The sequence below is a fragment of the Micromonospora sp. S-DT3-3-22 genome, assembly GCF_015354745.1.
Taxonomy (GTDB): Bacteria; Actinomycetota; Actinomycetes; order Mycobacteriales; family Micromonosporaceae; genus Micromonospora; species Micromonospora wenchangensis.
On sequence record NZ_JACGMO010000063.1, the window covers coordinates 1 to 40,440 of the forward strand.

Consider the following 40,440-nt stretch of genomic DNA (forward strand, 5'->3'; position numbering starts at 1 on the left):
CGGTGGCCAGGGCGTCCGCGCCCGCGCCGCCGTACTCGACGGGGATGTGCGGGGCGTGGAAATCGGCGGCACGCAGCGCGTCGTACGACGAGGTGGGGAACTCCCCGGTCTCGTCGGCCTCGGCCGCGTACGGGGCCACCTTGGCGGCACAGACCTCGCGGACCGCCTCGCGGACCGCGTCGTGCTCCTCGGGTAGCTGGTACGCCTCGAACACCACAGACCCCCTCGTCAGAACTACCGGCGTCGTAAAATACCATCTGGTCGGTATGTAATGCACCCCTTGAGTTGTCCGGCCCGGAGGTGTTAGATACCCACCAGTCGGAATGTGGGAGGCCGGATGACCCGCGCGGTCCGGGCAGGCATGGACTTCGTCTCCGCGCTCGACCGGGGCAGCCTCGGCGGCCTCGCCCGGTTGTGCGCCGCCGACGCGACCTGGTGGGTGGACACCGGCCCGGACCGTCGCGGCGGCGATCCGGCTCTCGCCCCGCACGGCAGCGGACGCTTCCCCCTGCACGGCCTCATGCGGATGGACGACAAGCTGGCGCTGATGCGCTCCCTCGGACCGCACGCGTTCCCCACCGGCTGCCGACAGATCCCCCGCCGGATCGTCGCCGGGGACGACACCTGCGTCATCGAGGTCGAGGGGTACGGCGTCCACGCCAGCGGACGCGAGTACGCCAACCGCTACGGCTTCGTCGTCGACGTGGACCGGGCGGGCGCGATCGTCGCAGTACGGGAGTACCTCGACACCGCCCACGCGCAGCACGTCGTAGGCGACGACGCCCCCGTACCCCGCAGCAGCCTCGACGACCCCCCGCACCGCGACCCGCCCGACCCGGCCGACGCGCCCCCGGCGCTGGCGACCGCGCTGGCGATGTGGCCGGCCCTCGCCCGGGGCGACCTCGACACGTTCGGCGCGCTCTTCACCGCCGACGCCACCTGGTGGACCGACTCCGGCCGCCGCCGCGACCTCGGCCGGCACCACGGCCGGGGCGACCTCGACGCCAACGGCCCGTTGCACGGCCGGGTCGCGATGAGCGGGAAACTCGCCGCGATGCGGGCCCGGCTGGCCGGCGGGACCTACCGGTCGGCCGGGATCGCGGTGACCGCCGACCGGTGGATCGTCGACGACACCCTGGTCGCCGTCGAGGCCCACGGACACGCCGTCCTCGGCGACGACGCCCGCTACCAGAACCGCTACCTCTGGATCGTCGACGTCCAGCCCGGCGGCATCGCCGCAGTCCGCGAGTACTGCGACACCCTGCACGTCACCGACCTGCTGGGCGTCGCCCCGGAGGTCGACCGATGACCCTGCCGTTCACCGACCTCAACCACGTGCTGACCACCACCCGGTCGGTCCGGCTGCGCCTCGACTACGACCGCCCCGTCCCGCTCGACCTCGTCGGCGAGTGCCTCCAACTCGCCGTCCAGGCACCCACCGGCGGCGGCGCCGAGGACTGGCGCTGGCTCGTCGTCGGCGACCCGGCGCTCAAGGCCGAACTGGCGACGCTCTACCACGCCGCCTACCGCACCCACGTGCACGAGCCGCTGCACAGCGCGGCGGGCACCGGCAACGACCTGGTCCGGGGCCGCCTCGGCGGCGTCGACGCGGACGGCAAGGTCAGCGCCCGCACCGCCCGCATCCTCGCCGGGGCCGAACACCTCGCGCAGCACATCGGACGGGCCCCGTACCTGGTCATCCCGTGCGCGACCCGACCCGACCCGGCCACCGGCGGCCCCGGCACCAACTCCGCCCTCTACGGGTCGCTCTATCCGGCGATCTGGCAGTTCAACCTGGCGCTGCGGGCGCGCGGCCTCGGCACCGTCATCACCACCCTGCACCTGCACCACGCCGCCGCCGTCGCCACGCTGCTCGGCATCCCCGACGACGCGGTACAGATCACCATGCTGCCGGTCGCCTACACGGTCGGCACCGACTTCAGGGTCGCGGCCCGCCGACCCGTCGACAGCGTCAGCTACCTCGACCGGTGGGGGACGCCGTTGCCCTACCGGGACAAGCCCGTCGACCGACTCACCGGAGAGGACCACCGATGACCGGCGCAGTGATCACCGACATCGACGAGGTGCTGACCACCACCCGTGCGGTGCGCCACCGGCTGGACTTCGACCGGCCCGTCGGCCGCGCCGTCGTCGAGGAGTGCCTGCGCCTCGCGCAGCAGGCGCCGATGGGCTCCAACCTGGAGGACTGGCGGATCGTCGCGGTCGACGACCCGAGGCTCAAACGGGAACTGTCCACCCTGTACACCGAGATCTGGCACGCCACCGTCGCCCGTCCGCTGGCCGACGGCGAGGCGGCCACCACCACCCGGCTGTCGCCCGGCGTGCGGGCCGACCCGCAGGCCCAGGCCCGGCAGCAGCGGGTCCTCGCCGCCGTCAAGCACCTCGTCGACCACCTGGCGCAGGTGCCCGTCCTGGTCGTGCTGTGCAGCACCAAACCGGTCCCCGAACGGCCCGTCGGCGGCACCGCGTCCGGCTACTACGGGTCGATCTTCCCGTTCGCCTGGTCGTTCCAGCTCGCCCTGCGCTCGCGCGGCCTCGGCTCGGTGCTGGCCACCGCCCTGGCCCACCGGGCCACCCGGGTACGCGAGGTGCTCGGCCTGCCCGCCGACTGGCGACCGGTGACCCTCGTCCCGGTCGCCTACACCCGGGGCCTGGACTTCCGCCCCGCCGCCCGCGCCGACCTCGCCGACGTGGCGTTCTGGAACGGGCCCACCGAGCCGGCCGGATCGGCGACCCGGTGAGAGCCGCCCACGTCCGCACCCCGAGCGCCGACGACCCGGTCGGCGCGCTGCTCGTCGGCGACGTCGCCGCCCCGCAGACACCACCGGGCTGGGTGGAGGTCGACGTCCGGGCCGGCGCGCTGAACATGCACGACCTGTGGACGCTGCGCGGCGTCGGCACCACCCGGCACGACGGGCCCCGGGTCATCGGCAGCGACGCGGCAGGCGTCGCCGCAGGCCGCGAGGTGATCGTCTACCCGGTGCTGCCCACCGCGCCGGACGGCCGGACCGTGCCGCACGCGACCCTGCTGCCCGACGTCGGCCACGGCGTGCTCGCCGAGCGGACCGTCGTCCCGGCGGCGCACCTCGTCGCCAAGCCCGCCGGGTTGAGCTGGGCCGAGGCCGCCAGCCTCCCGACCGCCTGGCTCACCGCGTACCGGATGCTGTTCACCCGGGCGGCGGTCGGCCCCGGACGGACGGTGCTGGTGCAGGGCGCGGGCGGCGGGGTGGCGACCGCCGCGATCAGCCTCGCCGTGGCCGCCGGCGCGACCGTCATGGTCACCTCCCGCTCGGCGGCCAAACGGGAACGGGCGCTCGCCCTCGGCGCGGCCGTCGCCCTGGACAGCGGCGCGCGGACCCCGGAGCTGGCCGACATCGTGGTGGAGACCGTCGGCGCGGCCACCTTCGCCCACTCGACCCGCTGCACCCGGGCCGGCGGCACCATCGTGGTGTGCGGCGGCACCAGCGGCTTCACCGCCGAGCTGGACCTGCCACGGCTGTTCGCCCGGGAGATCAGCGTGCACGGCGCGACCATGGGCACCCTCGACGAGTTCGTGGCGCTGGTCGGGTTCGTCGACACCCACCGCATTCGACCCGTCGTCGACAGCGTCGTCGACCTCGCCGACATCCGGACCCAGGCCGGCCGGATGCTGGCCGGCACCGCGTTCGGCAAGCTCTGCGTGAGCCTGACGTGACCTCCGTGGTGCTGACCCGGCGCGGGGCCGCCCTCTGGGCGCGGATCGACCGGCCCGGCGTCGGCAACGCCTGCGACGGCACGGTGCTGGCCGGTCTCGAACGGTGGCTCGCCGCCGCGACCGACCCGGGCGTACGGGTGCTCGTGCTCACCGGCACCGGCCGCAGCTTCTGCGCCGGGGCCGACCTCGCCGAGGCCACCGCCCTGCTCGGCGACCTGCCCGCGCTGCTGGCCCACCTCGACCGGGGCCGCCGCCTGGTACGCGCCATCCGGGCGGCCCCGGTGCCCACCGTCGCCGCGGTCAACGGGGCGGCTTTCGGCGGCGGCCTCGAACTGCTGCTCGCCTGCGACATCGCGGTCGCCGCCGACAGCGCCCGGATCGGCGACCGGCACCTCGCCGTCGGTCAGGTCCCCGGGTGGGGGTCCAGCGTGCTGCTGCCCCTCGCCGTCGGCCCGGCGCTCGCCCGACGCCTGCTGCTCACCGGGGAGACCTGGTCGGCCGAGGAGTCCGCACACCGGGGACTGGTCAGCGCCGCCGTCGCCGACGACCGGCTCGTCGGGCACGTCGACGCGCTGGCCGGGGCGGTCGCGGCCCTCGACCCGGCGGCGGTCCGCCGGATGCTCACCGTCGCCCGCCCGCCGGTAGCCGACGCGGACTGGGACCGGGAGTGGGAGACCCTCACCGCGCACGTCACGGCCCAGGCGACGGCCCGTGCCGGATCGACCTCCCCGCCCGACCGCCACACCCCCGGGTCACCGACCCGACCCGACACCCTGGACCGACCACCCGGAACGGAGCACCCCCGATGCGCACCATGAGACGGACCACCGTCGACACCCCGACCGACCTGCTGGGGCTGGTCGGCACGGAGCTGGGCGTCAGCGCGTCGCAGGTGGTGACCCAGCGGCAGGTCGACCAGTTCGCCGACGTCACCGGGGACCACCAGTGGATCCACGTCGACGTCGAACGGGCCCGGTCCGGGCCGTTCGGTGGCACCGTCGTGCACGGGTTCCTGACCCTGGCCCTCGTCCCCCGGCTGCTCGCCGACATCCTGGAGGTGCGGACCTTCTCGATGGGGGTCAACTACGGCCTCGACCGGGTCCGGTTCGTCCGGCCGCTGCCGCCGGGGGTCGAGATCCAGGGCACCGCGACGCTCGTCGCGGCCACCGCGATCACCGCGCCCGGCCCGGAGGCCACCCCCGGGGTGCAGGCCAAGGCGTCGGTGGCGGTGGAGTTCGCCGACACGTCGCAGCCCTGCTGCGTGGCGGAGATCCTGTTCCGCTACTACGCCTGAGCGGGGCACGGTCCCGGCGTCGGCCGGGACCCGGCCGACGCCGGGCCGGCGGTCATCCGGCCCGGCGTCCGGCGGTCACTCGGTCGTCCGGGACGGTGCGACGAACCGGCCCCGGTAGAACGACAACGCCGGCACGTCGGTCGGCTTCAGGCGGACCTGGTCGACGTCGATCAGGACGATCACGTGGTCGCCACTGGTGATCACCTCGTCGCGTCGTCCGGCCAGGATCGCCGGGGTGTCGGGCAGCAGCGGGACGCCGTCGGGGCCGGGCACCCAGGACACCCCGTCGAGCCGTTGCTCCCCGGACAGCCCGGAGGTGGCGAACCGCCGGGCCACGTCCTCCTGGTCCTGGCTGAGGATGTGGACGGCGATCCGGTCGGCGGCCATCAGCACCGGGAAGCTCGACGAGAAGCTGGTGACGCAGAACAGCACCTTCGCCGGTTGCAGCGAGACCGAGGTGAACGAGTTCACGGTCAGCGCGGCGACGGCGCCTGCGGCGGTCACCGCGGTCACCGCGGTCACGCCGGTGGGGAAGTGCCCGCACACCTGGCGGAACTCGGCGGAGTCGAACAGGGGCTCGGCCATCATCGGTTCACCGCCGGGTCGCAGGAGTCGTGGTCGGGACGCAGCCCGGTGTCGAGCTGGATCAGGCACAGGGTGTGCCCACCCGGGTCCTTCACCAGGTGCAGCCGCCCGTGCGGGGTGTCGACCGGCCCGACGGTGGGCTTGCCGCCCAGGGCGGTCACCCGGGCCAGCGTGTCGTCGAGGGAGGCGACGGCGAAGTAGGTGACCCACGTCGACGGGATGGGGTTCGGCCAGGCGTTGTCGAGTTCGAGGACCCCGGCGACCGGCACGTCCCCGAGCATCAGCACGGTGTAGGGCCGGGCCGTCGGCGAGTCGTCGCGCTGCTGGGTGGTGTAGCCGAACAGCGTGCGGTAGTAGGCCACCGCCTCGGCCGGCTCACCGGTGTCCAGCTCGTTCCAGCACAGCGCCCCGACCGAGTTGACCGCCTGGACGCCGACGCGCGACTCACCCTGGTAGAGGCCGAAGGCCGCACCGAACGGGTCGATCACCGCCGCGCCGGTGCCCGCCGCCGGCAGGTAGCGCGGCGGCGCGACCAACTCGCCGCCGAGCGCCACCGCCTGCCGGGCGGACGCGGCGATGTCGTCGACGGCGAAGTAGGTGAGCCAGCCCCGGGGGCGGTCGCCGTGCAGGGCGGCGGCGTCGGAGATCCCGGCGACGTCCCGCCCGTCGATGCTGCACATCCGGTAGGTGGTGCCGCCGAGGCGTTCGGCGCGGACCGTCCAGCCGAGCAGTGCGGCGTAGAAGGTCTCGGCCTGCGCCGGGTCGGGAGTGCACAGCTCCACCCAGACCGCCTCGCCGGGCTGGAATCGTGGTCTCATCCGGTTGCCCCCCTGGTGGCCTGGCCCGCGACGATCGTGCGGGCCGAGATGTCGTACGCCTGGTCGGCGGTCCCGGTGGCCAGGCTCGACTCGACGACCCCGACCACCGCCCGCAGGGTCGCCCCCGGCACGGCCAGCAGGGCGTCGACGAGCTCGTCGACCGCCCCGTCCACCGCGTCGTCGGCGACCACCCGGGCCACCAGGCCCCAGTCGCGCAGTTGCCCGGCGGTCGCCTCCGCCACGCCGGTCAGCAGGTGGTAGGCGTGCGGCCGGGGCACCGACCGGGCGATGGTGTGGCCGACCCCGGCGGGGGCGAAGCCGTAGCGTGCCTCCGGCAGGGACAGCCGGGCGTCGGCGGCGGCGACCGGCAGGTGTACGGCGCTGAGCAGGCCGACGCCGAACCCGATGATCCGCCCCCGGACGGCGGCGACGACGGGCACCGGGAGCCGGCGGATGCGCTGCAACGCGGTGTCGCTGGCGCGCAGGTCGGCGGCGACCTCCTCCCGGGTGGCCCCGGCCAGCGCGGCGAAGGAGGAGGTGTCCCAGCCGGCGCAGAAGTGCCGCCCGGCCATGTCCAGGCGGATGACCGCGCAGTTCCCGTCGTCGGCGGCGGTCTCCAGGGTGTCGACGAGCCGGTGCAGCGTCGTGGTGTCGAAACAGTTGCCGCGCGCCGCGTTGTCGTAGCGGACCCGGGCGAGGCGGCCGTCGTGCCCATGGGTGAGGGTGATGGTCACCGCGGTATCATACAAACCGGTCGGTATGAACACAACGGCGCTGGCCGGCGGGCCTTTGTCACGCGAATGTCACGAGCGAGATACCCGGTCGACCCGTTGACTTGATACCGGCTGGTCGGTACTTTGTGGCGAACGTCACCGCCGCCTCACGCGGAGACATGACGGGTCCATCGCAGTGAAGGACACCCATGATGATCATGAAATCCCTGCGCTCCCGGCGCTTCCTGGCATTGGCCGCCGCGCTGACCGTCGCGAGCGCCGGCCTCACCGGGTGCGGCGGCTCCGACTCCGACAACTCCGGCGCGTCGGGCAACGCCCCGATCCGGGCGCTGCTCGCCGCCCAACCGGCGACCCTCGACCCGATCGTCGGCGCGCGCTCCGCCCAGATCGTCTGGGCGACGATGCTCGAACCCCTGATCAACACCGGTAGCGACCTCGCGCCGACCGACACCGGCCTGGTCACGAGCTGGACCCGTACCGACGCCACGACCTGGACGTTCAAGGTCCGGCCCGACATCAGCTTCAGCAACGGCGAGAAGGCCGACGCGGCGGCGGTGGCCAACACCATCACGCTCACCCGCGACAGCGCGGCCTCGCAGCTCAAGTCGTACTTCGGCAACGTCACCGCGATCGAGGCGCCCGACGCCACCACCGTCGTGGTCAAGACCAAGACCCCGCAGTACGACATCCCCGACCTGCTCACCACCGTCTACCTGGTGCCGCCGAAGTACTACCAGGAGAAGGGCTCGGAGGGCTTCGCCGCCGCACCCGTCGGCACCGGCCCGTACGTCTGGTCGGGCGCGAACGCCGGCCGCGACATCTCGGTCAAGCGCAACCCCGACTACTGGGGCACCAAGGCGACCAACGAGGGCGTCACCTTCACCTGGGCCAACGAGGCCGCCCAGCGGCTCGCGCTGATCCAGAGCAAGAGCGTGGACGTCTCCTTCGACCTGCCGCCGGCCCAGGCCAGCGCCGCCAAGGCCGCCGGGGTCGAGGTGGTCAGCACCGAGACCGCCATGAAGATCATCGCCTTCCTCGACTCCACGAAGGCACCGTTCGACGACCCGAAGCTGCGCGAGGCGGCGGCCCTGGCCATCGACCGCGACGCCATCGTCAAGGGCATCTTCGACGGGCAGGCGGTGGCCGACGCCGGCCTGCTCAACGTCAAGCCCGGCCAGCAGCCGACGCAGAGCGTGACCGCCGACGCCGCCAAGGCCAAGGAACTCCTCGGCGGGGCGAGCCCGACCGTGCAGATCACCTACCCGGCAGCCCAGTACACCAACATCGAAGAGGTGTCCCAGGCCGTCGGGGGCAGCCTGGAGAAGGCCGGCTTCAAGGTCAGCTACGTGCCGCTGGACTACGGCACGCTGGTCAAGCGGATCATCGGCCGTCAGGTGCCCGGCATCTCGATCTTCGCCGGGGTGCCGAACGTCGCCGTGCCGGACTACTTCGTCAGCGGCTTCATGAAGACCAAGTCGATCACCGGCAACTGCCCCGACCCGCAGATCGACACCCTGGCCCAGCAGGCGCTGGAACAGAACGACGCCCAGCAGGCCGCCCCGATCTACGAGCAGCTCAACACGATCGGCGTGGTCCAGAAGCACTGCTACGTGCCGCTGTACCGGCAGGTGTTCAACTACGCGACCGGCCCCGGCGTCTCCGGTGTGGTGTTCGGCCCGCTGAACACCGTGGACTTCACGAAGACGACCCGCTGACGATGTCCGAGGTAGCGGAGACGGGGGTGCCGGACGACCTCGCCCGGCACCCCCGCACCCCGGAATCGGACCTCCCCGTGCTGGAGGTCGACGACCTCGTCGTCGAGCACCGCGACGGCGGCACCGGCACGATCTTCCGCGCGGTCGACCAGGTGTCGCTGCGCATCGCGGCCGGCGAGAGCGTCGCCGTCGTCGGCGAGTCCGGCTCCGGCAAGACCACCCTCGCGATGGCGGCCACCGGGCTGGGCCCGCGCGGCCGGGGCGACATCCGGCTGCTCGGCCACTCGCTCTCGGCGGTCAGCCGTGCCCAACTGCGTCGGCTGCGCCCTGAGGTGCAGGTGGTCTTCCAGGACCCGCACGGCTCGCTCGACCCCCGCCAGTCGGTCCGCTCCGGGCTGCGGGAACTGCGGGCGCTGCAACCCGAACGGACCTCCTGGATCGACGACGCCGACCTGCTCGGCCGGGTCCGGCTCGCCCCGGACCTGCTCGACCGCTACCCCCACCAGCTCTCCGGGGGACAGGCGCAGCGGGTCTGCATCGCCCGCGCGCTGCTCATGCGGCCCCGCCTCATCGTCGCCGACGAACCGACCTCCGGCCTCGACGTCTCCGTGCAGGCCGACGTGCTGGCCCTGCTGCGGCAGATCCGGGCCACCACCGGCGCGGCGCTGCTGATGATCAGTCACGACCTGGCCGTGGTCCGCTCGCTCTGCGACGTCGTGCACGTGATGTACCGGGGCCGGGTCGTCGAGGCGGGACCCTGCGACCGGGTCTTCGGCACCCCCGAGAACGACTACACCCGCGAACTGCTCGCCGCGATGCCCGGCGCGCGCTGGAGGTCCCGCCGATGAAGGCCAGCACCGTACGCCGCGTCGGCGGCCGGCTCGCGTCGCTGTTCGCCTCGCTGCTCATCGCGCTCAGCCTGGCGTTCCTGCTCGGCCGGCTCTCCGGCGACCCGACCGCCACCATCCTCGGCCCGATGGCCCCGCCCGAACAACGCGAGGCGCTGCGCCACCAGCTCGGCCTGGACCTGCCCGTCGTCGTGCAGTACCTCGACTACCTCAAGGGCGTCTTCACCGGCGACCTCGGCCAGTCGTTGCAGTTCTACCAGTCCAACACCTCGATGATCGCCGACCGGTTGCCGTACACGTTGCAGCTGGTCGGCGCGGGCATGGCCCTCGCCCTGCTGGTCGGCGTGCCGCTCGGGGTGCTCGCGGCGACCCGGGAGGGCACCTGGTGGGACCGGGGGGCCTCCACCCTCGCCCTGCTCGGCCAGTCTGTGCCGGTCTTCTGGTTCGGCATGATGCTGGTGGTGCTGTTCGCCGTCAAACTCGGCTGGCTGCCCGCCGGCCAGTCCGGCAGCCCGAAACACCTGATCCTGCCCGCGCTGACCATGTCGGTCTACCCGATGGCGCACATCGCCCGGCTCACCCGGGCGTCGATGAGCGACGCGCTGGCCGAGCCGTACATCGACTCCGCCCGCGCCCGGGGCATCAGCACCCGCCGGGTGGTGTGGCGGCACGCCTTCACCAACGCGATGATGCCGATCCTCACCATCGTCGTGCTCCAGACCGGCATCCTGCTCTCCGGCGCGGTCGCCGTCGAGTACGTCTACTCCTGGCCGGGCCTCGGCCAGCTCGCGTTGCAGGCCATCCAGTTCCGCGACTTCCCGCTGGTGCAGGCGATCGTGGTGTTCGGCGCGTTGGTGTTCGTGCTGCTGAACCTGCTCGTCGACGTCCTGCACTCGATCGTCGACCCGAGGGTGCGGTGAGCATGAGCCAACTCGAACTCGACCCGGTCACCGCCCCGGTGCCGCCACCGCGCCGGGCCGGCCGACGTGGTCGCACCTCGGTGTTCTGGCTGGCCCTGCCGCTGGCGGTGGCCGCCGTCGCGGTGTTCGTGCTGCCGCTGACCGGCCTGCTGCCCGACGGCGGCCAGAACCTCGACGCGACCCGCCGGCCGCCCGCGTTCCTGGCCGGCGGCAGCTGGGCCCACCCCCTCGGCACCGACAAGCTCGGCCAGGACCTGCTCACCCAGTTCGTCTCCGCCGGCCGGCTGACCATCGTGATCGGCCTGGTCGGCGCGCTCGTCGCGATCGGCCCCGGCACGCTGCTCGGCCTGCTGGCCGGCTACTTCCGGGGCTGGGTCGACCGGGTCATCTCGATCCTCATCGACGCCCAACTCGCCCTGCCGTTCATCCTGGTCGCCCTCGCCATCATCGCCAACCGGGGCAGCTCCCTGCCGGTGCTGTTCCTGGTGCTGGCGCTCACCGGCTGGGCGGTGTGCGCCCGGGTCACCCGCGCGGCGACCCTGGCCATCCGGGAACGCCAGTTCGTCGTCGGCCTGCGCGCCGCCGGCGCGTCCGAGCCCCGGATCGTCTTCCGGCACATCCTGCCCAACCTCGCCGGCACCATCGTCGCGCTCGGCACCCTCCAGGTCGGCACCGCGATCCTCGTCGAGAGCGCGCTGAGCTTCCTCGGCCTGGGCGTGGTGCCGCCGATGAACAGCTGGGGCTCGATGCTCGCCTCCGGCCAGGACGAGCTGAGCCAGGCCTGGTGGATCGCCTTCTTCCCCGGCCTCGCCATCACCGTGCTGGTGCTGCTGGTGAACCTGCTCGGCGACGCGCTGCTCACCCACCACGACCCACGGAAGAGGCGGCGATGAGCACACTGCTGAAGCTCTCCGGGCTGTCCATCACCGCCCGGCTCGCCGACGGCGAGCTGACCCTGCTCGACGACGTCGACCTGGAGATCCGCCGGGGCCAGATCGTCGGCGTCGTCGGCGAGTCCGGCAGCGGCAAGACCACCCTGGCCCGCGCCGTCGTCGGGCTGCTCGACCGCAACGTCCGGGTCGACCGGGGCGCCATCGCGGTCGCCGACGAGCAGGTGGTGGCCCCCGGCGTCGACCGCACCGCGCGGGTCCGGGGCAGCGCCGTCGGCATGGTCTTCCAGGACGCGTCGCGGTCGCTGAACCCGCTGCTGAAGGTCCGCACCCAGCTCGCCGAGGTGCTCCGCCGGCACGTCCGGGACATCAGCCGCGCCGAGGTGGAACGCCGCTCGGTGGAGGTGCTGGCCCAGATGCGGATCGACGACCCCGGCCGGGTGCTGGCCAGCTACCCGCACCAGCTCTCCGGCGGCCTGCGGCAGCGGGTCGCCATCGGGCTCGCCGTCGTCACCCGCCCCGCGCTGGTGATCGCCGACGAGTGCACCACCGCCCTGGACGTCACCACCCAGACCAAGGTCGTCGACCTGTTCCGCACCCTCGTCGACGAACTCGGCATCGGCCTGCTCTTCGTCACCCACGACCTGATGCTCGCCAGCGACCTGTGCGACCGGATCGCGGTGATGAGCGGCGGGCGGGTCGTCGAACAGGGCGACGCCCTGACCGTGCTGGACCGACCGCAGCAGGAGTACACCCGACGCCTGCTCGCCGCCATCCCCTCGTGGAGCTGAAGGAGAACCCGCGACCCATGCCCGAACAACCCGGCATCGACGCCTACGCGGCCTACCTCCCTGCGTACGTGCTCGACGACAACCGGCTCGACCCGACCGGCCCGGCCCGCACCGGCGGCCCCACCCGGAGCGTCGCCGGCTACGACGAGGACGCCGTCACCATGGCCGTCGAGGCGCTGCGGCACGTCCCCGCCGACACCCCGGCCGGGCGGCACCTGCTGCTGGCCACCACCAGCGCACCGTACGAGACGAAGACCTCCGCCGGGGTGGCGCACGAGGCGCTGGGCCTCGACCCCGGGGTCACCGCCCTCGACCTGCGCGGCCACCGGGCCGGCGCGTCCGCCCTCGACCTGGTCCTGCGGGGTGTCGCCACGGCGGCCCTGGCCGACGTGCGCACCACCCGGCCCGGCGCCCCCGACGAACTGGCCCAGGGCGACGCCGCCGCGGCGTTCGTCAGCGGTGGGCGGGCCGCCGTGCTCCTCGCCCGCGCCGGCCACACCAGCGAGGTGCTCGACCGCTGGCGGCTGCCCGGCGAACGGCACGACCGGGTCTGGGACGAACGGTTCACCGCCGAGATCCTCGTCGCCGCCGGCCTCGACACCGCCCGCCGGGCCCTCGCCGGGGCGTCCCTCGACACCGTCGACCAGGTGGTCGTGTCGTCGTCGAACCCGCGCGCCGCGGCGGCGCTGCGCAAGGCGCTCGGTGGCGCGGGACGGGACGCGACTGTCGAACGGGCCACCGGCTTCACCGGCGTCGCCCACCCCGGACTGCTGCTCGCCGCCGCCCTCGACGAGGCGGAACCCGGACAGACCATCCTGCTGCTGTCGGCCACCGAGGGCGCCGACGCGTTCGTGCTGCGGGTCGGCGACGGGGTCCGCGCCGCCCGGGGCGGGCCGTCGGTCCGCGCCCAGCTCGCCGCCCGGCAGCGCCTCGGCTACGGCCGCTACCTGCGCTGGCGCGGGCTGCTCGACGTGCAGGGCCCGGCCCGGCCGGCCGCCCCCGCCCCGGCCGCCCCACCCATGCACCGCCGGGCCGGCTGGAAGTACCGGCTGGAGGGCAGCCGCTGCGACGCCTGCGGCCGGGTCACCACACCCCCCGGCCGGGTCTGCGCCTCCTGCGGCACCGCCGGGGCGGGCACCGCCACGGTGTCGCTGCGCGACCGCACCGCCCGGGTGGTCTCGGTGACCCGCGACCACCTGACCACCATGCCGGAACCCGAGGTCGCGATCGTCGTCGCCGACGTCGACGGCGGCGGCCGGCTCAGCACGTACGTCACCGACGTGGCACCCGGTGACGTGGCGGTGGGCATGCCGGTGACCGCCGTGTTCCGCCGGCTCTGGACCACCGACTCGATCCACAACTACTTCTGGAAGCTCCGCCCGGCACCCGCGGACGCCCCGCCAGGGAAGGACACCGCCGATGGCCAGTAGGCGCACCACCCACGACGTCGCGATCGTCGCGATGGGCTGTACCCCCTTCCGGGACCACTGGAACTCCTCCGCCGACGACCTGCTCGTCGACGCCGTGCAGGAGTGCGTCGGGTCGCTGCCCGACGTCACCCTCGACGACGTCGACGCGTTCTGGGTCGGCACCCAGGGCTCGGGGCTGTCCGGGCAGACCCTGGCCCGCCCGCTGCGGCTGGCCGGTAAGCCGGTCACCCGGGTCGAGAACTACTGCGCCACCGGCTCGGAGGCGTTCCGCAACGCCGCCTTCGCCGTCGCCTCCGGCGCGTACGACATGGTCATGGCGACCGGGGTGGAGAAGCTCAAGGACTCCTCGTACTCCGGGCTGTCGGCGGTCTTCCCACCCGCCGACGGCACCGACGTCGACTGGACCGCCCCGGCCGGGTTCTCCCTGCTCGCCCCCGCCTACCAGGCGGCGCACGGGATCGACGAGCGGGAGATGCGCGCGGCGATGACCCGGGTCGCGGTGAAGAACCACGCCAACGGGGCCCGCAACGACCGCGCCCAGTTCCGCCGGGCGGTCACCGCCGAGACGGTGGAGCGGTCCCCGCGCATCGCCGGGCAGCTGGGCGTCATGGACTGCTCCGGCGTCTCCGACGGCGCGGCGGCGGCGATCCTGGTCCGCGCCGAGGACGCCCACCGGTACACCGACAAACCGGTCTACCTGCGCGGGATGAGCTTCGTCGCCGGGTCCGGGGCCGGCCTGGCCGCCGACGGCTACGACTTCACCACCTTCCCCGAGGTGGTCACCGCCGCCCGCGAGGCGTACGAGCAGGCCGGCGTGACCGACCCGGCGGCGCAGATCTCGCTGGCCGAGGTGCACGACTGTTTCACCCCGACGGAGGTGGTGCTGATGGAGGACCTCGGTTTCTCCGCCCGCGGCAAGGCGTGGCGGGACATCCTCGACGGCCGCTACGACCTCGACGGGGCGTTGCCGGTCAACACCGACGGCGGGCTCAAGTCGTTCGGCCACCCGATCGGCGCGACCGGACTGCGGATGATGTTCGAGTGCTTCACCCAGCTGCGCGGGGAGGCCGGTCCCCGACAGGTGCCCGACGCGCGGCTGGCGGTGGCCCAGAACCTCGGCGGGCAGCCGGGCTCCTGCGTCGCGTTCGTGGCGGTCCTGGGGAACGAGCGATGAGCGCCCGGGTCACCCTCGACGGCCGGGTCGTCGTCGTCACCGGCGCGGGCAACGGCATCGGCCGGGCGCACGCGCTGACCCTCGCCGCACGCGGCGCGTCGGTGGTCGTCAACGACCTCGGCGGGACGGTCGACGGCTCCGGTTCCTCCGGCGCGGCGCAACAGGTCGTCGCCGAGATCCGCGCGGCCGGCGGCACCGCCGTCGCCTCCACCGACTCGGTGGCCACCGCCGCCGGGGGCGCGGACCTGGTCGGCCGGGCGATCGACACGTACGGGCGGCTCGACGCGGTCATCCACAACGCCGGCATCCTGCGGGACCGGACGCTGGCCAAGATGTCCGACGAGGACGTCCGCGCGGTGCTCGACGTGCACCTGGCCGGGGCGTTCCACGTGCTGCGGCCGGCCTGGCCGCACCTGGTCGCCCAGGGCTACGGCCGGATCGTGCTGACCAGCTCGTCGTCCGGGCTGTTCGGCAACTTCGGCCAGGCCAACTACGGCGCGGCCAAGACCGGCCTGATCGGGCTGATGAACGTGCTCGCGCTGGAGGGGGCCCGCCGGGGCATCCTGGTCAACGCGATCGCGCCCACCGCCGCGACCCGGATGACCGAGAACCTGCTCGGTGAGCTGACCGACCGGTTCGACCCGCAGCACGTGGCGGCGGTGGCGACCTTCCTCGCCTCCGAGCAGTGCCAGCTCAACCGGCACATCCTCACCGTCGGCGGCGGCCGGGTGGGGCGGATCTTCCTGGGCGTCACCCCCGGCTGGTACGGCGGACCCACGCCGGCCTCGCCCGACGACATCCTCGGCGCGGTGGACGACATCTGCCGGCTCGACGACTTCATCGTGCCCGACAGCGGCGCGGACGAGGTCACCCTGATCCAACGGGTCCTCGGCGGGCCGGCCGGACCGTCCGCCTGATCCGGCGCGAACCAACAGGAAGGCAGGCATCATGCCGGTCAGCGAAGTGCACCACGTGGCGATGACCGTCTCGGACGTCGACCGCGCCGCGGACTTCTACGAGCGGGCCCTGGGCTACCGCCGGACGCTGCGCACCGAGGTCGGCGGGCCGGGGATCGAGGTGTCGCTGGGGCTGCCCGCCGGCACCACCGGCCGGGTCCAGTACCTCCAGGGCCCCAGCCGGGTCGGCCAGCTCGAACTCATCGAGTGGAACGGCGTGAAGACCCGTACGGCCACCGCCGGCCACCTGGAGCTGGGCACCTTCCTGCTCAGCTTCGAGGTGCCGCTGGACGAACTGGACGAGCTGCACCGGCGGCTCACCGACCTGGGGGCGGAGTGTCTGTCCGCGCCGAACCGGGTGCTGCTGGACAACTACGGGTACATCACCGCGTTCGCCGCCCGGGATCTCGACGGCAACCTGCTGGAGTTCGTGTCGTTGCCGTCCCGGGAGGAGATCCTGGCCCGGCGGCGGGGTGACGGCGACTGATGGGCGGCAGCAACTTCACCGAGACGCTGCGCCGGCAGGCGTTGCGCCGCGCCGACGCCGAGGCCCTGGTCGACGGGGCCGCCCGCTGGACGTACGCGGAACTGGACGCCGACGTGGACCGGCACGCCGCGGCCCTGCGCGACGCCGGCATCGGCGACGGCGACCTGGTCGGGGTGCTCGGGCGTAACACCGCCACCTACGTCATCGAGCTGCTGGCGCTGAGCCGGCTCGGCGCGGTCTCGGTGCCGCTGAACTGGCGGCTGCACGCCAACGAGCAGGCGTACGTCATCGACCAGGCCGGCGTCACCGGCCTGCTCTACGACGACGACTTCGCCGCCGACGCCGCCCGGCTGGCGACCATGACCGGGCTGCGGACGCTGGTCGCCAACGGCGGCACGGTCGTCGGTGACGCGCGGCGGCTGGCCGACCTGCTCGCCGGGCAGCCGCCGGGGGTGCGGGTCGCCGACGCCGACAAGGGCCCCGCCGACGTGCACCGGCTGCTCTACACCTCGGGCACCACGGCCCGCCCCAAGGGGGTGGTGCACACCTGCGGGAACCTCACCGCGAACCACTTCGCGCAGGTTCTCGAACTGGAGTTGACCGACGCCGACCGGATCCTCGTCTCCGCGCCGCTGTTCCACGTCAGCGGGCTGGAGGCGCCGGGCCTGGCGACGTTCGTGGCCGGCGCGACGATGGTGCTCACGCCGACGTTCAAGCCGACCGACATCGCCCGGATCGCCGCCGAGGAGCGGATCACGGGCATGGTGCTGGCCGCCCAGATCCTGTTCGGCCTGCTCGACCTCGACGACCCGCCGGACCTCGGGACGTTGCGCTACCTGCTCTTCGCCGGGGTCGCGCCGAGCGTGCGGCAGGAGGTGAAGCGGCGGCTGCCGCACGTCCGGCTGATCGACACGTTCGGCATGACCGAGCTGTGCAACGGCGTCTGCTACCTCGACGCCGCCCACGAGCAGAGCAAGCTCGGCGCGCTCGGCGCGCCGTTCCCGGGGGTGCAGATCCGGATCGTCGACGAGCACTTCCGGCCGGTCGGCCCGGACGTCGAGGGGGAGATCGTCGTCCGGGGGGAGAAGGTGTCGCCCGGCTACTGGAACGACGACGAGGCCAACCGGCGCAGCCGGCGCGACGGCTGGTTCCGTACCGGCGACGTGGGCCGGATCGACGCCGACGGCTACCTGTGGTTCGTCGACCGCCGGGCCGACCTGATCAAGTCCGGTGGGGAGAACATCGCCAGCGCCGAGATCGAGCGGGTTCTCGCCCAGCACCCCGACGTCGCCGAGGTCGCCGTGATCGGGGTGCCGGACCCGCAGTGGGACGAGGTGCCGAAGGCGTTCGTCATCCTCCGCGACGGCGCGACCGGCACCGCCGAGGACCTGCGCGCGCACTGCCGGGCCGAACTGGCCCGCTACAAGGTCCCCCGGTACGTGCAGCTCGTGACGTCGTTGCCGCGTAACGACTCCGGCAAGGTGCTGAAGAAGGCCCTGCGCGAGGCGGCGGTGTCCGGGTGAGCACCGCGAACCTCGCCGCCATGCTGGCCGGCAACGCCCGCCGCTTCGCCGACGCCGACGCGCTGGTCTTCGCCGACCGCCGGTGGACCCACCGGCAGCTCGACGACGACGTCAACGCCCTGGCCGCCGGGCTGGCCGCCGACGGGATACGCCGGGACAGCCGGGTGGCGATCGTGGCGGACAACGTCCCCGAGTTCCTCATCCTCTCCCTGGCGCTGGCGAAACTCGGCGCGGTCTTCGTCCCGCTGAACTACCGGTTGACGGCGGGGGAGTTGGCCCGGCTGCTGGCGCACGCGCGGGTCGGGGCGGTCGCCACCGTGCCGGAGTTCGCCGCGCTCACCACCGCCGCCCTCGCCGACCTGCCGCAGGTACGCCGGTTCGCGCTGGAGCCGATCGGCGACGGCTGGACCGACGTGCGGGCGCTGGTCGCGGCGCACCGGGGCGCGCGGGTCACCGACGCCGACCTCGACGACGCGGCTCTGCAACGGATCGTCTACACCTCCGGCACCACCAGCCTGCCCAAGGGGGTGCTGCTCACCCACGGCAACGTGAACCGGAACATGCACGCCCAGATCGTCGAGCTGGGGCTGCGGCCGACCGACCGGATCCTCAACGTCGCGCCGCTCTACCACGTCGGCGGCACCGACCTGCCGGGCTTCGGCATCTGGCACGTCGGGGGCACCATGGTGCTGCACCGCCGGTTCGTGCCGGCGGCCGTGCTGCGGGCGATCGAGACGGAACGGATCACCGGCATGGTGGTGGCGGCGACCATGCTGGACATGGTCCGCCGCGAGCCCACCGCCGTCGGCACCGACCTGTCGTCGGTCCGCTGGCTGATCTTCTCGCAGGTCACCTCGGCGCTGTTCGGGGTGGCCCGGGGGCTGTTCCCGAACGCCCGGCTGATCGAGGGGTACGGCCTGACCGAGACGTGCAGCGGGCTGACCTACCTCGACGCCGCCCACCAGGAGTCCAAGCAGGGGTCGGTGGGGCTGCCGGTGCCGTGGGTCCAGGTCCGGGTGGTCGACCCGGACGGTGCGGACGTGCCGGTGGGCGTGCACGGCGAGGTGGTCGCACGCGGGCCCAAGGTCAGCCCCGGCTACCTCGACGATCCGGCGGCGACCGCCGCCGCGTTCCGGGACGGCTGGTTCCACACCGGCGACATCGGCTGCTTCGACGCCGACGGCTACCTCTACATCCGCGACCGGCTCAAGGACATGATCCGCAGCGGCGGGGAGAACATGTCCAGCGCCGAGATCGAGAACGTGCTGGCCGACCATCCGCTGGTGCTGGCGGCGTCGGTGGTGGCGGCCCCGCACCCGACATGGCAGGAGGTGCCGGCCGCGTTCGTGGTCGCCCGGCCCGGGTTGACGCCCGAGGCGCTGATCGCGCACGCCCGGCAGCGGCTCGGCCGGTTCAAGGTGCCCCGGGAGGTCTACCTGGTGCCGGAGTTCCCCACCAACCCGTCCGGCAAGGTGCTCAAGCGGACCCTGCGGGAGCTGCGCTCGACCCTGCACCCGGACTGGACGTACGACGACGCCCGACGCGACTGAGCCGGCCGCCGTGCCGGTGCGGGCCACCGCGTGCGCGCGCTACCGGCCGGCGGCGTGGCGGAGCAGGGCGAGGGTGTGCACGAGGGCGAACCGCCGGGTGCCCCGGCCCAGCTCGTCCCACGGCTTCTTCCAGGTCATCCGCCGGGCGACGTCCCACGCGGTGTCGCCGTCGCGGGCCAGGCCCCGGACCGTCTCGACCTCGTCGCGGTGGAAGGCCGCGAGGGCCTGCGCGCGGGCGGCGACGTCGCGGTAGGGGAACTGGTGGGCGGGGCAGGCGATGGCGGCCCCGAGGTCGCGGATGCGGGCCAGCGTGCCGAACAGGTCGGCGGCCGGGTCGTCGTCGGGGCGGCTGACGATGGCGAGCTGGGTGGGCCCCTCGGCCATCATCGTGTCGCCGGTGAAGACCAGCCCCCGGGTGTCGGCGTAGACGGTGTGGCCGTAGGTGTGCCCGGGGGCGGGCAGGGCGCGGACGGTCACGTCGCCGAAGCGGAACTCGGTGTCGTGCTCCACGGCCACGTCGAGCCGCAGGTCCTCCCGGTGCACGGCGACGGCGACCGCGTCGGCGTACATGGCGGTGACGACGTCGGGCGGGGCGCCGGTCAGGTCGAGCGCGGTGCGTACCTGCTGGAGGAAGGTGCCGCGCCGGTGGTGCATGGTGGCGAAGTCGTCGGCCGCGCCCATCACCACCCGCGCGCCGGAGGCGGCGCGTACCCGGTCGGCGAAGCCGACGTGGTCGGGGTGGTTGTGGGTGAGCAGAACCGCCGCGATGGTGTCGACCCGCTGGCCGATGGACGCCACCGACCGTTGGAACGACGTCCAGCAGCTCGGGTGGTCGTAGCCGGCGTCGACGAGGACCGGGCCGTCGTCGGTGGTGATCAGGAAGACGGTGATGGACCGCAGGGCGCTGCCGTGCAGGGGGACCGGGATCGCCCAGACACCGTCGACGACCTGCGCGGGGACCGGCACCTGGCGGGCCCGCCAGCTGGCGGCGTGGGCGTCGCTCACGGGTATGGACATCGTCGGGAGGCTCCCTTACTGTGGGACACCAACATACCGGATGGTCGGAATCTAGCTCAAGGAGTCCGATGAGCCAGGAGCGGACCGGGTTCCGGCTGTGGGCAGCCGCGGAACCGGAGCTGTGCGCGATCGTGACCGCCGACGACCGGCGGATCTCCTACGGTGACCTGTTCGCCGAGGTGAACCGGATCGCGCACGGGCTGCGTACGCACGCGGGCCTGCGGCCCGGCGACACCGTCGCGGCGGTGATGACCAACAGCCCCGGCCTGGTCGCGCTCTATCTCGCGGCCATGCAGTCCGGGCTCTACCTGGTCACCCTCAACTACCACCTGACCGCCCCCGAGGTCGGCTACATCCTCGCCGACAGCGAGGCCCGGGTGGTGGTCGGCTCCGCCCGGGTCGAGGACGTCGTGGTGGACGCCGCCGCGGCGGTGCCCGGCATCCAGGTCTTCGTCGACGGCACGCCCCGCACCGACCGGGCCCGACCGCTCTCGGCGCTCACCGCCGACATGCCCGCCACCAGCCCGGCGGACACCCCGGCCGGCTCGCTGATGATGTACACCTCCGGCACCACCGGCCGGCCCAAGGGGGTCAAGCGCCCGCTCAGCGGCGTCGACGCCGACACCGGCGCGCTGACCTACGTCTGGCTGTTCCGGGAGTTCGGGATGGAGCGGGAGGCGTTCGGGTCCTGGCTGGTGTCGGCCCCGATGTACCACTCGGCCAACATCACCCCGGCGATGGGCGCGCTGCACGCCGGCGGCACGATGGTGCTGATGGACGGCTGGACGCCGGAGGGCTTCCTGCACCGGGTCCAGGCCCGCCGGGTCACCGGCACCAGCATGGTGCCGACCCACTTCTACCGGCTGCTGCAACTGCCCGATCCGGTCCGCGACCGCTACGACCTGTCCTCGCTGCGCTATGTCCTGCACGGCGCGGCGCCCTGCCCGCGCGAGGTCAAGCAGCGCATCCTCGACTGGTTCGGCCCGGTGGTCTACGAGTACTACGGCTCGACCGAGGTCGGCACCACCGTGGCCCGCCCGCACGAGTGGCTGGCCCACCCGGGCACGGTCGGCCGGCCGGCCTCGATCTCCACCCTGCGCATCCTCGACGAGCTGGGCAACGAGGTGCCCGTCGGGCAGACCGGCATCGTCTACATGCGCCAGGGCGACGACCGGGTCGAGTACCACAACGACCCCGGCAAGACCGACGGCGCGCGCCGCGACGGCCTGATGACCGTCTGGGACGTCGGCCACGTCGACGCCGACGGGTTCCTCTACATCACCGGCCGCGCGGCCGAGCTGATCCTGGTCGGCGGGGTCAACGTCTACCCGGCCGAGATCGAGGCGGCGCTGATCGGCCACGACTGGGTCGCCGACGTCGGGGTCGTCGGGGTGCCCGACCCGGAGTTCGGCGAGGTGCCCCAGGCGCACGTCGTGCTCACCGACACCGCGCCCGACCCGGACACGGCCGTCGCGCAGCTGCGCCGGTACCTCACCGAGCGGCTGGCCAAGCCGAAGCGCCCGCAGTCCTACGTCGTGCGCGACGCGCTGCCCCGCGACCCGAACGGCAAGCTCTACAAGGCCCGGCTCGTGCCCGCCGAGGAGGCCAGCGCATGACCGGCGACACCGACGACCCACAGGGGGGTGGGCATGGACTTCGCTGACAGCGACAGCGACCTGGCGTTCCGGCACGAGGTCGGCAGGTGGCTCGACGGGGCGCTGGCCGACGTGCCCGACCAGGAGGAGCTGACCCAGGACGAGCGGGAGCACTGGTCCCGGGTGTGGCAGGACCGGCTCTGCGCCGGCAACTGGGCCGGGCTGTCCTGGCCGGCGGCGCACGGCGGCCGGGGGATGGACGCGTTGGCGCAGGCCGTCTTCAACGAGGAGGCCGCGGTACGCGGCGCGCCGTACCCGCTCAACGGGGTGGGCATGATGCTGGCCGGGCCGACGATCATCGCGCACGGCACCGACGCGCAGCAGGCCCGGCACCTGCCCGGCATCCTGCGCGGCGACGAGTACTGGTGCCAGGGGTTCAGCGAGCCCGGCTCCGGGTCCGACCTGGCGAGCCTGACCACGGCGGCGACCCGCGTCGACGGGGGCTGGCGGATCAACGGGGCCAAGATCTGGACGTCCAACGCGCACAACGCCTCGCGTTGCCTGCTGCTGGCCCGTACCGACCCGGCCGCGCCGAAGCACGGGGGGATCACCTACTTCCTCGCCCCGATGGACGGGTTCACCGTCCGGTCGCTGGTGATGATCAACGGGGACACCGAGTTCAACGAGATGTTCCTCGACGACGTGTTCGTCGCCGACGACGACGTGCTCGGCGGGGTCGGCAACGGCTGGCCGGTCGCGCTCACCACGCTCGCCTTCGAGCGCGGCAGCATGGCGCTGAACCTGTGGGTCTGGGCCCGGCAGGCGGTCGACCGGCTGATCGACGTCGCCCTCGAGCGGGGCGTCGCCGACGACAGCGCCTTCGTCGACGCGGTGGGCGCGTTGCAGTGCGACGCCGAGGCGGTCCGGATCGGGTCGATGCGGATGCTCGGCGAGAGCCGGGCCGGCGGGGTGCCGGGCCCGGAGACCTCGGCGCTCAAGAGCCTGTGGGCCCGGGTGGTGCAGAACGCCAACCGGCTCGCCGTGCAGCTCGACGAGGCCGGCGGGGTGCTGGTCGACGGCGACGGCGCCGCCGCCCGGATGCGCCGCTACCTGCGGGCCCGCGCCCACACCATCGAGGGCGGCACGGAGGAAGTCCAGAAGTCGATTCTCGCGGAGCGGGTGTTGCGCCTGCCCCGCTCCCGCTGAGCGAGGTGGTCCGGTGCGCGCGACATTCACCCAGGAACAGCAGGACATCGGCCGGACCGTGGGCGCGCTCGCGGACGCCGACCGGGGCACGGCCCGCGCGGCGTGGTCGGGCGGCTGGCGGGCCCCGGCGGGGGACGGGCCGCTGCTGCGTGACTTCGGGTTGCTCGGGGTGCCCGAGCCGGCCGGCGGCATCGGGTCGGGCCTGATCGACCTGCTGGTCGCCGTCGAGGCGCTCGGTGGGCGGTTGGTGCCCAGCCGGTTCCCGGCGCACGCGGCGGCCGTGCAGCTGCTCTGCGGCGACGGGCAACGGGGGCCGCTGCCCGAGGAGGTGCTCGACGGTCGCCGGGTGCTCACCACGGCGGTCGACGTGCCGGGCAACTCCGGCTGGGCCGACGCGGCGTCGGTGGACCCGCTGGTACGCACCCTGGTGCCGTACGCGGCGCAGGCCGACGGCGTCGTCGCGCTCGGCCCGGCCGGGGTCTGGTTCGCCGACCCGGTCCGGATCACCGCGCGGCAGTCGCTGGACCCGTCGGTGCCGCTGGCGGACCTGACGCTGGCGGCGCCCGAGCGGCCCCAGCCGGCCGGTGCCGGGCCGCTGCGGGCGGCGCTGGTGGTGGCGGCCGAGCTGTGCGGGGTGGCGCAGGGGGCGATCGACCTGGCCGCCGAGCAGGCCCGTACCCGCCGCCAGTTCGGCCGGGTGATCGGGTCGTTCCAGGGGGTCGCGTTCCCGCTCGCCGAGGCGGCCACGGCGCGCAAGGCGGCGTGGGACCTGACCCTGTACGCGGCGTGGGCGGTCGACACCGGACGCCCGGACGCCGGGGTCCAGGTGCACGCGGCGAAGGCGGCGGCCGGGCAGGCGGCGGTGTTCGCCGCCGAGCGGTGCATCCAGGTGCACGGCGGGATGGGCATCACGATGGAGGCGGACCCGCACCTGTTCCTGCGCCGCGCGTTCGTGCTCGACGCCCGCTGCGGGCGGGGGTCGTGGCACCGGCGGCGGGCCGGGGAGCTGCGCATCCGGGCACGTCGGGCAGCGCGGGGCTGACCTGCGGAAGTCTTGCCGGGCACCAGCCCGGAGCAGTAACATACCGGCTGGTCGGAATAAATGAGGAGAAGGCCGTGAAGTTCGGAATCATGAACCTGTTCCCGGTGGCCGACGGCGCATCGGACCATCAGGTGCTCCGAGAAACCCTCGAGGAGATCCAGCTGGCCGACGAGCTGGGCTTCGACTCGGTCTGGCTCGCCGAGCACCACTTCTCGAAGTACGGCATCCTCGGCAGCCCGGTGAACTTCGGCATGGCCGTCGCCGAGCGGACCCGCCGGATCACCATCGGCACCGCCGTCCTGGTCCTCCCGCTGCACCACCCGCTGCGCCTGGCCGAGGACATCGCCGCCCTCGACGTGCTCAGCGGCGGCCGGGTCTCCATCGGCGTCGGCCGCGGCTACCAGCCCGCCGAGTTCGCCGGCTTCGGCGTGCCGCTGGAGGAGTCCAAGCAGCGCTACCAGGAAACCCTGGAGATCCTGCGGCTCGCGCTGTCGCAGGAGAACTTCTCCTACCACGGCGAGATCTTCCACTACGACAACGTCACCACCTACCCGAGGCCGTTCACCCCCGGCGGGCCGCCCATCCTGCAGGGCACGGTCTCCCCGGAGAGCTTCCGGGAACGCGGCGCGGTCGGCGAGTCGATCATCACCTCACCGAACTTCACGCCGTTGGGCATCATGCAGAAGAACTTCGACCTCTACCGGCAGAGCATGCGGGAGAACGGCTTCGACCTGTCCACCTACGACCTGCCGTTCATGCAGCAGGTCTGGTGCGGCGACGGCGACGAGGGCCTGCGCGCGGCGGCCCAGGCGGCGATGAACTACTACAAGTCCGTCGGCAAGGTCATCCCCGGCTCGGAGGACGCCATCGCCAAGGAACGCGCCTACTACGCGGCGGTCGCCAAGAACATCGAGCTGCTGACCCTGGAGCAGACGCTGACCCACGGTGGGAACTTCGGCTCGGCCCAGCGCGTCATCGAGACCATCGAGATGCTGCGCGAACAGCTCGGCATCAACCACTACATCGGCTGGCTGCGGATTCCGTCGCTGGACCGTACCGCCGCGCTGCGTTCCATGGAGGAGTTCGCCGACAAGGTCATCCCGCACTTCCGGGCCCAGGACCGCGCCGCCGAGCGGGTGCCCGCCGCCGAGGCGGTCCTCGGGTGAAGATCAGCTGCTTCCTGAGTGCCCAGTTCGATCCGTCGGCATCCGCCGCCGAGGGCATCGACGGCGTACTGGCCCAGGCGGCTGCCGCCGAGGCGGCCGGCTTCCACGCCGTCTACCTCGGCCACCACTACCTGGCCCGGTCGGCGTTCGTCCAACCCGTCCCGCTGGCCGGCTACCTCGCCCACGCCACCTCCCGGGTCCGGATCGGGTTCGGCGTGCTGCTCGCCCCGCTGCTGAACCCGGTCGCCCTCGCCGAGGACCTGGCCTCGCTCGACGTGCTCTGCGGCGGCCGGCTGACCGTCGGCATCGGCGCCGGCTACCGCAGGCGCGAGACCACCGCGTTCGGCGTCGCCTGGGAGGACCGGCTGCGCCGGCTGCGGGAGTACGTGCCGATCCTGCGCGCCCTGTGGAACGGCGAGACGATCGACGCCGCCGGCAGCTGGGGCGAGGTCCCCGGCGCGTCGCTGGCGCTGCGCCCGGCCCAGCCCGGCGGCCCGCCGCTGTGGATCGGCGCGTTCGCCGAACCGGCCGTCCGGCGCGCCGCCCGGCTGGACGCCCCGTGGCTGATCGGCCCCAAGGGCAACGACGCCGAACTGGCCCGACTGCTCGGGATCTACCGGGCCGACCTGGAAGAGCGCGGCTTCCCCCTGGACCGGGAGTACCCGATGAGCCGCGAGGCGTACCTCGGTGACAGCTACCCGGCGGCGGTCGCGGCCGTCCGTCCGCACCTGCAACGCCAGTACGCCGGCTACAAGTCCTGGGACGACGCGCAGTCCCTCGACCTCGACCGGTACCTGGCCGAGGACTGCCTGGTCGGCTCGGCCGACGAGATCGTGGCCAAGCTGCGCCGCTGGGAGACCGAACTGGGCATCACCGAGGTCTCGCTGCGCCACCAGTTCGTCGGCGCGAGCCAGGACGAGGCGATGGAACAGCTCGCCCGCTTCGGCGCGGAGGTCATTCCCAGGGTCGCCACGACCGTGCCCGGGGTGACCCGGTGAGCGCCGGCAACCTGGTCGGCGTCCTGGAGGGCCGGTGCGCCGACCGGGGCGACCTGCCCGGCCTGTACGGCGAGGACGGCCGGTCCTGGACCTTCGACCAGATCGACCTGCTCGCCGGGGGTGTCGCCGCCGCGCTGCGCGCCGAGGGCGTCGGCCCCGGCGACCGGGTCGCCTGCTACCTGACCAACGGCCCCGAGATCGTCTTCCTGCTCTTCGGGGCCTGGAAGATCGGCGCGGTGCCGGTCACCGTCAGCAGCCTCTACAACGCCGCCGAGCTGGCCGAGTCGGTGGCGAAGACCGCGCCCCGGCTGCTGCTGGTCGACGACCGCCGGCCCGACGTGGTCGCCGCGTTCCTCGCCGCCGACGGCGACGCCGGGCGGATCCCGGTCCGCTCGGTCGCGGCGGCGCTGACCGACGTGCCCGAACTGCCGTGGCGGCAGGAGACCCGGGTCGCCGGCGTCGACGTCGGGCCGCAGGCCGAGGCGTGCATCCTGTTCACCGGCGGCACCACCGGACGACCCAAGGCGGTCAGCGTCACCCACGGCGGGACGCGGGAGTCGCTGATGCGGCTCGCCCGGGTCACCACCGGCACCGAGGCCGAGGGCAGCGCCACCCGCGACGCCCGCCCCAACCTGATCGCGCTGCCGCTGTTCCACAGCGGCGGCCAGCACGCGCTGCTGTTCGCGTACTTCGTGGGGCGGCCGGCGGTGGTCTGGGAACGCTTCGGCGTCGACCGGCTCGCCGACCTGATGCCCCGGTTCGGGTTCGACAACCTGTTCCTGCTGCCCACCATGGTCTTCGACATCGTGCACGCCGAACGGGACCTGCCGTTCGCCGGGGTCAGGTCGGTGCTGGTGGCCGGGCAGGCGATCTCCTGGCCGGTGCGGCGCGCCTTCGAGGAGCGCTACCGGGTGCCCATCCTGGTCAACTACGGCTCGACCGAGGCCGGGCACATCGCCGGCTGGACCGGCCGGGACATGAAGGCCGGCCGGTGGAAGCCCGGCTCGGCCGGCCGGGTCTACCCCGGCGTCGAGCTGGAGATCCGCGACGACGCCGGGGCCGCGCTGCCGACCGGCGCGGAGGGCGAGGTGGTGGTCCGCTCCGCGCTGACCCGGGGGTACGTCGACGACGCCGCCGCCTCGGCCGAGCTGGTCCGCGACGGCTGGGTGCACACCGGCGACATCGGCTACGTCGACCCCGACGGGGTGCTCTTCCTGGTCGGCCGCAAGCGGGACATGATCAAGTGCGGTGGTTTCCAGGTGTGGCCCGAGGAGATCGAGGACGAACTGCGCGGGCACCCGCTGGTGCGCGACGTCCGGGTGCTCGGCCGGCCGGACGACCGGCTGGGCGAGATCCCGGTGGCGCTGGTGGTCCGCGCGGTCGACGACACGGTCGACGACACCGACCTGGCCGCGCGGCTCGTCGCGTACGCCCGGGAGCGGCTGGCGCACTTCAAGACCCCCCGGCGGATCGAGTTCGTGCCCGTCCTGGAACGCAGCGCCACCGGCAAGATCAGCCGCGCAGCGGCCCCCGCGACCGGGCCGGACGGGACCAGCCGGGCGGCGACGCCCGGCTCGGATGCCGGCGGGACCGACCGGCCGCACGCAAGGGGGAACCGATGAGGTTCGGCATCATGGCGTCGCACCAGTACCCGCCCGGCGACGACCTCCGCAGGCACCTCGACGACCTGTTCGGCACCGTCGAACTCGCCGCCGAACTGGGCTACGACTCGGTGTGGACGATCAACCACTTCCAGTCCAACCTGGCCACCCCGCAGCCGATCTCGATGCTGGCGAGCCTCATCCCGCGCTCCGGGGACATGCTGCTCGGCACCGGCATCCTGCTGCTGCCGATGTTCCACCCGGTGCATGTCGCCGAGGAGTTCGCCACCCTCGACCATCTCTCCGGCGGGCGGGTGATCCTCGGCGTCGGGGCGGGCTACCGGGAGAACGAGTTCGCTGCCTTCGGCGTCGACCCGGAGACCCGGTTCCGCCGCTTCGACGAGAGCCTGCGGCTGATCCGGGCGCTGTGGAGCGGTGCGCCGGTCACCCACGACGGCGAGTTCTACCCGCAGGTCGACGCCACCATCGGCATCCCGCCGCTGACCCCGGGCGGCCCACCGATCTGGATCGGCGCCGGCGGCAAGAAGGCGGTCCGCCGGGCCGCCCGGCTCGGCGACGCCTGGTACGCGCCGGGCAACTCCCCGAGCCGCCGCTTCCTGCCCGAGCACCTGGCCGTCTACAACGAGGCGCTGGCCGAGTACGGGCGGGACCCGGCGACGGTGCAGCGGCCCGTCGGCGTGGAGCTGTACTGCGCGCCGAGCACCGAGCAGGCCGTCGCGGAGGCGTTGCCGCACGCCCGGGTCGAGTACTCGACGTACGCCGAGTACCCGGCGCTGCGCTGGCAGCGGGACCGGTTCGACGAGCTGGTCCGCAACACGCTGCTGCTGGGTTCGCCCGAGTTCCTCGTCGAGCGGATCTCCGCCCTGCGGGACCTGGGGTTCGACCATCTCATCTTCCGGCCCGGGTGGCTGGGCATGCCCACCGAGAAGCTGCGCGCCTCGCTGCGGCTGTTCGCCACCGACGTGATCCCCGCCTTCCGTACCACCACCTGACCTAAGGAATTCGCCGTGAAGAAGACCGAAGCCGAACTGCTGGAAAACCAGTGGGACGTCGAGAACATGGAGGTCGACCCCGAGGTCCTCGCGAAGTACGTCCGCTACGACGTCGACGAGGAACGGGCCGTCGCCACCATCACCTTCGACCGTCCCGAGCGGCTCAACGCCATCCCGGTGGCCGCCTTCGAACGGGTCGGCGACCTGGTCCGCGAGGCGGAGACCGACGACCGGGTCAAGGTCATCGTGTTCACGGGGGAGGGGGAGCACTTCGGCACGGGTGCCGACGCCGCCGAACTCGGCCACTACATCGGCTACCGGACCGGCACCGACAAGGCGTCCCGGCGTCGCCCGGCGCAGCGGCAGCGCATCCTGCCGGACCGCAACGTGCTCAGCTCCGGCTTCACCCGGCCGATCATCGAGTCGCTCAAGGCGACCATCTGCCAGGTGCAGGGCTACTGCTACGGCGGGCACTTCCAGATCGCGCTCTCCGCCGACATCGTCATCGCCTCCCCGGACGCCCGCTTCACCCACCCGGCGTTCCGCTACCTCGGCCCCGCGCCGCAGGACATGTACCACTGGATCGAGAAGGTCGGCCTGACCACGATGAAGGACGTCATGCTCACCATGCGGGCGATCGGGGCCGAGGAGGGCGAACGCAAGGGCCTGGTCACCAAGGTCGTCCCCCGCGACGAACTCCAGAAGTGGGTCGACGACTACGCCGACGCGATCGCGGTGATGCCGCTGGACTCGCTGATGATGGGCAAGTCGATGATGCAGGTGGTCATGGAGGCCCGGGGCAAGGGCCTGGGGGCGATGACCGGCTGGGTCGGGCACGGCTGGGCCACCAACGTCAGCTTCGCCGAGGGCGACTGGAACTTCCTCAAGGAACGCCGGGAGAAGGGCATCGCGCAGGCGCTGGCCGACCGGGACCGGCTCGTCGCCCCCTACTTCCGGCTCAGTGACAGCCGGTCGCGGGAAGAGTAGGCGACCGGCGTGAAGTTCGGCATCCTGCTCGACCACCAGTACGCCCCCGGCGACGACCTGGGTCGCCGGGTCGGTGAGACCGTCGAGTACGTCCAGCACATCCGGGACCTGGGCTACGACTCGGTCTTCGGCATCCACCACTACCTGTCGTCGCTGAGCACCCCGCAGCCGCTGCCGCTGCTCAGCCGGCTCGTCGACCACTCCGGGACGATGCAGCTCGGCACCGGCATCCTCATCCTGCCGCTGGGCCACCCCGTGCACTGGGCCGAGGAGATCGCCACCATCGACCAGATGTCCGGCGGCCGGTTCGTCCTCGGCATCGGCTCGGGCTACCGCGACGTCGAGTTCGCCGCGTTCGGCATCGAACGGCGGACCCGGGTGTCCCGGATGAACGAGGCGCTGGCGGTGATGCAGCAGCTGTGGACCGGGGAGCCGGTGCACCACCAGGGCAAGCACTTCGCCCTGGACGGGGTGCGGTGCAGCGTGCTGCCGGTGCAGCGTCCGCATCCGCCGGTCTGGGTGGGCGCCAACGGCCCGACCGGGATCGCCCGGATCGCCCGGCAGGGGCTGCCCTGGCTGGCTCCGTCCAACGTGCGCCGCAACTGGGCCGTGGGCAACCTGGCCGACTACCGCGAACAGCGGCGGGCCGCCGGGTTCGACGAGCGGGACGCGGTCTTCCCGATCCACCGGGACCTGTGCGTGGCCGACTCCGCCGACGCCGCGTTCGCCGTCGCCGGTGAACAGGTGAAACGCTCCTACGGCGAGTACGTCCAGTACGGCATGGACTTCTTCGAGTCCCAATGGGACGCGATCAAGGAAAAGGCGCTCTTTTTCGGCTCGCCCGACGACATTGCCGCAAAGATCCGGGACTTCGCCGACGCCGGATACAACCATTTCGTCTTCCGGGCCCAATGGCTCGGCCTGCCGATCGAACGGTCCATCGAGATCGTCGAGCGGTTCGCCCGCGAGGTGATGCCGAGGTTCCGGCCATGAAGATCGGTCACGTGATCGTCCCCGCCGACGACCTGGACGCCCAACTCGCCTTCTACACCGCGCTCGGGCTGACCATGAAGTTCCGCGACGGCGACCGGTACGCCGCCGTCACCGACGGCACGGTGACCATCGGCCTGGCCGACGCCGGCCAGCAACCCGTCACCGGCCGCACCGTGCTCAGCATCCAGGTCGACGACCTCGACGCCTGCCTCGCCCAGTTGGCCGCCGCAGGTGTCACCGTCTCCACCCCGACCACCGGCCCGCACGAACGCCGGGCCCTGGTCACCGACCCCACCGGCAACCCCCTGACCCTCTACCAACCCCACCCCTGACCCACCCCCCACCCCCCACCCCCCGCCCTCCCTCCGCCCCGCCTGCCCCACCCCGCCCGCTCCGGTGATCAAGAGAAAAGCGTCAGGGGTGATCTCCACGATGACGCAAATCTCTTGATCAACTGACGCGAATCTCTTGATCACCGCAACGCGGGGCAGGGCAGGGGGCGGGAGGGGACCGCATGGGGCGGGCGGTAGTGGACGAGAAGGAGATCTACGTGAGTGTGAGTGACGAACTGCGGGGCCGTACCGTCGGTGTGCTCGGCGGGACGGGGCCGCAGGGGCGGGGGCTGGCCCGGCGGTTCGGGGCGGCCGGGCTGGACGTCGTACTCGGGTCGCGGGACGCCGAGCGGGCCGCCCGGACGGCCGCCGCGCTGCCCGGCCGGGTCCGGGGCGGGTCGAACGCCGACGCCGCCGCGCAGGCCGACATCGTGGTGGTCGCGGTGCCCTGGGACGGGCACGCCGAGCTGCTCACCACGCTCGCCCCGGCCCTGGCCGGGAAGATCGTCGTGGACTGCGTGAATCCGCTGGGCTTCGACAAGCAGGGTGCCTACGCCCTGCCCGTCGCGGAGGGCTCCGCCGCCCAACAGGCCGCCGCGATCCTCACCGGGTCGCGGGTCGTCGCCGCGTTCCACCACGTCTCGGCCGTACACCTGGAGGACCCGGACCTCGACCGGGTGGACACCGACGTGCTGGTGCTCGGCGACGACCGCGAGGCCACCGACCTGGTCCGGGAACTCGCCGCCGCCATCCCCGGGGTGCGGGGCGTCTACGGCGGGCGGCTGCGCAACGCCCACCAGGTCGAGGCGTTCACCGCCAACCTCATCTCGGTCAACCGGCGCTACCGGGCCCACGCGGGCCTGCGCGTCACCGACGTCTGACCCCGCCCCCGGCACGAAGGAGCACAGGATGGAACTCGCAGGTACCACCGCCATCGTCACCGGCGCCGCGTCCGGCCTCGGCGCGGCCACCGCCGCCGCGCTGGCCGGCGCGGGTGCCACCGTCCACGGCTTCGATCTCGGGCCGGCCATCGCCGCCGCCGGTGACGCGCCGGCCGGGGTGCGCCATGTCGACGTCGACGTGTGCGACCCGGCGGCGGTCCGCGCGGCGGTCGACCGGGCCGCCGCCGGGGACCATCCCCTGCGGACGGTGGTGAACTGCGCCGGCATCGCCCCGTCGCAGCGGATCCTCGGCCGGCGCGGCGTCCACGATCTCGACCTGTACGCCCGCGTCGTCCGGGTCAACCTGATCGGTACCTTCACCGTGCTGACGCTCGCCGCGGAACGGATCGCGGAAACCGCCCCGGACGGGCACGGCCAGCGGGGCGTGATCGTCAACACCGCGTCGGTCGCCGCCTACGAGGGCCAGGTTGGCCAGGCGGCGTACGCGTCTTCCAAGGGCGGCGTCGTCGGGCTTACCCTGCCGGCCGCCCGTGACCTCGCCCCGCACGGCATCCGGGTGATGACTATCGCGCCCGGCATCATGCTGACGCCGATGATGCAGACCGTGTCGTCGGAGTACCGGGCCGGCCTCGCCGCCGGGGTGCCGTTCCCGGGCCGCCTCGGCGATCCGGGGGAGTACGCCGCCCTCGTGCTCTCCCTGATCGGCAACGACTACCTCAACGGCGAGGTCATCCGCCTTGACGGCGCCCTCCGGATGGCACCCCGCTGATCCCGCCGCGCGGCCGGGCGGGCCGGAGCACATCGGTACGCCGGGCGGGTCGGGAACGTTGACCGGCCGGTCTGCCGGGCGGATCGGGGGCTGGTGGGGCCGAATACCGGTGTAATCCGACGAGCGGGCGACCGCAACGTGACGTCCGCGCGAAAGATGTGATTCCCCGGCGCCGGGAAAGGCGTCGTCACCCGGCCGCGTCGGCCGGTGCGATGCCCGGGTGACCGTTTCTCTCCGCATCGCTGTCACGGGCCGTATCGAATTGTCCCCGACGCGTCGGCATTTCTGGTCCGACGGTTCTTTCCGTGATTCCGGTGCCCGAAACCGTCCCGCCGACCGACCGGAAAGTTATTCGGCGACTCGTTTCCCCTGTCTCAGTGGGTACCGAAACTGTCGGCTACCCGCGACGGTGAGGTCGGCGTGTCCGGGTGGCGCGGGTTGGTCGGCGGCGGGTGGTCGGGTGGTGCCGTCCCGGGTGTACGACCTTCGTCGTCCGTCGCAGAGAAAAGCGCCCGGGGCAACGATTCGTCGAGGCAACCAAATGGCGAGCCAGAGATTGCCGGAGGCAATCATCAGGGTTGTTCACCATTGCGGTGTTGACCGGATATTAATCGATCAACTTCGATTCTCGTAGATGTATCTCCTGTTCAGGGCAGCCATGACCGAAATGTTGCGGTAAGTGTTAACGGGGGATCGTTGCCCCTCTTGGGGGTTTGGCCCGCCCTGGGAGCACCTCGCCACCGATTAGCCCAGGCGGGCGCTTCGCCGGATGGTCCTGCTTCCGGGGTGGCTGCGGGGTCGTTCACCCCGACTCGATTCTGTGATTGGTCGGGGTGATTTGGTAAACCGAAAGTGATCATCCCAGCTCAGTGCAATTCTCAGCTTTCATTCAGGCTGCTTTATGCATGTGACCCACGTCACACTCTGCCGATTCGAGCATGGTCCACAAGCAGGGACTCCTTCTTGTTAGCGTTCTCATTCACCACCCGCCGGCGAACCTGCGTATTGACCATGAGGAACGTGGAAACGTACTCTCGTGGCAATCCCACATCCGCATTGGACGGTTGCTTTCCAGGGCTGACGACTGATCGGAGCAGGCCCATGTTCGATGTAATCGTTGTCGGTGCACGCTGCGCGGGTTCGCCCGTGGCAATGCTATTGGCCCGGCAAGGCCACCGGGTTCTGATGGTCGACCGCTCCTCCTTTCCGAGCGACGCGGTGTCGACCCACTACATCCACCAGGCCGGGCTGTCCCGCCTCCAGGCGTGGGGACTGCTCGACGAGGTGATCGACGCGAAGACGCCGGCCATCCGGACGATGAACTACGCCAACCACGGCATCCCGCTGATCGGGTTCGCCGACCCCATCGACGGGATCGACGCCGTCTACTGCCCGCGTCGGATCGTGCTCGACGAGATCCTGGTCAACGCCGCCCGCCGGGCCGGCGTCGAGGTCCTGGAGCAGTTCACCGTCTCCGACCTGGTCTTCTCCGACGGTCGGGTGGTCGGCATCCGGGGCCGCGAGGGCGACGGGCCGGAGCAGGAGTTCCGGTCCACGGTGGTGGTCGGCGCCGACGGCTTCCACTCGACGGTGGCCCGGAAGGTCGGCGCGGAGCTGTACAACGTGCGGCCCGCCGCCGGGTTCACCTACTACTCCTACTACAGCGGCCTGGACTGGGGCCTGCACCACAAGACCGGCTTCCACGAGCAGTGGTTCGGCACCTGGCCGACCAACGGCGACGTCAACATGGTCGCCGTCATCTGCACCCGCCGGCAGCTCAAGGAGTTCCGCCAGGACCCCGAGGCGCGTTTCCTGGCCGTCTTCGACGACGTCGAGCCGGAGATGGGCGCGCAGCTACGCGAGCAGGGCCGGCGCGAGGAGCCGCTGCGGCCGATGCGCTACCCGGACAACTACTACCGTCGCTCGCACGGCCCCGGCTGGGCGCTGGTCGGCGACGCCGGCTACCACAAGGACCCCATCACCGGGTGGGGCATGACCGACGCCTTCCTGCACGGCGAGCTGCTCGCCGACCGCATCCACGAGGCGCTCTCCGGCGAGCGGACCATGGACGACGCCCTCGCCGACTACGTCAAGGTGCGCGACGAGGAGAGCGCGCCGGTCTACGACTACACCACGGCGATGGCCGAGCTGACCCTCGACCCGTACCTGGAGGCGGTGCTCGGCGCGATCAGCACCAGCCGGGAGTGGACCACCAAGATGCTCGGCATGATCGCCGGCGGGGTCGAGGGGCACGAGCTGTTCGCCCCCGACAACCTGGACCGGATCTACGACGACGCCGGCGTACCCCAGCACAAGCGGATCTACGAACCGTCCTGATCGGCGTGAGGCCGCGCGGGACAGGCGCGGCACGACGGTGGAGGACGTCCCCGTCCTCCGCCGTTCGTTCGTGGCACTTGACCCCCCACGGAGGAGGCAGGCAGATGACGCGCGCGTCCAGCATGTTCGATCTCATCGGCCAACAGGACGACCAACGGCCGTACTACGACACCGGCGGCCGTGGCCGGTCCCACGCGTTCTACACCGGCGAGGAGCAGCACCAGCGGGAGCTGGAACGGATCTACCGCCGCCGCTGGCTGCCGGTGGACCACGTCTCCCGGTTCACCGAGAAGGGCTCCTACGCGACCCTGACCATCGGCACCGGCTCGATCCTGATCATCAACGGCGACAACGGCATCCAGGCGTACCACAACTACTGCCGCCACCGGGGGTACCGGCTGGTGGAGGAGGCCACCGGCAAGCGGCAGAGCATCGTCTGCATCTACCACTGCTGGGTCTACGACCGCAACGGCAAGCTCAAGAGCTTCAACGGCACGTACTTCGACCACTTCTTCGACAAGGAGAAGAACGGCCTGCTGCCGGTGCGTACCGAGATCCGGTTCGGGGTCGTCTTCATCACCTTCTCCGACGACGCGCCCGACCTCGACGCCTCCCTCGGCGAGTTCGGCGAGTTCGCCCGGGTCTACGAACTGGCCGACCTGAAGTGCGTGCAGGCCAAGGACTACCCGGTCGCCTCCAACTGGAAGCTGGTGGCGCACAACGTCAACGAGAGCCTGCACTTCCCGACGGCGCACAAGGACCTGCACCGGATCACCGACTTCGACGACGCGGGCACCTACGAGCTCAAGGGCGACATCGTCGGCGCGTGGCAGGTCATCCGGGACAAGTACAACTCGGTGTCGATGACCGGACGCAGCGACCGGGCACCCATGCCGCTGGTCCCGGACGCCGACCTCAAGAAGATCAACTGGATCACCATCCTGCCGAACCTGCTCTTCGGCTTCACCGCCGACTACGTGATGATGCAGTGGGTCTGGCCGGAGAGCCCGAGCACCTGCTACGTGCGGCACTTCTGGCTGTTCCACCCCTCCGAGACGGCCCGCAGCGACTTCTCGCACGAGGCCGTCTTCGCGCTCTGGGACAAGGCCAACTACGAGGACTGGGAGATGTGCGAGCGGACCCACCGCGGCCTGTCCAACCCGCTCTGGTCGCCCGGCCAGCTCTCCCTGGACGAGGAGGTCGTCTCCCAGATCGACGCCTGGGTGGCGCGCGAGACGGCCGACCCCGTCGACACCGAGGGATGACGGCCGTGGTCAACTGCTTCCTCATCGGCGGCACCCGGGTCCTGGCCCGCTGCGCCGACCAGCTCGTCGCGGCCGGGGTACGGATCGAGGGCGTCTTCACCGACGAACCCGTCGCCGTCGCCTGGGCGGACGCGCACGACGTCCCGGTGCTCGACCCGCACGCCGACCTCGCCGCCGCGCTCACCGCCACCGAGGTCGACTACCTGTTCAGCATCGTCAACTTCCGGATCCTGCCCGGCCCGGTGCTGGCGCTGCCACGGGTGGCCGCGATCAACTTCCACGACGGTCCACTGCCCCGCTACTCCGGCAGCAACGTCGCCGCCTGGGCGCTCTACGAGGGCGCGGGCCGGCACGCCGCGACCTGGCACCGGATGACCGAGGCGGTGGACGCCGGCCCCGTGCTGCTGGAACGGTGGTTCCCGGTCCGGACCCACTCCACCGCGCTGTCCCTGACCTACGAGACCGCCGAGGTGGGCATCGCGCTCTTCGCCGACCTCGTCGGGCACCTGCTGCGGCGCGCACTGCCCGAACCGGTCGACACCGGCGACCGCGAGCGTCGCTTCTACCACCAGCGGGACCGGATCGCCGGCGGCGGCCTCATCCACGCCGGGACCTCCGCCGTCGAGGCCGAACGCATCGCCAAGGCCCTCGACTACGGCACGTTCCCCAACCCGCTCGGGGTGCCGGCCCTGGTCACCGCCCAAGGGGCGGTGTTCGTCCGGCAGATCCGCCGTATCCCCCGCGAGGACCCGCCCCCGGTGACCGTCGTGACGGCCGTCACCGAATCCGCGCTGACCCTGTCCACCCCCGACGGCGACCTGCTGCTGAGCGACTTCACGGCGACGGACGGCAGCGCCCTCAGCGGCCGGGCCGTGGCCCAACGGCTGGGCATCACCCCCGGCCGGCCGCTGCCGGCGGCACCCCCCGGGCGGCTGGCCGCGATCGCCGAGGCGCAGGGACCGCTGCGCCGGCACGAGTCCTGGTGGAAGGCCCGCCTGACCGACCTGCGGCCGGCGCCGCTGCCCGCCGAGGACTTCTCCGCCGCGTCCGCGCACTACGGCCGGTACGAGTTGGCGTACCTGCCCCGGTCGTGGGCCGAGACGGTCACCGTCATCCGCGCCTTCCTCGCCGTGCTCGCCGAACGGATGGAGGCGCCGAGCTTCGACTTCGCCTGGTCGGCCTCGTCCGCGCCGGCCCTCGCCGAGGCGACCCACGGGCTCGCCGTCGCCCGCGTCCCGGTCCGCTTCGACGCCGCCGCCGCCGACGAACTGACCGCCCGGCTCGACGAGGCGACCGCCCGGCACGGGTACGCCACCGACCTGGAGGTACGCCTCGGCCTGGCGTACCGCCCGGTCGGCTCCGACGGGCCGACCTTCACCCGGATCGCCGTCCTCCAGCGGCATCCCGACGACGAGGCGGCCACCGAGCCGGACACCGAGATCGCCCTGCTCTGCCTGCACGACGGCCCGCCCACGGTGTTCGTCCGGGAAACCGCCATGTCCGACGACGAGGCGCTGGAGTTCGCCGAGCGGGTCGAGGACCTCGCCCTCGGGGCGATGCTGCTCGGCACCGCCGCGCCGATGCCCGCGCCGACCGTCGCATCGACACCTGCCGCTGCCGACGAGGCTGTGACCGGGTCGGCAGCACCCGACTCCGCCGACGGGGCGGCACCGGCCGGTCCGACGCCCCCCGGCGGGTCCGACGCCGCCGGGCCGACCGACGTCGCGTCCCACCCGGACCGTGCGGCCGAGGAAGCAGCCTCCGTACCCACCGTGCTGGACCTGGTCGCGGCGACCGTGGCGGCCCGGCCGGACGCCGTCGCGGTCCGCAGCGGGGCCCGGACGATCGACTACGCCACCCTGGACGCCTGGGCCGACGCCATCGCCGCCCACCTGCACGACCAGGGGCTCGGCGCCGGGTCCGTCGTCGGCCTGCTCACCGAGCGCGGCCCCGACCTCGTCCCGGCCATGCTCGGCATCCTCCGGGTCGGTGCGGCGTTCCTGCCGCTCGACCCGAACTACCCGGTGGAGCGGCTGCGCCGCTACGTGCAGGTCGCCGAGTGCGACCTGATCCTCGCCGACGCACCCAGCCTCGCGTGCGGCGAGTCGGTCGGGCCGGTGCTGCCGATCCCCGGCCCGGACGGGTCCGCGCTGGCCGTGCCGCCCACCGTCACCGGCGCGGACCTCGCCTACGTGCTGTTCACCAGCGGGTCGACCGGTGAACCGAAGGGGGTGGAGATCGGGCACGCCGCGCTGGCGAACTTCCTGACCGGTATCGGGGAACGGCTCGGCACCACCGAGACCGACCGTGTGCTCGCGCACACCACCGTCGCCTTCGACATCTCCCTGCTGGAACTGCTGCTGCCGCTGACCGTCGGCGCGACCGTCACCCTGGCGTCGCGGGCGGTGGCCCGCGACCCGCACCGGCTGGCCGACCTGATCGGGGAGGTCACCGTCGCCCAGGCCACCCCGAGCATGTGGCGGCTGCTGCTGGAGACCGGCTGGACGCCGACGCCCCAGCTCACCGTCCTGTCCGGCGGCGAGGCCCTGGTGCCGGCGACCGCCCAGCAACTGCACGGCACCGCCCACGCCCTGTGGAACCTCTACGGCCCCACCGAGGCGACGATCTGGGCGTCGGCCCACCGGGTCGAGTCGGTCGGCGCGTTCCTGCCCCTGGGCGAACCGCTGCCCAACCTCGCCCTGCACGTGCTCGACGCCGATCTGAACCCCACCGACACCGGCGAGCTGTACCTGTCCGGCGTCGGCCTGGCCCGGGGCTACGTCAACCGTCCGGACCGGACCGCCGAGGTGTTCCTCACCCACCCGGTCAGCGGCCAGCGGCTCTACCGCACCGGGGACACCGTCCGGCGGCACGCCGACGGCGCGATCGAGTGGTTGGGCCGGGCCGACTCGCAGGTCAAGGTCCGGGGCAACCGGATCGAACCGGCCGAGATCGAACGCGTCCTGGCGGAGTTCCCCGGCGTCACCGCCGCCGCCGTCATCGCCGTCGCCTTCGAGGGCCGGGGCGAACCGCGGCTGACCGCGTACCTCGTCGGCGACCGCACCCTGGTCAAGGCGGAGCTGGACGCCTTCGTCGGCCGGCGGCTGCCCGAGTACATGGTGCCGGACGCCTACGTACGGCTCGACGCGATGCCGTTGACCGACAACGGCAAGATCGCCCGTGGCCGGCTGCCGCTGCCGGACCGGCACACCATCATCCGCACCGGCGTCCCCTCCGTCGCGCCCGCCGCGACCCCGACGGTCACCGGGCCCGCCCCGGAACCGACCGGCACACCGGAGTCGACCGTCGCGCCGTCGCCCACCGTCGTTTCGGAGTCGACCGTCGCGCCGGAGCCCGCCGTGGTGCCCGAGCCGACCACCGTGCCGGAGCCCGCCGTGGTGCCGGCATCGACCGTCGCGCCGGAGCAGCGCATCGCGCGGGTCTTCGCCGCCGTGCTCGGCCACGACGAGTTCCTGGTCACCGACAACTTCTTCGACCTCGGCGGTGACTCGGCCAACGTCACCCGCGCGGCGCTGGCGCTCACCGAGGAGTTCGGCGTCGCGGTGAGCCCACCGGCCATCTTCGCCACCGGCACCCCCGAGCGGCTCGCCGAACTGCTCCGACCCGCGCCCGCCGTGCCCGAACGCACCCGGCCCGGCACCACCGGGACGACCCCCGAGCAGGCCGTCGTCGCCGCCGCCGAGGCGGTCGTCGCGGCCACCACCGACGCGACCGCCGACGCTGCCGGCGACGCCGCGACGGAGCCGGCGCACCCCGCACCGGCCGG

37 protein-coding genes are annotated in these 40,440 nt (G+C 72.8%); 32 read left to right on the top strand and 5 right to left on the bottom strand.

What is annotated here, in order from left to right; genetic code table 11:
- Positions 1-214, bottom strand: a 214-nt coding sequence (locus tag H1A17_RS18885; RefSeq protein ID WP_194822510.1) for an acyl-CoA dehydrogenase family protein, incomplete at its 3' end; no start/stop codon positions are given.
- Positions 215-337: 123 nt separating this feature from the next.
- Between H1A17_RS18885 and H1A17_RS18890 the strand changes: the two genes are divergently transcribed.
- From H1A17_RS18890 to H1A17_RS18915, 6 genes are read left to right on the top strand one after another with little or no spacing between them, the layout of a single operon-like run.
- Positions 338-1,309 carry a nuclear transport factor 2 family protein gene (locus H1A17_RS18890; RefSeq protein WP_194822511.1) on the top strand — a complete coding sequence of 324 codons (972 nt, stop codon included), beginning with the start codon at positions 338-340 and terminating at the stop codon, positions 1,307-1,309.
- Positions 1,306-2,055, top strand: a complete 750-nt coding sequence (locus H1A17_RS18895) for a nitroreductase family protein (RefSeq protein WP_194822512.1) — start codon at positions 1,306-1,308, stop codon at positions 2,053-2,055. The genes H1A17_RS18890 and H1A17_RS18895 overlap by 4 nt, the downstream gene beginning before the upstream one ends.
- Positions 2,052-2,762 (top strand): nitroreductase family protein, encoded by a 711-nt coding sequence (locus tag H1A17_RS18900; RefSeq protein WP_194822513.1) that lies wholly within the window; start codon positions 2,052-2,054, stop codon positions 2,760-2,762. Before H1A17_RS18895 ends, H1A17_RS18900 begins: the two co-directional genes overlap by 4 nt.
- Positions 2,759-3,715 carry a zinc-binding dehydrogenase gene (locus tag H1A17_RS18905; RefSeq protein WP_145920478.1) on the top strand — a complete coding sequence of 319 codons (957 nt, stop codon included), beginning with the start codon at positions 2,759-2,761 and terminating at the stop codon, positions 3,713-3,715. Before H1A17_RS18900 ends, H1A17_RS18905 begins: the two co-directional genes overlap by 4 nt.
- Entirely contained in the window at positions 3,712-4,533 is an 822-nt protein-coding gene (locus tag H1A17_RS18910; protein WP_168222519.1) for an enoyl-CoA hydratase/isomerase family protein, read from the top strand. Before H1A17_RS18905 ends, H1A17_RS18910 begins: the two co-directional genes overlap by 4 nt.
- A complete protein-coding gene (locus H1A17_RS18915) occupies positions 4,521-5,009 on the top strand; it encodes a MaoC family dehydratase (protein WP_145920476.1) in 489 nt (162 codons plus the stop codon). The genes H1A17_RS18910 and H1A17_RS18915 overlap by 13 nt, the downstream gene beginning before the upstream one ends.
- Positions 5,010-5,084: 75 nt before the next feature.
- On the opposite strand, the gene H1A17_RS18920 is transcribed toward H1A17_RS18915, so the two are convergent.
- From H1A17_RS18920 to H1A17_RS18930, 3 genes are read right to left on the bottom strand one after another with little or no spacing between them, the layout of a single operon-like run.
- Entirely contained in the window at positions 5,085-5,597 is a 513-nt protein-coding gene (locus tag H1A17_RS18920) for a flavin reductase family protein (RefSeq protein WP_145920475.1), read from the bottom strand.
- Entirely contained in the window at positions 5,594-6,412 is an 819-nt protein-coding gene (locus H1A17_RS18925; RefSeq protein ID WP_145920474.1) for a VOC family protein, read from the bottom strand. Before H1A17_RS18925 ends, H1A17_RS18920 begins: the two co-directional genes overlap by 4 nt.
- Entirely contained in the window at positions 6,409-7,146 is a 738-nt protein-coding gene (locus H1A17_RS18930) for an enoyl-CoA hydratase/isomerase family protein (RefSeq protein ID WP_168222518.1), read from the bottom strand. Before H1A17_RS18930 ends, H1A17_RS18925 begins: the two co-directional genes overlap by 4 nt.
- A 191-nt stretch (positions 7,147-7,337) precedes the next feature.
- Here H1A17_RS18930 and H1A17_RS18935 point away from each other — a divergent pair, with 191 nt between their 5' ends.
- The 11 genes from H1A17_RS18935 to H1A17_RS18985 are packed head-to-tail and all read left to right on the top strand — an operon-like array spanning position 7,338 to position 19,430.
- A complete protein-coding gene (locus H1A17_RS18935; RefSeq protein ID WP_194822514.1) occupies positions 7,338-8,861 on the top strand; it encodes an ABC transporter substrate-binding protein in 1,524 nt (507 codons plus the stop codon).
- A gap of 2 nt (positions 8,862-8,863) precedes the next feature.
- Positions 8,864-9,709, top strand: a complete 846-nt coding sequence (locus H1A17_RS18940) for an ABC transporter ATP-binding protein (protein WP_194822515.1) — start codon at positions 8,864-8,866, stop codon at positions 9,707-9,709.
- On the top strand, positions 9,706-10,629 hold the full coding sequence (locus H1A17_RS18945; RefSeq protein ID WP_145920470.1) for an ABC transporter permease: 924 nt from the start codon (positions 9,706-9,708) through the stop codon (positions 10,627-10,629). The genes H1A17_RS18940 and H1A17_RS18945 overlap by 4 nt, the downstream gene beginning before the upstream one ends.
- A gap of 2 nt (positions 10,630-10,631) precedes the next feature.
- Positions 10,632-11,522 (top strand): ABC transporter permease, encoded by an 891-nt coding sequence (locus H1A17_RS18950; protein WP_145920469.1) that lies wholly within the window; start codon positions 10,632-10,634, stop codon positions 11,520-11,522.
- Positions 11,519-12,310: an ABC transporter ATP-binding protein gene (locus H1A17_RS18955; RefSeq protein WP_145920468.1), complete on the top strand. Its 792-nt coding sequence runs from the start codon at positions 11,519-11,521 to the stop codon at positions 12,308-12,310. Before H1A17_RS18950 ends, H1A17_RS18955 begins: the two co-directional genes overlap by 4 nt.
- Before the next feature lie 17 nt (positions 12,311-12,327).
- The gene (locus H1A17_RS18960; protein WP_194822516.1) at positions 12,328-13,740 is read left to right on the top strand and encodes an OB-fold domain-containing protein; all 1,413 of its coding nucleotides are present in this window, start codon (positions 12,328-12,330) and stop codon (positions 13,738-13,740) included.
- Positions 13,730-14,914 (top strand): acetyl-CoA acetyltransferase, encoded by a 1,185-nt coding sequence (locus H1A17_RS18965; RefSeq protein WP_145920466.1) that lies wholly within the window; start codon positions 13,730-13,732, stop codon positions 14,912-14,914. Before H1A17_RS18960 ends, H1A17_RS18965 begins: the two co-directional genes overlap by 11 nt.
- Entirely contained in the window at positions 14,911-15,831 is a 921-nt protein-coding gene (locus H1A17_RS18970) for an SDR family NAD(P)-dependent oxidoreductase (protein WP_145920465.1), read from the top strand. The genes H1A17_RS18965 and H1A17_RS18970 overlap by 4 nt, the downstream gene beginning before the upstream one ends.
- Before the next feature lie 31 nt (positions 15,832-15,862).
- Positions 15,863-16,357: a VOC family protein gene (locus H1A17_RS18975; protein ID WP_194822517.1), complete on the top strand. Its 495-nt coding sequence runs from the start codon at positions 15,863-15,865 to the stop codon at positions 16,355-16,357.
- On the top strand, positions 16,357-17,880 hold the full coding sequence (locus H1A17_RS18980) for a class I adenylate-forming enzyme family protein (protein ID WP_194822518.1): 1,524 nt from the start codon (positions 16,357-16,359) through the stop codon (positions 17,878-17,880). Before H1A17_RS18975 ends, H1A17_RS18980 begins: the two co-directional genes overlap by 1 nt.
- Entirely contained in the window at positions 17,877-19,430 is a 1,554-nt protein-coding gene (locus tag H1A17_RS18985) for a class I adenylate-forming enzyme family protein (RefSeq protein ID WP_194822519.1), read from the top strand. Before H1A17_RS18980 ends, H1A17_RS18985 begins: the two co-directional genes overlap by 4 nt.
- A gap of 39 nt (positions 19,431-19,469) precedes the next feature.
- Here H1A17_RS18985 and H1A17_RS18990 read toward each other — a convergent pair whose 3' ends face one another.
- Positions 19,470-20,447: an MBL fold metallo-hydrolase gene (locus H1A17_RS18990; protein WP_145920461.1), complete on the bottom strand. Its 978-nt coding sequence runs from the start codon at positions 20,445-20,447 to the stop codon at positions 19,470-19,472.
- Between the two features lie 68 nt (positions 20,448-20,515).
- On the opposite strand from H1A17_RS18990, the gene H1A17_RS18995 reads away from it, so the two are divergent.
- The 15 genes from H1A17_RS18995 to H1A17_RS19065 all read left to right on the top strand — a co-directional run.
- Positions 20,516-22,063 carry an AMP-binding protein gene (locus tag H1A17_RS18995; RefSeq protein ID WP_145920460.1) on the top strand — a complete coding sequence of 516 codons (1,548 nt, stop codon included), beginning with the start codon at positions 20,516-20,518 and terminating at the stop codon, positions 22,061-22,063.
- Between the two features lie 33 nt (positions 22,064-22,096).
- Positions 22,097-23,248 (top strand): acyl-CoA dehydrogenase family protein, encoded by a 1,152-nt coding sequence (locus H1A17_RS19000; protein WP_145920459.1) that lies wholly within the window; start codon positions 22,097-22,099, stop codon positions 23,246-23,248.
- A gap of 13 nt (positions 23,249-23,261) precedes the next feature.
- Positions 23,262-24,290 (top strand): acyl-CoA dehydrogenase, encoded by a 1,029-nt coding sequence (locus tag H1A17_RS19005; RefSeq protein ID WP_145920458.1) that lies wholly within the window; start codon positions 23,262-23,264, stop codon positions 24,288-24,290.
- A 74-nt stretch (positions 24,291-24,364) separates the two neighbouring features.
- Positions 24,365-25,456 carry an LLM class flavin-dependent oxidoreductase gene (locus H1A17_RS19010; protein ID WP_145920457.1) on the top strand — a complete coding sequence of 364 codons (1,092 nt, stop codon included), beginning with the start codon at positions 24,365-24,367 and terminating at the stop codon, positions 25,454-25,456.
- A complete protein-coding gene (locus H1A17_RS19015; protein ID WP_194822520.1) occupies positions 25,453-26,454 on the top strand; it encodes an LLM class flavin-dependent oxidoreductase in 1,002 nt (333 codons plus the stop codon). Before H1A17_RS19010 ends, H1A17_RS19015 begins: the two co-directional genes overlap by 4 nt.
- Positions 26,451-28,076 (top strand): class I adenylate-forming enzyme family protein, encoded by a 1,626-nt coding sequence (locus H1A17_RS19020; protein ID WP_194822521.1) that lies wholly within the window; start codon positions 26,451-26,453, stop codon positions 28,074-28,076. Before H1A17_RS19015 ends, H1A17_RS19020 begins: the two co-directional genes overlap by 4 nt.
- A complete protein-coding gene (locus tag H1A17_RS19025) occupies positions 28,073-29,068 on the top strand; it encodes an LLM class flavin-dependent oxidoreductase (RefSeq protein WP_145920454.1) in 996 nt (331 codons plus the stop codon). The genes H1A17_RS19020 and H1A17_RS19025 overlap by 4 nt, the downstream gene beginning before the upstream one ends.
- Before the next feature lie 15 nt (positions 29,069-29,083).
- Positions 29,084-30,055 carry an enoyl-CoA hydratase/isomerase family protein gene (locus tag H1A17_RS19030; RefSeq protein WP_145920453.1) on the top strand — a complete coding sequence of 324 codons (972 nt, stop codon included), beginning with the start codon at positions 29,084-29,086 and terminating at the stop codon, positions 30,053-30,055.
- 9 nt (positions 30,056-30,064) lie between these two features.
- The gene (locus H1A17_RS19035; protein WP_194822522.1) at positions 30,065-31,048 is read left to right on the top strand and encodes an LLM class flavin-dependent oxidoreductase; all 984 of its coding nucleotides are present in this window, start codon (positions 30,065-30,067) and stop codon (positions 31,046-31,048) included.
- Positions 31,045-31,380, top strand: a complete 336-nt coding sequence (locus tag H1A17_RS19040) for a VOC family protein (RefSeq protein WP_194822523.1) — start codon at positions 31,045-31,047, stop codon at positions 31,378-31,380. Before H1A17_RS19035 ends, H1A17_RS19040 begins: the two co-directional genes overlap by 4 nt.
- A gap of 218 nt (positions 31,381-31,598) precedes the next feature.
- A complete protein-coding gene (npdG, locus tag H1A17_RS19045; RefSeq protein WP_240762196.1) occupies positions 31,599-32,261 on the top strand; it encodes an NADPH-dependent F420 reductase in 663 nt (220 codons plus the stop codon).
- Positions 32,262-32,289: 28 nt separating this feature from the next.
- Positions 32,290-33,051 (top strand): SDR family NAD(P)-dependent oxidoreductase, encoded by a 762-nt coding sequence (locus H1A17_RS19050; RefSeq protein WP_145920449.1) that lies wholly within the window; start codon positions 32,290-32,292, stop codon positions 33,049-33,051.
- A gap of 1,101 nt (positions 33,052-34,152) precedes the next feature.
- Complete coding sequence (locus H1A17_RS19055) at positions 34,153-35,388, top strand: NAD(P)/FAD-dependent oxidoreductase (protein ID WP_194822524.1); 1,236 nt, start codon at positions 34,153-34,155, stop codon at positions 35,386-35,388.
- 104 nt (positions 35,389-35,492) lie between these two features.
- On the top strand, positions 35,493-36,653 hold the full coding sequence (locus H1A17_RS19060) for an SRPBCC family protein (protein ID WP_205789073.1): 1,161 nt from the start codon (positions 35,493-35,495) through the stop codon (positions 36,651-36,653).
- Positions 36,650-40,440 (top strand): amino acid adenylation domain-containing protein (locus H1A17_RS19065; protein WP_194822525.1); only part of this gene is annotated, 3,791 nt, incomplete at its 3' end. The genes H1A17_RS19060 and H1A17_RS19065, both read left to right, overlap by 4 nt.

What these genes read in the sequence shown, in the direction of transcription:
- H1A17_RS19060 (WP_205789073.1), top strand. Translation starts at nt 35,493, where the DNA reads ATGACGCGCGCGTCCAGCATGTTCGATCTCATCGGCCAACAGGACGAC.
- H1A17_RS19050 (WP_145920449.1), top strand. Translation starts at nt 32,290, where the DNA reads ATGGAACTCGCAGGTACCACCGCCATCGTCACCGGCGCCGCGTCCGGC.
- H1A17_RS18890 (WP_194822511.1), top strand. Translation starts at nt 338, where the DNA reads ATGACCCGCGCGGTCCGGGCAGGCATGGACTTCGTCTCCGCGCTCGAC.
- H1A17_RS18915 (WP_145920476.1), top strand. Translation starts at nt 4,521, where the DNA reads ATGCGCACCATGAGACGGACCACCGTCGACACCCCGACCGACCTGCTG.
- H1A17_RS18940 (WP_194822515.1), top strand. Translation starts at nt 8,864, where the DNA reads ATGTCCGAGGTAGCGGAGACGGGGGTGCCGGACGACCTCGCCCGGCAC.
- H1A17_RS18960 (WP_194822516.1), top strand. Translation starts at nt 12,328, where the DNA reads ATGCCCGAACAACCCGGCATCGACGCCTACGCGGCCTACCTCCCTGCG.
- H1A17_RS18900 (WP_194822513.1), top strand. Translation starts at nt 2,052, where the DNA reads ATGACCGGCGCAGTGATCACCGACATCGACGAGGTGCTGACCACCACC.
- H1A17_RS18970 (WP_145920465.1), top strand. Translation starts at nt 14,911, where the DNA reads ATGAGCGCCCGGGTCACCCTCGACGGCCGGGTCGTCGTCGTCACCGGC.
- H1A17_RS18980 (WP_194822518.1), top strand. Translation starts at nt 16,357, where the DNA reads ATGGGCGGCAGCAACTTCACCGAGACGCTGCGCCGGCAGGCGTTGCGC.
- H1A17_RS18975 (WP_194822517.1), top strand. Translation starts at nt 15,863, where the DNA reads ATGCCGGTCAGCGAAGTGCACCACGTGGCGATGACCGTCTCGGACGTC.
- H1A17_RS18950 (WP_145920469.1), top strand. Translation starts at nt 10,632, where the DNA reads ATGAGCCAACTCGAACTCGACCCGGTCACCGCCCCGGTGCCGCCACCG.
- H1A17_RS19040 (WP_194822523.1), top strand. Translation starts at nt 31,045, where the DNA reads ATGAAGATCGGTCACGTGATCGTCCCCGCCGACGACCTGGACGCCCAA.
- H1A17_RS18945 (WP_145920470.1), top strand. Translation starts at nt 9,706, where the DNA reads ATGAAGGCCAGCACCGTACGCCGCGTCGGCGGCCGGCTCGCGTCGCTG.
- H1A17_RS19000 (WP_145920459.1), top strand. Translation starts at nt 22,097, where the DNA reads ATGGACTTCGCTGACAGCGACAGCGACCTGGCGTTCCGGCACGAGGTC.
- H1A17_RS19055 (WP_194822524.1), top strand. Translation starts at nt 34,153, where the DNA reads ATGTTCGATGTAATCGTTGTCGGTGCACGCTGCGCGGGTTCGCCCGTG.
- H1A17_RS19025 (WP_145920454.1), top strand. Translation starts at nt 28,073, where the DNA reads ATGAGGTTCGGCATCATGGCGTCGCACCAGTACCCGCCCGGCGACGAC.
- H1A17_RS18935 (WP_194822514.1), top strand. Translation starts at nt 7,338, where the DNA reads ATGATCATGAAATCCCTGCGCTCCCGGCGCTTCCTGGCATTGGCCGCC.
- H1A17_RS18955 (WP_145920468.1), top strand. Translation starts at nt 11,519, where the DNA reads ATGAGCACACTGCTGAAGCTCTCCGGGCTGTCCATCACCGCCCGGCTC.
- H1A17_RS18995 (WP_145920460.1), top strand. Translation starts at nt 20,516, where the DNA reads ATGAGCCAGGAGCGGACCGGGTTCCGGCTGTGGGCAGCCGCGGAACCG.
- H1A17_RS18925 (WP_145920474.1), bottom strand. Translation starts at nt 6,412, where the DNA reads ATGAGACCACGATTCCAGCCCGGCGAGGCGGTCTGGGTGGAGCTGTGC.
- H1A17_RS18965 (WP_145920466.1), top strand. Translation starts at nt 13,730, where the DNA reads ATGGCCAGTAGGCGCACCACCCACGACGTCGCGATCGTCGCGATGGGC.
- H1A17_RS18920 (WP_145920475.1), bottom strand. Translation starts at nt 5,597, where the DNA reads ATGATGGCCGAGCCCCTGTTCGACTCCGCCGAGTTCCGCCAGGTGTGC.
- H1A17_RS18895 (WP_194822512.1), top strand. Translation starts at nt 1,306, where the DNA reads ATGACCCTGCCGTTCACCGACCTCAACCACGTGCTGACCACCACCCGG.
- H1A17_RS18990 (WP_145920461.1), bottom strand. Translation starts at nt 20,447, where the DNA reads ATGTCCATACCCGTGAGCGACGCCCACGCCGCCAGCTGGCGGGCCCGC.